The organism is Kribbella sp. NPDC051587 (assembly GCF_044453945.1).
Lineage (GTDB): Bacteria > Actinomycetota > Actinomycetes > Propionibacteriales > Kribbellaceae > Kribbella.
This window is the reverse complement of record NZ_JBITDE010000002.1, coordinates 1104513-1160275: the sequence shown is the minus strand read 5'-3', so window position 1 is coordinate 1160275 and position 55763 is coordinate 1104513. Positions and strand designations below refer to the sequence as shown.

Annotated in this window: 57 protein-coding genes and 1 tRNA gene (1 of these 58 only partly in view); 24 read left to right on the top strand and 34 right to left on the bottom strand. The window is 68.0% G+C overall.

Features of this window, described 5'->3' with window-relative positions:
* Positions 1–132, top strand: partial view of a hypothetical protein gene (locus ACIA49_RS11950; RefSeq protein WP_396377115.1) — the end only. 1161 nt of this gene lie to the left of the window's left edge; 132 of the gene's 1293 nt are visible here — the last part of the coding sequence; its start codon lies beyond the left edge, outside the window; it ends in the stop codon at positions 130–132.
* Between the two features lie 50 nt (positions 133–182).
* On the opposite strand, the gene ACIA49_RS11945 is transcribed toward ACIA49_RS11950, so the two are convergent.
* The 3 genes from ACIA49_RS11945 to ACIA49_RS11935 form a co-directional block, all read right to left on the bottom strand.
* A tRNA-Arg gene (locus ACIA49_RS11945) sits at positions 183–258 on the bottom strand.
* A gap of 137 nt (positions 259–395) precedes the next feature.
* Positions 396–779: a hypothetical protein gene (locus ACIA49_RS11940; protein WP_396377114.1), complete on the bottom strand. Its 384-nt coding sequence runs from the start codon at positions 777–779 to the stop codon at positions 396–398.
* Positions 780–869: 90 nt separating this feature from the next.
* On the bottom strand, positions 870–1691 hold the full coding sequence (locus ACIA49_RS11935) for a phosphotransferase family protein (protein ID WP_396377113.1): 822 nt from the start codon (positions 1689–1691) through the stop codon (positions 870–872).
* Between the two features lie 460 nt (positions 1692–2151).
* Here ACIA49_RS11935 and ACIA49_RS11930 point away from each other — a divergent pair, with 460 nt between their 5' ends.
* Positions 2152–3114, top strand: coding sequence for a phosphotransferase family protein (locus ACIA49_RS11930; RefSeq protein ID WP_396377112.1), 963 nt, complete (start codon positions 2152–2154; stop codon positions 3112–3114).
* A 49-nt stretch (positions 3115–3163) separates the two neighbouring features.
* Here the strand turns inward: ACIA49_RS11930 and ACIA49_RS11925 are convergent, their stop codons facing one another.
* Positions 3164–3469: a hypothetical protein gene (locus ACIA49_RS11925; RefSeq protein WP_396377111.1), complete on the bottom strand. Its 306-nt coding sequence runs from the start codon at positions 3467–3469 to the stop codon at positions 3164–3166.
* Between the two features lie 84 nt (positions 3470–3553).
* Here ACIA49_RS11925 and ACIA49_RS11920 point away from each other — a divergent pair, with 84 nt between their 5' ends.
* Positions 3554–4000: a hypothetical protein gene (locus ACIA49_RS11920; RefSeq protein ID WP_396377110.1), complete on the top strand. Its 447-nt coding sequence runs from the start codon at positions 3554–3556 to the stop codon at positions 3998–4000.
* A gap of 16 nt (positions 4001–4016) precedes the next feature.
* Complete coding sequence (gene smpB / locus ACIA49_RS11915) at positions 4017–4496, top strand: SsrA-binding protein SmpB (RefSeq protein WP_396377109.1); 480 nt, start codon at positions 4017–4019, stop codon at positions 4494–4496.
* On the opposite strand, the gene ACIA49_RS11910 is transcribed toward smpB, so the two are convergent.
* Genes ACIA49_RS11910 through ACIA49_RS11900 form a run of 3 tightly spaced genes read right to left on the bottom strand, consistent with a single transcriptional unit; the run spans position 4465 to position 7644 of the window.
* Positions 4465–6315 (bottom strand): hypothetical protein, encoded by a 1851-nt coding sequence (locus ACIA49_RS11910; RefSeq protein WP_396377108.1) that lies wholly within the window; start codon positions 6313–6315, stop codon positions 4465–4467. The genes smpB and ACIA49_RS11910 overlap by 32 nt on opposite strands.
* Positions 6300–7052, bottom strand: a complete 753-nt coding sequence (locus ACIA49_RS11905) for an ABC transporter ATP-binding protein (RefSeq protein WP_396377107.1) — start codon at positions 7050–7052, stop codon at positions 6300–6302. The genes ACIA49_RS11910 and ACIA49_RS11905 overlap by 16 nt, the downstream gene beginning before the upstream one ends.
* A gap of 1 nt (position 7053) precedes the next feature.
* Entirely contained in the window at positions 7054–7644 is a 591-nt protein-coding gene (locus ACIA49_RS11900) for a TetR/AcrR family transcriptional regulator (RefSeq protein WP_396377106.1), read from the bottom strand.
* A gap of 236 nt (positions 7645–7880) precedes the next feature.
* On the opposite strand from ACIA49_RS11900, the gene ACIA49_RS11895 reads away from it, so the two are divergent.
* Positions 7881–8327 (top strand): DUF5994 family protein, encoded by a 447-nt coding sequence (locus ACIA49_RS11895; protein WP_396377105.1) that lies wholly within the window; start codon positions 7881–7883, stop codon positions 8325–8327.
* Positions 8328–8347: 20 nt separating this feature from the next.
* Positions 8348–8617 (top strand): hypothetical protein, encoded by a 270-nt coding sequence (locus ACIA49_RS11890; protein ID WP_396377104.1) that lies wholly within the window; start codon positions 8348–8350, stop codon positions 8615–8617.
* Between the two features lies 1 nt (position 8618).
* Here the strand turns inward: ACIA49_RS11890 and ACIA49_RS11885 are convergent, their stop codons facing one another.
* On the bottom strand, positions 8619–9719 hold the full coding sequence (locus ACIA49_RS11885; protein WP_396377103.1) for a S1 family peptidase: 1101 nt from the start codon (positions 9717–9719) through the stop codon (positions 8619–8621).
* 71 nt (positions 9720–9790) lie between these two features.
* On the bottom strand, positions 9791–10819 hold the full coding sequence (locus tag ACIA49_RS11880) for a hypothetical protein (RefSeq protein ID WP_396377102.1): 1029 nt from the start codon (positions 10817–10819) through the stop codon (positions 9791–9793).
* A gap of 92 nt (positions 10820–10911) precedes the next feature.
* Between ACIA49_RS11880 and ACIA49_RS11875 the strand changes: the two genes are divergently transcribed.
* From ACIA49_RS11875 to ACIA49_RS11855, 5 genes are all read left to right on the top strand, one after another.
* Positions 10912–11844, top strand: a complete 933-nt coding sequence (locus ACIA49_RS11875; protein WP_396377101.1) for an NAD-dependent epimerase/dehydratase family protein — start codon at positions 10912–10914, stop codon at positions 11842–11844.
* 43 nt (positions 11845–11887) lie between these two features.
* Positions 11888–12610, top strand: a complete 723-nt coding sequence (locus ACIA49_RS11870) for a DUF2993 domain-containing protein (RefSeq protein ID WP_396377100.1) — start codon at positions 11888–11890, stop codon at positions 12608–12610.
* A 130-nt stretch (positions 12611–12740) separates the two neighbouring features.
* Positions 12741–13436, top strand: a complete 696-nt coding sequence (locus ACIA49_RS11865) for a PadR family transcriptional regulator (RefSeq protein WP_396377099.1) — start codon at positions 12741–12743, stop codon at positions 13434–13436.
* Positions 13433–13945 (top strand): DUF1707 domain-containing protein, encoded by a 513-nt coding sequence (locus tag ACIA49_RS11860; protein WP_396377098.1) that lies wholly within the window; start codon positions 13433–13435, stop codon positions 13943–13945. Before ACIA49_RS11865 ends, ACIA49_RS11860 begins: the two co-directional genes overlap by 4 nt.
* Before the next feature lie 61 nt (positions 13946–14006).
* On the top strand, positions 14007–14624 hold the full coding sequence (locus ACIA49_RS11855; RefSeq protein ID WP_396377097.1) for a dihydrofolate reductase family protein: 618 nt from the start codon (positions 14007–14009) through the stop codon (positions 14622–14624).
* Between the two features lies 1 nt (position 14625).
* Here the strand turns inward: ACIA49_RS11855 and ACIA49_RS11850 are convergent, their stop codons facing one another.
* The 5 genes from ACIA49_RS11850 to ACIA49_RS11830 all read right to left on the bottom strand — a co-directional run bounded on the left by ACIA49_RS11850 (position 14626) and on the right by ACIA49_RS11830 (position 18584).
* Positions 14626–15675: a biotin/lipoate A/B protein ligase family protein gene (locus tag ACIA49_RS11850; RefSeq protein WP_396377189.1), complete on the bottom strand. Its 1050-nt coding sequence runs from the start codon at positions 15673–15675 to the stop codon at positions 14626–14628.
* Positions 15676–15729: 54 nt separating this feature from the next.
* Positions 15730–16311, bottom strand: coding sequence for an adenylate kinase (locus ACIA49_RS11845; protein ID WP_396377096.1), 582 nt, complete (start codon positions 16309–16311; stop codon positions 15730–15732).
* 113 nt (positions 16312–16424) lie between these two features.
* Complete coding sequence (locus tag ACIA49_RS11840; RefSeq protein ID WP_396377095.1) at positions 16425–16796, bottom strand: YciI family protein; 372 nt, start codon at positions 16794–16796, stop codon at positions 16425–16427.
* A 9-nt stretch (positions 16797–16805) separates the two neighbouring features.
* On the bottom strand, positions 16806–17678 hold the full coding sequence (locus ACIA49_RS11835) for a hypothetical protein (RefSeq protein WP_396377094.1): 873 nt from the start codon (positions 17676–17678) through the stop codon (positions 16806–16808).
* Positions 17679–17753: 75 nt separating this feature from the next.
* Positions 17754–18584 carry an SAM-dependent methyltransferase gene (locus ACIA49_RS11830; RefSeq protein ID WP_396377093.1) on the bottom strand — a complete coding sequence of 277 codons (831 nt, stop codon included), beginning with the start codon at positions 18582–18584 and terminating at the stop codon, positions 17754–17756.
* Positions 18585–18810: 226 nt separating this feature from the next.
* Here ACIA49_RS11830 and ACIA49_RS11825 point away from each other — a divergent pair, with 226 nt between their 5' ends.
* Positions 18811–20241, top strand: coding sequence for a chondroitinase-B domain-containing protein (locus ACIA49_RS11825; protein WP_396377092.1), 1431 nt, complete (start codon positions 18811–18813; stop codon positions 20239–20241).
* A gap of 7 nt (positions 20242–20248) precedes the next feature.
* Positions 20249–20773: a dihydrofolate reductase family protein gene (locus tag ACIA49_RS11820; RefSeq protein ID WP_396377091.1), complete on the top strand. Its 525-nt coding sequence runs from the start codon at positions 20249–20251 to the stop codon at positions 20771–20773.
* On the opposite strand, the gene ACIA49_RS11815 is transcribed toward ACIA49_RS11820, so the two are convergent.
* Positions 20750–21055 carry a YciI family protein gene (locus tag ACIA49_RS11815; RefSeq protein WP_396377090.1) on the bottom strand — a complete coding sequence of 102 codons (306 nt, stop codon included), beginning with the start codon at positions 21053–21055 and terminating at the stop codon, positions 20750–20752. The genes ACIA49_RS11820 and ACIA49_RS11815 overlap by 24 nt on opposite strands.
* 61 nt (positions 21056–21116) lie before the next feature.
* Between ACIA49_RS11815 and ACIA49_RS11810 the strand changes: the two genes are divergently transcribed.
* Positions 21117–21653 carry a GNAT family N-acetyltransferase gene (locus tag ACIA49_RS11810; protein ID WP_396377089.1) on the top strand — a complete coding sequence of 179 codons (537 nt, stop codon included), beginning with the start codon at positions 21117–21119 and terminating at the stop codon, positions 21651–21653.
* Here ACIA49_RS11810 and ACIA49_RS11805 read toward each other — a convergent pair.
* Positions 21634–22563: an SDR family oxidoreductase gene (locus tag ACIA49_RS11805; RefSeq protein WP_396377088.1), complete on the bottom strand. Its 930-nt coding sequence runs from the start codon at positions 22561–22563 to the stop codon at positions 21634–21636. The two genes, ACIA49_RS11810 and ACIA49_RS11805, sit on opposite strands and share 20 nt — an antisense overlap.
* A 100-nt stretch (positions 22564–22663) precedes the next feature.
* On the opposite strand from ACIA49_RS11805, the gene ACIA49_RS11800 reads away from it, so the two are divergent.
* Positions 22664–23329 (top strand): TetR/AcrR family transcriptional regulator, encoded by a 666-nt coding sequence (locus tag ACIA49_RS11800; RefSeq protein ID WP_396377087.1) that lies wholly within the window; start codon positions 22664–22666, stop codon positions 23327–23329.
* A gap of 127 nt (positions 23330–23456) precedes the next feature.
* Here ACIA49_RS11800 and ACIA49_RS11795 read toward each other — a convergent pair whose 3' ends face one another.
* The 10 genes from ACIA49_RS11795 to ACIA49_RS11750 form a co-directional block, all read right to left on the bottom strand.
* The gene (locus tag ACIA49_RS11795; RefSeq protein WP_396377086.1) at positions 23457–24296 is read right to left on the bottom strand and encodes an HAD family acid phosphatase; all 840 of its coding nucleotides are present in this window, start codon (positions 24294–24296) and stop codon (positions 23457–23459) included.
* Positions 24297–24359: 63 nt separating this feature from the next.
* On the bottom strand, positions 24360–24848 hold the full coding sequence (locus tag ACIA49_RS11790) for a GNAT family N-acetyltransferase (protein WP_396377085.1): 489 nt from the start codon (positions 24846–24848) through the stop codon (positions 24360–24362).
* A gap of 10 nt (positions 24849–24858) precedes the next feature.
* Entirely contained in the window at positions 24859–28464 is a 3606-nt protein-coding gene (metH, locus tag ACIA49_RS11785) for a methionine synthase (protein WP_396377084.1), read from the bottom strand.
* A 185-nt stretch (positions 28465–28649) separates the two neighbouring features.
* Positions 28650–30278, bottom strand: coding sequence for a phospholipase C (locus ACIA49_RS11780; RefSeq protein ID WP_396377083.1), 1629 nt, complete (start codon positions 30276–30278; stop codon positions 28650–28652).
* 23 nt (positions 30279–30301) lie between these two features.
* Positions 30302–31507, bottom strand: a complete 1206-nt coding sequence (gene efeB / locus ACIA49_RS11775) for an iron uptake transporter deferrochelatase/peroxidase subunit (RefSeq protein WP_396377082.1) — start codon at positions 31505–31507, stop codon at positions 30302–30304.
* Positions 31504–32625, bottom strand: a complete 1122-nt coding sequence (locus tag ACIA49_RS11770) for an EfeM/EfeO family lipoprotein (protein ID WP_396377081.1) — start codon at positions 32623–32625, stop codon at positions 31504–31506. The genes efeB and ACIA49_RS11770 overlap by 4 nt, the downstream gene beginning before the upstream one ends.
* A gap of 160 nt (positions 32626–32785) precedes the next feature.
* Positions 32786–33319, bottom strand: a complete 534-nt coding sequence (locus tag ACIA49_RS11765; protein ID WP_396377080.1) for a TetR family transcriptional regulator — start codon at positions 33317–33319, stop codon at positions 32786–32788.
* Complete coding sequence (locus ACIA49_RS11760; RefSeq protein ID WP_396377079.1) at positions 33316–34692, bottom strand: MFS transporter; 1377 nt, start codon at positions 34690–34692, stop codon at positions 33316–33318. Before ACIA49_RS11760 ends, ACIA49_RS11765 begins: the two co-directional genes overlap by 4 nt.
* Before the next feature lie 316 nt (positions 34693–35008).
* Positions 35009–36655: a trypsin-like peptidase domain-containing protein gene (locus tag ACIA49_RS11755; protein WP_396377078.1), complete on the bottom strand. Its 1647-nt coding sequence runs from the start codon at positions 36653–36655 to the stop codon at positions 35009–35011.
* Positions 36656–36737: 82 nt separating this feature from the next.
* Positions 36738–37295, bottom strand: a complete 558-nt coding sequence (locus tag ACIA49_RS11750; RefSeq protein ID WP_396377077.1) for a TetR family transcriptional regulator — start codon at positions 37293–37295, stop codon at positions 36738–36740.
* 95 nt (positions 37296–37390) lie between these two features.
* Between ACIA49_RS11750 and ACIA49_RS11745 the strand changes: the two genes are divergently transcribed.
* On the top strand, positions 37391–38221 hold the full coding sequence (locus ACIA49_RS11745) for an oxidoreductase (protein WP_396377076.1): 831 nt from the start codon (positions 37391–37393) through the stop codon (positions 38219–38221).
* A gap of 19 nt (positions 38222–38240) precedes the next feature.
* On the opposite strand, the gene ACIA49_RS11740 is transcribed toward ACIA49_RS11745, so the two are convergent.
* Positions 38241–39371, bottom strand: a complete 1131-nt coding sequence (locus tag ACIA49_RS11740) for an epoxide hydrolase family protein (RefSeq protein ID WP_396377075.1) — start codon at positions 39369–39371, stop codon at positions 38241–38243.
* Positions 39372–39433: 62 nt separating this feature from the next.
* On the opposite strand from ACIA49_RS11740, the gene ACIA49_RS11735 reads away from it, so the two are divergent.
* Complete coding sequence (locus ACIA49_RS11735; protein ID WP_396377074.1) at positions 39434–40357, top strand: helix-turn-helix transcriptional regulator; 924 nt, start codon at positions 39434–39436, stop codon at positions 40355–40357.
* Here ACIA49_RS11735 and ACIA49_RS11730 read toward each other — a convergent pair.
* Complete coding sequence (locus tag ACIA49_RS11730; RefSeq protein ID WP_396377073.1) at positions 40354–40860, bottom strand: DUF3558 family protein; 507 nt, start codon at positions 40858–40860, stop codon at positions 40354–40356. The two genes, ACIA49_RS11735 and ACIA49_RS11730, sit on opposite strands and share 4 nt — an antisense overlap.
* Positions 40861–40934: 74 nt before the next feature.
* On the opposite strand from ACIA49_RS11730, the gene ACIA49_RS11725 reads away from it, so the two are divergent.
* A complete protein-coding gene (locus ACIA49_RS11725) occupies positions 40935–41759 on the top strand; it encodes an alpha/beta fold hydrolase (RefSeq protein WP_396377072.1) in 825 nt (274 codons plus the stop codon).
* On the opposite strand, the gene ACIA49_RS11720 is transcribed toward ACIA49_RS11725, so the two are convergent.
* Positions 41756–42664 carry a ribonuclease Z gene (locus ACIA49_RS11720; protein ID WP_396377071.1) on the bottom strand — a complete coding sequence of 303 codons (909 nt, stop codon included), beginning with the start codon at positions 42662–42664 and terminating at the stop codon, positions 41756–41758. The genes ACIA49_RS11725 and ACIA49_RS11720 overlap by 4 nt on opposite strands.
* Positions 42661–43623: a pyridoxal-phosphate dependent enzyme gene (locus ACIA49_RS11715; protein ID WP_396377070.1), complete on the bottom strand. Its 963-nt coding sequence runs from the start codon at positions 43621–43623 to the stop codon at positions 42661–42663. Before ACIA49_RS11715 ends, ACIA49_RS11720 begins: the two co-directional genes overlap by 4 nt.
* A 55-nt stretch (positions 43624–43678) precedes the next feature.
* On the opposite strand from ACIA49_RS11715, the gene ACIA49_RS11710 reads away from it, so the two are divergent.
* Complete coding sequence (locus ACIA49_RS11710; protein WP_396377069.1) at positions 43679–44671, top strand: GDSL-type esterase/lipase family protein; 993 nt, start codon at positions 43679–43681, stop codon at positions 44669–44671.
* Positions 44672–45587: 916 nt separating this feature from the next.
* Positions 45588–46580, top strand: a complete 993-nt coding sequence (locus ACIA49_RS11705) for an alpha/beta fold hydrolase (protein ID WP_396377068.1) — start codon at positions 45588–45590, stop codon at positions 46578–46580.
* 329 nt (positions 46581–46909) lie between these two features.
* On the opposite strand, the gene ACIA49_RS11700 is transcribed toward ACIA49_RS11705, so the two are convergent.
* Both ACIA49_RS11700 and ACIA49_RS11695 read right to left on the bottom strand, forming a co-directional pair.
* On the bottom strand, positions 46910–47308 hold the full coding sequence (locus ACIA49_RS11700) for a hypothetical protein (RefSeq protein ID WP_396377067.1): 399 nt from the start codon (positions 47306–47308) through the stop codon (positions 46910–46912).
* Positions 47309–47559: 251 nt separating this feature from the next.
* On the bottom strand, positions 47560–50547 hold the full coding sequence (locus ACIA49_RS11695; protein ID WP_396377188.1) for a glycine--tRNA ligase: 2988 nt from the start codon (positions 50545–50547) through the stop codon (positions 47560–47562).
* 215 nt (positions 50548–50762) lie between these two features.
* Here ACIA49_RS11695 and ACIA49_RS11690 point away from each other — a divergent pair, with 215 nt between their 5' ends.
* Positions 50763–51731 (top strand): methyltransferase, encoded by a 969-nt coding sequence (locus tag ACIA49_RS11690; RefSeq protein ID WP_396377066.1) that lies wholly within the window; start codon positions 50763–50765, stop codon positions 51729–51731.
* Positions 51728–52507, top strand: coding sequence for an alpha/beta fold hydrolase (locus ACIA49_RS11685; protein WP_396377065.1), 780 nt, complete (start codon positions 51728–51730; stop codon positions 52505–52507). Before ACIA49_RS11690 ends, ACIA49_RS11685 begins: the two co-directional genes overlap by 4 nt.
* Here ACIA49_RS11685 and ACIA49_RS11680 read toward each other — a convergent pair.
* Positions 52463–52822: a winged helix-turn-helix transcriptional regulator gene (locus ACIA49_RS11680; RefSeq protein WP_396377064.1), complete on the bottom strand. Its 360-nt coding sequence runs from the start codon at positions 52820–52822 to the stop codon at positions 52463–52465. The genes ACIA49_RS11685 and ACIA49_RS11680 overlap by 45 nt on opposite strands.
* A gap of 63 nt (positions 52823–52885) precedes the next feature.
* On the opposite strand from ACIA49_RS11680, the gene ACIA49_RS11675 reads away from it, so the two are divergent.
* Positions 52886–53830 (top strand): NADP-dependent oxidoreductase, encoded by a 945-nt coding sequence (locus ACIA49_RS11675; protein ID WP_396377063.1) that lies wholly within the window; start codon positions 52886–52888, stop codon positions 53828–53830.
* A gap of 192 nt (positions 53831–54022) precedes the next feature.
* A complete protein-coding gene (locus tag ACIA49_RS11670) occupies positions 54023–54649 on the top strand; it encodes a superoxide dismutase (protein ID WP_396377062.1) in 627 nt (208 codons plus the stop codon).
* A 33-nt stretch (positions 54650–54682) separates the two neighbouring features.
* Here ACIA49_RS11670 and ACIA49_RS11665 read toward each other — a convergent pair whose 3' ends face one another.
* Positions 54683–55477 (bottom strand): alpha/beta fold hydrolase, encoded by a 795-nt coding sequence (locus ACIA49_RS11665; protein ID WP_396377061.1) that lies wholly within the window; start codon positions 55475–55477, stop codon positions 54683–54685.
* Positions 55478–55763: the final 286 nt, after the last annotated feature.

The window sequence follows — 55763 nt, the reverse complement described above, 5'->3', positions numbered from 1 at the left end:
TCCACCACCGCCACCATCCGCGGCGTAGCCTTCGCCGGCGCCGGCTGCGCCTCCTCCCGCTGCACCACCCTCTACGCCGAGCGCTACGCCTCCATCACCGGCCACCTAGGAGTTCGAGCCCTCACCGGCTGACCTCAGCCGAGATAGCTCGGACAGAGGCTCGAGTGGCAGTGCCACCGCGTTGGTGCCCCCGGCAGGATTCGAACCTGCGGCACATGGTTTAGGAAACCACTGCTCTATCCCCTGAGCTACGGGGGCCCAAGGCGTGGAACAGCGTATCCGACAGCTCAGTGCCCGTGCGACACGGGCAAGTCGCAGGCAGCGGCCCGCACGACCGCCGGCCATCGATGCTCACCAGCGCGGTGGCCGGGACCACACCGTGTTCGTGGTTCGGGTTAGGGCTTGTAACCGACGTCGGTGACCCAGGCCGAGCAAAGGTCGGCGGTCGGCCAGGACTTGTCCACACAAGCGCGGTACTTGATCGTGGTCTGGACCTTACGAGGAATCGGCAGCGTCTCGCTCTCGCTGGTACCGCAACCACGACTGGACTTCAGTTTGATGATGTCTCCACCGTTGTCCGGGGTGTACCAGTTCGCATACACGGAATCGTCATCGCACGCGGTGTCTTCGATGATGAGGTCGGGTCCCCATCCGTCGAACGTTGCTGCGGCACCCTTGACCGAGGCGTGGCTGATCAGAATGCCGGACGGCGTGGCCGCCGCGGGCACTGTGGAGGCGAGCAGGGCAGTGGTGGCGATGGCAATTCCGAGGCGACGCATGATGGCCTTTCGTCGGGCGGCGAAGTGGTTCCGAGATTAACGTCGGAACGCCTGCCCGTGGGCCGTTTTGCACCTTCTTGCAATCACTACTCACCTGCTGAGGTCCGCCATGAGCTTGTCGGCCCAGGCGGTGTGAGCTGGTGCCCAGGTTGGTTCCCAGGCGGCTTCGACGATGCAGATGTGGAAGCGGTAGAAGAGCAGCATGCGCTCCGCGTGCGCGGGGTCTTGTGGACCACGTGCGAAGTACCGATCCCGCAGTACAGGATTGAGCTGAGCCGGCCGGGGATCGTCGGCAGGCCCACCACCAACGAAGCGCGCCAGGTCGTAGAGCGGATCTCCAACCAGGGCAGCACCCCAATCCACCAGGGCGGTCACCTCGCCGCTAGACGGGTCGACGTAGACCTCGCGGTCTCCCAGATCAGCATGCAGCAGCGCCGCCGGCGCACGGTCGAGATCCGCCGCGAACTCCTCCGCCAAACGCCTAGCCCGCTCACCAAACGAGGCACTGACATCGTTTCGCTGCGTCAGCGTGGCAAGGGCTTCTTCCATGACCTGCCGTTGCCACTGCGACCAACTGGCGAGCGTCGCCCGGGAACCATCAGGCGCGATCGACCCGCGACCCGGCAGCGTGGTCTCGTGAAGTCGCGTGTAGTGCAAGGCAAGGTCGGCAAGGCTCCGCGCGATCGTCGGCGCACCCAAGCCAACATCCGCAAGTGTTTGCCCACGAGCAGCGCGCGTGATCATCCACCGACCGCCGGGCAGCTGATCGTCAAAGCCCGTCGCAAGAACATCCACCACCGGTACGCCGCCCGCACGCGCCAGGCCGATCACGGCGGCTTCGGTGTGGACGTTCTGATTCGCACCCGCCTTGAGGAAGGCTGTCAGTCCATCACGCAACACAACCTTGACCACAACCGTCGGCCCCCACGTCCGCTGCGGCTCAAAGGCACCAGCCTCACCCCCAAGCGCCCGAGTCGCAACGACCACGGCACGCTGATGAGCAGGCGACGTCTCCACCCGGTCACCGTACGGCCTGACGTCGGTCTCGAGTGACCGATGCCAGCACGGCGGACCGCCACCACTCACTAACTCTGCGCGGCACACCTGACTCACGCTCAGCGCGTACCGCCCGGACGTCCCAGGAGCGGGTTGATGAGTGGCGCAGGTCCGCACCCCCATGCAGACGGCATGCTCCAAGCGGACCGCCACCACCCACCAACTCCACGCAGCTCGGCCGATTCACGCTCAACACGCCCGCCTCCAACCGCCCACCAACCACTTAGACGGTGACGCAGATCCAGACCGAAGTCAGGCGCACCGGTGGTGAGCAGGCGACCACCCAGGCACCGTAAGGCCGATACCATCGCACGACATGGATGACGCAACAGCCGTCGGCGCTGTCCTCGTCTCAACGCAGCTCAGGCGATTCAGGGACCTCTGCGAGGTAGAGGGGCCCATCGAGCCGCGCTTCGAGGGAGCCACGAAGCATGTGCTCCTCGCCGACGACCGCGCCTTTCTGTTTCCTCGCAACCACACGATCGTCGGGCAGCTCGAGCGCGAATGCGATGTCTACGCAGCGATCGATCATCCATTCGTCCCGAGGCTGCTCGGCCGCTGGGACGAGCCCGCGATCTCGCCGTACCCGTTCTTCGCCGTGACTCGGCTCCGGGGCACCGTGCCCGGTGACCTGTCACCCGAACGTCTGCGAATGCTGGCGGGACAGCTCGGTACGGCGCTTGCGGCGTGCCATGACGTCGGTCCCGAGACCGTCCCGCGATCCCTCTGGGCCAACGCCTGGTCGGAACCACCGTCGGCACCACCGACGGCGACCGACTGCTACACGCCTCTCCGCGAACTGGGCGGGACGGAACGCCTCACCGAATCGGTCGCAGCCTTCGTTGGCCCGGCAGGTGAGCGGACCTTGCGCGAAGCCCTCGAAGTTGTCGACACCATGGAACCGGTCCTTGCCCACGGCGATCTGTACGAGGATCACCTGCTGCTCGACGAGTCCGGGACCTTGACCGGGATTCTCGACTGGGGCTTCGGAGGTGTGGTGTCTCCCCTGGTCGACTTCACGTGCAGCCAGTGGGACAGCGCAACTTGGGCCGCCGAGGGCTCGTACGGCGAGCTCCGTCACCACCTCTGGACGACGTACGCCCAACATCGGTCGGTGCCGCTGCCGAGTTGGGAGCAGGTCCACCTGGCACTGACCGCATTCGACATCGTTGCCCTGGCACCCGAGACGGAGAGCCACTACTACTGGCAGCAGAGCCCCGAGTGGCGAGCCGCTCGGCGGACTGCGGCGCGTGAGTGCCTGCAGGCTTTGCTCGCCTGACACCTCGGCTGAAGCAGGACTTCAGCCGAGGTTTCGTTGCGCCATTGACTCAACGACCGGTGGCTTCGCCGAACTTTTCGGTGGCTTGGTCGGTGAGGTTTTCGGTGGGGAGGTCGATGCCGGTGGCTTCGGTGACCTGGTCGCCGAAGGTGTCGGCTTGGCCTTGGGCGGCTTCGGTTAGGCCTTCGGTGGCTTGGGTGGCTTGGTCGGTGGCGGCGGTGAGGTCGACGCCGGTGGTTTCGGCGAGTTTGTCGGTGGCGCCGGAGAGGTCGAGGCCGGTGGCCTCGGTGACCTTGTCGGTGGCGCCGGAGAGGAGCTCGGTCGCCTTGTCCTTGAGCGAGTCGAAGATGCCCATGAGGAGAACCCTTCAGTCATTGTCGGCTAGGAGGGAATCACCCAAGGTAGCAAGCACGTTCAAGGCCTCTCGTAGAGTGAGCGCATGGCTGAGGGTGCATTGGTTCCGGATGATTTCGACGTACCGACCGAGTTCGTCGGGCCGGGGTTTCGGCTTGAGCCGTTGGGACCTCAGCACAATGGTGCGGATCATGCCGCGTGGACGGGGAGCATCGAACACATCCGCGGTACGACGGGATTCGGCAAGTGGCCGCCGGTGGAGGGGATGACGCTGGAGGCGAATCTCGCTGATCTGCAACGGCATGCCGACGACTTCGCCGTGCGGCGCGGGTTCACCTACACGGTCCTAGATCCCGAGACGGGCGATGTCATCGGGTGCGTCTACCTCTACCCGTCGAAGAAGCCCGAGTACGACGCCGTACTGCGGACCTGGGTGACCGCCGATCGCGCCGAGCTCGACGGCACGTTGCACGCCACGCTGGTCGAGTGGCTGCAATCGAGCTGGCCGTTGGGCACGCTCGAACACCGCTGAGTGCGAGAATCGGACTGTGAAGAAGCCCGAGACCGACCCTGTGATCGCGCGCAACCGGAAGGCTGCCCACGAGTACGAACTGGGTGAGTCCTGGGAGGCCGGGATCGTGCTGCAGGGCATGGAGGTCAAAGGCCTGCGCGCCGGGCGGGCGTCCTTGGTCGGCGGCTTCGCCCAGATCGAGGCCCGCGAGATCTGGCTGCACGGTGTGCACATCCCGCAGTACTCGCAGGCGCGCTGGTTCGAAGGGGGCTCGCGGCGCAAGCGGAAGCTGCTCCTGCACCGCGCCCAGATCGACAAGATCGAGCGCAAGGTCAACGAGAGCGGACTGACGATCGTCCCGGTGAAGCTCTACTTCAAGGACGGTCGCGCGAAGGTCGAGATCGCCCTCGCGCGCGGCAAGAAGACCTGGGACAAGCGGCATGCGCTCGCCGAACGCGAGGCGACCCGAGAGACCGAGCGTGCGCTCAACCGTCGGCTGAAAGGCCGCCCGGACTGAGTTCAGGCAGTCCCTTCAGCTTGGCGGCTCGCCAGTAGGTGAGGCCGCCGAAGGCGTACATGCTGAGGCCGAGCAGTGCCATCAGAGCGATGACCGGCCACTGCCACGAGGAGCCGAGGTGAAGCGCTAGGAACCACGACTTCGTGTCGACGCCGTTCAACTTGAACACCGCCGGTACGACGGCCTGCGGGATGAGCGGGACTGCACCGAAGCCGAGGCAGAGACCGGCGACTGTGCGGCGCCACTTGGGGATGCGGTCGAGCTTGCTCGCCATGGTGGCCTGCCCACCACCAGTGGATCGACCGTGCCGCAGCAGGGTGAGCAACTCCGGCCCGCGCCGCTCCAGGCGCGCTGCAGCCAGGCGACCGAAGTACCACCACGCCAGTACGCCGGACGCCAGGCCGGCGGCAATGCCCCACCAGGACCACGTGAGCGCCACAGCGAGCGCCGGACCACCAGTGAGGGCGACGAGGACGAGCATCACGTAGACGAGGCCCATGGTCTCGCCCTCGTTCTCGCCGGAGTCGAGCGTGTTGCCGGAGCGCTTGTGGGCGTCAGTGGTCGGCACGGGCACAAAGACCGAGGCGAGAACGATCAGGCCGGACGCCCCGCCGAGCAGAGCCGGTACGACGCTGAGTACGACGGGCCATGCGGCCGCACCGGACCACCAGGTGAGCAGCACAGTGATCACGAGGGCCGGCGGTGCCAGCACCAGCAGGAAGGCACGTTGCCGTGCGCGGATGTCCACGCGCGCCGAGCCGGGCGTCATCAGGGTCAGCCAGAAGGCGGTGCCGTCAGCGCCGTACAGGTTGGCGAACATGGCGCCGGCCATGACGACAGCTGCTGCGCCGGCCCAGGGAGCCATGCCCTTCCAGCCGATCGCGAGCGGCATCAGGCAGAAGAGCAGACCATACGCGATCGAGAAGATAGCGCGGTGGCCGTAGAGGAGGTCACGTGTCCAGGTGCGCAGCTCCTTGGCAGCCGCAGCTCCACGGGCATCACTAGCCTGCAACCGTCGGCGAGGGCGTACCCCCACGCGAGTGGCCGTGGTTCGCCGTACCAGCAAGGCAGACCAGGCGACGAACATGAGCGCACTCAGCAGGGCAAGCCCAAGCAGCACACCAACGGCCTGCAACCAGTCGCCGCGACCAGCAGCCTCCACAGCAGCCAGGCCCCAGCCGGACGGCGCGAGCCGCGCTGCGTGCGAGATGACGCCCTGCACGTCGGTGCTGACGAAGGCTGCGATCAGAGCCCAGCCCTGAGCAGCGAAGGCGAGGATGAAGGCGTTGACGAGCGCAGCGAAGACCGCGCCGATCCGGAACCGCAGAAGCACGCCATAGATCGCAACAGCGAGCCGGGACGCCAGCACGAAGCTCAGGAGCTGCAACACCACCGCAGGCAGAGCAATCAGGGCCGCGCCGACAGACAGCTGTCCACCCACCACGATCAGGCACAGCAGCGCCACCAAACTCACCGCAGGCGCCACACCGGCGAGAGCGGCCGCGAGCAGCCCGCCGGCCAGCGTGCGCGACGGCAGCGGCACCATGGCGAAGTACTCGACCTTCAGCGTCTCGTCGCCACCACCGAGGAACAGCGGGCCGACGATCCAGCCGAGCATCCAGACTGCAATGGCGACCGCCACGACATCGACGTCACCCTGAAAAGCGGCCCAGATCGTCGCCCCAGCCAGCACGAGCCCGAGGAACGCACCGCCGACCAGCCAGGAGACTCTGGCGTTGTCACGCAGCGAATGCCGCAGTGCGGCCAGGCGCATCCGGACCAGCGTCTGCGAGGTCCCATACGTCAGTGCGAGAGCCATGCCAACCCCTCCGCGCCCCGCGTCGATGCCCCGACCAGCGAGACGAACGCGTCCTCGAGACTGCCACCGGCCTGTACGTCGGAAACGGTGCCCGAGGCAACTACCCGGCCGGAGGCGACGACCGCGACCCGATCGCACAGCTGCTCGACCAGCGCCATCACGTGGCTCGACATCACCACGGAGCCCCCGCCGGCGATGAACCTGTTCAGGATGGTCCGGATCGTTGCCGCCGACACCGGATCGACGGCCTCGAAGGGCTCGTCGAGCACAAGCAGCCGAGGCGCATGCAGCAGCGCGACAGCCAGACCCAGCTTCTTGCGCATCCCGGTGGAGTAGCCGATCACCTGCTTGTCATCCTCGTCGGCAAGCTCCAGTACGTCGAGGAGTTCCGCCGTACGGGCGTTGACATCCGCCGCCGGAAGACCGCGCAGCAGGCCGAGGTAGGTCAGTACCTCGCGGCCGGTCAACCGCTCGGGCAGACCCAACCCGTCCGGTAGGACGCCGACCAGGCCCTTCGCCTCGAGCGGGTCGGCCCAGACGTCAACCCCGAAGATCTTCGCCGTACCGGTGTCAGGACGCAGCAGGCCGACCGCCATCGACAGCGAGGTGGTCTTCCCGGCGCCGTTCGGGCCGAGCAGACCGAAGAACGAGCCCTGTGGGACGGTCAGACTGAGGTCGTCGACCGCCTTCTGCGCACCGAACATCTTGCCGAGTCCGGTCAGCTCCAAAGCTTGCATGTCAGCGCGTTTCCTTTCGCGTGGCCCGCTCGAAGAGATCGGCGAGCTGCTCGCCGTAGGCGGTGAGATCGAGGTCTTCGACGTGGCCGAGCATCGCCGGTACGGCGTCGATCGCGGCCCTGATCGAGGTGGCCACGACGCGGGTGTCGAAGTCGCCGAACTCCCCCGTCTGCTGCCCCCAGTGCAGGACCTTCTGGACGTCGGTGATCGCCTGCGCGCCCTGCTCGGCGTACAGGCCGTTGTCGTGCTGGATGATCTCGAGCATCGCGCGCAACCGCTCGGGGTGCAGCCGCATGAACTCGAGGTTGCTGGTGATCAGCGCCCGCAGCCCGAGCGTGGCGCTCGACTGGGCCACGATGAGCGGCTCCATCATCGCGACCGCGGCCTGCGCCGCGTCCGTCATCACCGCGGCGATCAGGCCGGCCTTGTTGCCGAAGTGGTACGAGATCACGCCGACGCTGACCCCGGCCCGTTCGGCGATCCGCGCCATCGACGCCTTGCCCAGGCCGACTTCCGCGATCACCCCCGCGGCACAGTCCGTCAGCTGCGCCCGCCGGGCCGCTTCAATGAACGTCTCATTTTCTGAAGGCACGTTCAGAAATTAGCACACATCTTCAGACCCCGTCGACTGCCGCGCTCGCGACCCAGGCCCGTGGCGACGGCGGTGGCACGCGCGATCGGCGGCGGGGTAGCGGTGAGGGCGTAGGGTGGGGGTATCCGGATCGACGACATCGAACGTGTGGTGCCGGTTGTGCCCGGCCACCCCTAGGGATGCGCCATGAAGGTTCCGTTCGATTCCATCACCGCGTCGTGAGTGGGTTCCAGTCGGTGTCACGAGTAGCAGGATTCGAGACCGAGCCGTCGACGCCGCGGCTGCGGCTGCGGGAGTCTGCCACCAAGGATCTGCCGCTGAACGGTGGCTGGTGGCCGCGGTCGGACGACCCGGTGGCGGAGCTGCCCGGGTTGATCATGGCGCTCGACGAGCTCGGTGACGGGATCGTCACGCGACTGCTGCTGCACCGGCCGTCCTGGAGTTCGCACCCGGCGCGACTGGGTGTCTCCGGGCGCGTGGTGACGATGGGGTACTTCACGACCCAGCCGCTCAACCTGCTGATCGCGATGCGCGATTCGTACGGCTGGCGCCTCGATCTGCTGACCGTCCCACCCGGTACGCCGGAGGACGTGGCCGAGCTGGCGCTGGAGCAGGCCAGCTCGGACGACAACCAGGTGCCTGCGCAATTCCTCCTCGCTGGTGTTGAGGCGTCCAAGCAGTGAGCTTCGAGAGGCGAGGACTGATGACTACCCGATCACTGACCGAATTCGGCGACGTCTGCCGGCGCTCGAACGCCGACCACGACCTCGCCCACCTGTACGCCGCTGTCGTGTCAGCACGGGTGGCCGAGCGGCTCGGGCGGGCGACGCGGCCGCCGGGTGGCGGACTGCGCTCCAACGGCGACCGCCTCACCACTGCACTCGTCGCGTACACCACCGCACTCGAGGGCTACGCCCTGCCGGTGCCGCCGGTGATCCGTGACGAACTCCGGCTTCGCCGCGCCCTGCCCTGACTCAGCGGACGGGCACCGGGTCCGAGAGGTATTCGGTGTGCCCGCCCTTGTTCTCGGCGAAGACCATGCAGCGGACGTCCTCGCCGGACTGCGCGTTGGTCACTGTGAACGTCGCAGCCTTGGCACCGTCGATCTCGAAGTACCAGTCGTCGCTACCGGTCTTGCGGTGCACCCAGTCGTACTCGATCGCCTTACTAGGCTTGGGATTCAGCCACCGCGGGACAGGACAGGTCAGGGACTGACCGACTGCCGGCGTGCCCTCGAGCGTCAGCGGACCGCTTAGCCGCGGCGCCCACACCGGGTGCGGTTGCGCAGCGAAGTGCCGGAGCGCCGGGATGTTCGTGAACTCGTTGATAGCGCCCTGAACGCATTCCTTGCCGACGATCTCGCCGCCGGAGCTGACCAGACCGGCGAGGACGAGCCGGCCGTGCTCTCGCGCCACCACCGGACCACCGCTGTCCCCCGGACAGACGTTCATAGCGGGCGCCTGAGCACACAGGACCGACGGGTCGCTGGCAGCGCCTGACTTGTCCTCGGCCGCACACACCGACGGGCTCTGCACCTTCAGGTCGGCCTTCAGCAAGGCTTCGCTGTACGTCGTTCCCGGCCCAGGCGGCGCGGTGATCCCATGCCCGAAGACCGTCAAGGTGGCCCCCGGCTGCAACGCCTCCCGAGCCAAGGGCAACGGCCGAACCCCTCGTACCGGCCGTGCCAGCTCCACGATCGTCAGGTCGTTGACCGCGACCTCTGCCTGCGGGTTGTTCGGGTCAACGGTCGAACTCATCATCCGGTAGCCGGGATGGGTCGAGAACGCCTTCGCCTGCACAATTCGACTGCCGATGTGGAACTCGACATCGCCAGTCGCCGCGTAGTCCAGACAGTGCCCCGCGGTCAGCACGCGCGTCGGCGAGACGAGTACGCCGCCGCACCGGTACCGCTGCAGATAGGGCTCACCTGGCTTGTCCGCGACGTTGGCGATCCCCACCATCCATGGCGCGTCCGCGCTGCGCGCCGGCGTACCGCCTGTCATCGCGTAAGCAGGACTGACTGCCAGCAAGCCCACTGCGGCGCCAAGCACGACACTTCTGATTGTCCGGTTCATGATCCCAAGCTAGGGATGTGGACCGGCCGTACACATCGGACGGAAGACGTCTTTGCGCTAAGACCAAAGGCTTAGGACGCGCGTGGTTTCGGCCCACTCGAACGGAGGCTACCGAGACGGGAGAGGGCGTCGAACCAGAAACGGGCTCCAGGCAACGTTGCGAGTGCCATCAGCAACCAACCGACGAGAGTGAGCAAGATGTCGCTCACACCAGCGAGGCCGTGGCGTTCGAACCAGTTGCAGGAGGCATCCGGGAGAGTGCAGGTGGCGGTGACTCCCCAACCGACCGGGAGGCCGGAGGCACGGACGTCGCGGATCTGCTGGCGGAGGTCGTCGAGGCACTCGGCCGGGCTTCCAGAACAGTTCGAGTTGACGGTGGCCTGGGCGACGACCGCACCACGGAGTGCCTCGTCGGTGTAGAGCGAGCGGGTCAGTTCGACGACGTTCACGTTGAAGATGACGACGACGATCGACGCGAGGGCGAGCGAGATCCACCGGACGTGACGCTTGTACCAACCGGAGACGCGCGCCATGTGGTCGTCGTACCACTCCTCGATGCCGGCGCGGAGCTTCGTCAGGTCCGTCCCCGCCTCGGCGAGCAGACCGAGCAGCGGCTGCTTGAGCGGGTTCGTGGGTTCGAGCGCATTGATCTTCGTCCGGACCTCGTCGAGCGTCGTCGCACCGGTGGAATCCGGCACGAGCACCCCGATCAGCGCCCGCGCGAACGAACGGCCGGAGACGTACGACGGGAGGCTGCGCCGATCCTTGACGCTCAGTTTGGCGTTGCCCGCGTTCGCCGGAGCCGCGCCCCTGTTGGCAGATCGGGAGACCATCGGCTGCTCGACGATCTGCGTCACCATCGGCTGCGCCGGTTCGCCCGGCTTGACGACGGGCTCCAGCGACGTACGACGTACCAGGTCGGGCAGGCGTAGCGCGAAGTCGCTCTTGCCGTCGACGAGCGACCGGATCCCCCGCAGCAGGTACTCGCCGCGCAGCCCGATGTAGCGCGCGACCGCCTCGGTCAGCACGGAGACCAGCGCGGAGAAGGCCGCGAAGGCGAAGACGAGTCCGATGACGGTCTGCAGAACCAAGCTGTCCATGAAGATCCTCACAGCAGTCGGAGGTCAATTGACGCACAGTGATCACCTGATCCACAACAGCCCAGACCCGCGACGCCAGTAGGTTGGGAGATATGGCGTTGCAGGTGGTTGTCGGTGGTGGAGCAGTCGGTACGGCGGTAGCGCGGCTGCTGGTGGAGCGTGGGGATCACGTCAAGCTCATCAGTAGGCGAGGCGGCGCTCCGGAAGGCATCGAGGGAGTGGCGGCCGACGCAACGGACGGCGACGGGCTGGCGCGGATTTCAGAAGGCGCGGCGACGATCTACTCGTGCGCCGGACCGGCGTACCACCAGTGGGCGACGGACTGGCCGCCGCTCGCCGCGGGGCTGATCAAAGCGGCCGAGCTCAGCGGTGCGGTCTTGGTGACGACGGGCAACCTGTACGGCTACGGACAGGTGGACGGCCCGATCCGCGAGGACCTGCCACTGCGCCCGAACACCGAGAAGGGCAGGGTCCGCGCGCAGGTGTGGACCGACGCATTGACGGCCCACGAGGCCGGTCGAATCCGGACCGCCGAGGTCCGTGGCTCCGACTACCTCGGGGACGGCGCAGTCTCGCCGTACAGTGTGCTTGTCCTGCCCAAACTCCTTGCAGGTAAGGCGGCTTCGGTACCGGCCGACCTCGACGCCCCGCACAGTTGGACGTACGTCGGCGATGTCGCGCGGACGCTGATTGCCGTCGCGGACGACCAGACCGCGTGGGGTCGGGCATGGCATGTACCGAGCCCGGAACCGCTGTCGATGCGCGCGCTGGCGACCCTGACCGCAGAGCTCGCCGGTACGACGCCGGCCCGCATCTCGTCGATGCCTTCGTTCGTCCTGCGACTGGCCGGACTCGTCGACAAGACCGCTCGCGCGTCCGTCGAAACGCAGTACCAATGGCGCCGTCCGTTCGTCCTCGACAGCACCGCGGCAATTGTTGCCTTTGGCATCAAACCGGCCACGACCGCGGACGCCGTACGGGAGATGATCGAACCGAATCGGAACATCCGGCGTCAGACCCCCTAAGCTGTGCGGGTTCGACGGGGACACCGAAGCCGGAAGGGCTGGGATGAGTTCGAGAAAACCACGTCGCTGGTTGCGGCGGCTGGTGGTCACGCTGATCGTGCTCGCGGTGCTCGCGGTCGCGGCCGACCGCGCTGCCGCCTGGGCGGCGGAGAACCGGTTGGCGTCGATGGCCGAGCAGCAAGCGGCCCGGTACGACCTGACCGCCCAGGACACCACCGTCAAGATCGGCGGGTTCGGCTTCCTGCCGCAGGTGGCGAAGGAGGAGTTCTCGACGGTCACGATGACGATGACGAAGCCGACCTTCTCCGAGGTGCCGGGTGAGAACCTCGAGGTGACGATGAACGGGGTGCACGTCCCCCGCGGCGTGATCACCGGTGATGCCGGCGCGGCGGTGACCGTCGACACCACCGACATCCGGCTGAAGCTGTCCCCGGCCGAGGTGGGCAAGCTGGTCGCTCGTGGTGCCGGACTGAACGGGCTGACGCTGCAGGCCGTCGACGGCAAGCTCAAGACCAACCTGTCGCTGCGTGGGATCTCGATCGACGCCACCGTCACCCCGACCGCCAACAAGGGCCGGGTCGCGCTGAAGATCGACCAGATCTCCGACAGCGTGCCGAGCGTGGTGCGCGACCTGCTGCAAGCGCGGCTGGCGCGCGGGATCTCGCTGCCGAAGCTCCCGTACGACGCCACCCTCAAGGAGGTCGCGATCGAGGACGGCTCCGTCGTGCTGATCGCGACGGCGGCGAACTTGAAACTGACCACCTGAGCGCAAGACTTGAACAGACCCGCCGCACCCCTAGGGGTCCGGCGGGTTTTTTCACTCCTCAGAGGGGTTGGGTACCGATCGTTCGCGATATATCGTCGAACTATCGCAAACCTGAGGAGTGGTGGTTCGGATGACGGGATCGGCATACGCGGCCGGCTGGCCCTGGGCCGGCGCGGAGCGCAACTGTGACGAATTCTTCGAGAATCTCAAGCGTGAACTGCAGACCGCGCTGAACGGCCGGCGCGGGCACCGTGGGCACCAGGGGTTCGGTGGCGGCGGCGGGCCGTGGGGCGGCATGTTCGGCGGACCGCCGTTCGGGCCGCCGTGGGCCGGACAGGGACCGCGGTTCCGCGGGCCGAAGGCGCGGCGTGGTGACGTCCGGGCCGCGATCCTCGCCGTACTGGCCGAGCAGCCGATGAACGGCTACCAGATCATCCAGGAGATCGCCGAGCGCAGCGGCGGCGCGTGGAAGCCGAGCCCTGGCTCGATCTACCCGACCCTGCAGCAGCTCGAGGACGAGGGCCTGGTGACGGCCGACGCCGAGACCGGCCGCCGGACGTTCACGCTCACCGACGATGGCCGCACGTACGTCGCGGAGCACGCCGAGGAGGTCGCCGCGCCTTGGGAGGCGATGACCGCGCCGACGGAGTCCGACGACAACGGGTTGAAGCCGATGCTCGGCCAGGTCGCCACGGCGATGTGGCAGGTCATGTCGACCGGAACGCCGGAGCAGCAGGCCCAGGCCAAGGATGCGGTCGCCGACCTGCGGCGGAAGCTCTACGGCATCCTTGCCGACGACCAGCCCGCGGACGACGACCGCTCATGAGCACGCCCCAGTGGCAGGGCCCCGAGTGGTACGACGTCGTCGGGCGCAACCGGCCGCTGCGATCGGTGCGGACCGGTCGCGAGGACCGCGACGAGCCGAGCAACCGGTCCGCGCGTCGCAAGGTGCGGATCGGTGACTCCGAGCGCGACCGCGCGGTGGAGGCGCTCGGCGAGCACTTCGTCGCCGGGCGGCTGACGCAGGACGAGTTCGAGGAACGCAGCGAGACGGCGACGAGGGCCCGGTACGTCGACGAACTCGAGCCGCTGTTCGAGGATCTCCCGGTGGCGAACGAGCTGCAACTGGCTCGCGGCCGGCATCCCCAGCAGTTCGTCCGGCCGTCGCCGTTGCTCCTGCTGATGCCGTTCCTGATGATCGGCCTGGTCGCCACCTCGATCGCGCTGACCGCGCCCTGGCTGTTGTGGGGCGTGTTCTGGGTGGCGATCTTCAGCGGCATGCACCGCCGCCGGCACCATCACCACCGACGTCCGGGCGGAACTTTTCCCGCCTGATGTCAAAGTGTTCGTGACCGCTCCGACCGAGGGGTGAAAACACCTTCGGAAGGAGCAGGTCATGAGCAAGGTACGGGTCGCGAACTTCACGGTCAGCCTCGACGGTTACGGGTCCGGCGTGAACCAGCGGCTGGACGCGCCGTTCGGGGACCGCGCGGGCAATCTCCACGAATGGATGGAGATCGCGATGGCGGACCGCGAGAACGGCGTGGCCAACCCGGCGGTCGACCAGCTCGACCGCTTCAAGGACGGCGTCGGCGCGACCATCATGGGCCGGAACATGTTCAGCCCGCTGCGCGGTGAGTGGGCCGACGAGTCCTGGCGCGGCTACTGGGGTGACAACCCGCCGTACCACCACGCCACCTTCGTCCTCACCCACCACAAGCGCCCCGATCTGGTGATGGAGGGCGGTACGACGTTCCGCTTCACCGACGAACCGATCGACGTGGTGCTCGACCGGGCCCGCGAGGTCGCCAACGGCCTGGACGTCGTCATCGCGGGCGGCGCGTCGACGGTGCGCCAGTATCTGCGGGCCGGGCTGATCGACGAGATCGACTTGTTCGTGGCACCGGTCATCACCGGCGCCGGCGAGCGAATCTTCGATCAGGGCCTGCAGGAGTTCACCGTGGAGTCGGCGACCGCCGTACCGAAAGGGACCTTGTTCAAGCTGCGCCGCTGATTCACGGGACTCGCTGGAGCCATTCGTCGGTGCCGAACTTCGTTGCCACCAACGCCTCGGCGCGAGCGACGGTCTCGGCATCGATGGTGCCGTCGGTGAGACCGTAGCGGCTGTTGAAGGATGCGGCCATCCGGTCGATCACGTCGCTGCGGTCGAGGCCGGTCTGACTGCGCAGCGGGTCGACGCGTTTGTTGGCACTCGTCGTGCCCTTGTCGGACAGCTTCTCGCGGCCGATCCGCAGTACCTGCAGCATTTTCGTGGCGTCCATGTCGTACGCCATCGTGACGTGATGCAGTACGGCGCCGCCCGCGAACCGCTTCTGCGCGGCGCCCGCGATCTTGCCCGCGGGCGAGGTGATGTCGTTGATCGGCTGGTACGTCGCGGCGATGCCGAGGTCGTTGAGCGCGCCGATCACCCAGTCGTCGAGGAAGGCATAGGACTCGACGAACGAGAGCCCGGACACCAGCGACTCGGGGACGTAGAGCGAGTAGGTGATCGTGTTCCCCGGTTCGACGAACATCGCGCCACCGCCGGAGATCCGCCGTACGACGGTGACGTCGTTGCGCGCCGCACCCTCAAGGTCGACCTCATTGGCGAGCGACTGGAAGCTGCCGATGATCACCGCGTTGCGGTCCCACTCCCACACGCGCAGCGTCGGCGGCCGCTCCCCCGAACCCACCTGCTCGGTCAGCACCTCGTCGAGCGCCATCTGCAACGCAGGCTCACGCGGTACGTCGTGCACGAACTGCCACGCGTGGTCATGCCACCCGGTCGCGCCGGTCAGCGCGCGCCGTACGGCGACCGCCACCGCCTCGGGCGAGAACCCCACCATCTCCACGCCGTCACCCAGCACGCCTCGCACCCTCGCAGCCACCTGAGCCGCAGGCGTCACCACAGGCAGCCCAGCGAGAGCTCCGTTGATCCGCTCCAGCGCGTCATCCGGCTCAAGGAAGAAGTCCCCACTCACCTGCGCACTCCGGACGTGGTCCCCCACCACCTCCAGGTCCGCGACGACCAACTTCCCACCCGGCACCTTGTACTCACCATGCATATCCGTCACAACCCGCCCGCCGGGGAAGTTGTTCCGGCGCTGACGTCGAGTGGCTCAGCCGGCTGGCGTGAAGGTGTAGGTGATCTCGAGGATCCGCTCGCGGACCTGCTCGATGTCGCCGTTGCCGTCGATCTCGTGCACGAGGCCGCGACCGCCGTACAGGGTGACGAGCGGGACGGTCTGCTCGGCATACACCTCGAGGCGGGTCCGGATGACGTCTTCGGAGTCGTCGGACCGGCCCTGGATCTGCGCCCGGCGGAGCAGCCGCTGCACGAGCGACTCCCGGTCGACGCGGAGCACGATGACCGCGGTCAGGTCGCGACCCTGCGCGGCGAGCAGGTCGTCGAGTACGGCGGCCTGGTCGAGAGTCCGCGGATACCCGTCGAGCAGGAAGCCGGAGCGGGCGTCCTCCTCGGCCAACCGCTCGCGGACCATCGCATTGGTCACCTCGTCCGGGACGTAGGCCCCGGAGTCGACGTACTGCTGCACGGTTCGGCCGAGCTCGCTCCCGGCCGCCAGATGCGCGCGGAAGATATCGCCGGTGGAGATCGCCGGGACGGCGACCTGGTCGGCCAGCATCCCGGCATGGGTGCCCTTGCCGGCACCGGGCGGGCCCATCAAGACGACAGTCGTCACTGTGCCGCCTCCTGACTCTCGGTAAGTTGGACCACTTTAGGGGAGTCAGGCGCGTTGCGGTACGGCGTACGTCACGTCCGCCCGGGTGCCGGAACGGGAATGAGATCAGTGGCTCACATTGTTGACCTGAGCTCGATCGTGTCGCCCGGGCTCGCGAACGTCTCGGCGATCTCCTCGGCGCGCTCCTGGGACGCGACGTCGAGCAGGAAGAACCCGGCCAGGTGCTCCTTCGCCTCGGCGTACGGGCCGTCGGTGGTGACCCGGCGGCCACCCTCCAGCCGGTAGACCTTGGCGTCGGCCGCCGGGCCGAGCGCCTGCCCGGAGATCAGCTCGCCGGACGCGGACAGCTCGGTCAGCCGCTCCTCGAACTCCTTGTTCATCGCCTCCCGCTCGGCGACCGGGGTCGCCCGGCCCTCCTCGGTGAAGTCGAAGGTCGGGTGGCCCCACGGCTGCGGGTTGGAGTGGATCAGGATCAGGTACTTCACGGCATCCTCCTAGGTTGCTTTGCCCGCGACGTCGGAGTCGCCGATCAGCCCTCGACATTCTGGGCGAAGAATTTTCGCGAGCCCGGGCACCTCGGCCGCGCGGCGCGCCACCCCGGCCAGCAGATCGGCCACCTGAACCCGCGGATCCTGCCGCGAATCGACCTGCCGGAGCCCGGCCAGCGGCGGCGGAGCCGGTACGACGGCCGCCGCGAGGTAGCGGGCCAGCCGGGCGACGCGGTGCCGGGTCAAAGCACTCTGCTCGTCGTGGACGATCGCGACCGACCGCTCCCCCGCACTCCAGTACAACGCTGTCTCGGCCAGCGCCGGGACCAGCGGCTCCAGCGGCGGTGGGATCGCCGGATCGTCCTCGATCAGCCGGAGCAGCGTCTCCTCGACCCGGCTCCGCGGCAGCTCGATCGGCAACAGGGCGAAGAACCGGTCGATGGCGTCATGATCGAGCATCCGCAACCGCTTCGTCCGGGTCAGCACCAGGAACGACTCCAGGAGCTCGGTCCGCGATCGTAGTACGTCGACGCTCGCGCCGAAATCGCGGCCGAGCCGGGTCCCATCGCCGTACGAGGGCTCGCCGGTGAACAGCTCGAGCACCCGGGTCGCGACGTACAGGCGCTTGTCGATCACATGCACGTGCGCCCGCCCGTCGAGCGCGGCCAGGAACCGCCCGAGCGCCGGCCGCTGCTCGGGTCGCAGCAGCCGGTTCGACTTGTACTCACTGGTGGTCCGCGAGCCGACGCTCGTCATCACCTCCGCCGCCTCCACGACACTGAGGTCAACGGACGCATGCGTGATGACCGGCGCGGCCGGGTCGAGCAGGTTACTCCCGGAGAACCCGGATTCGTCACAAGCGATCTCAAGCTCAGGCATCGCGGCCTTGCGATCAGTCAGCGGACAGGCGTGTGCCCATCATCGATCGGTGCCGGCGGCAGCACCACCGAATAACTACGGCTTGCGGGCGAGGGCGCCGATGACGAGGCGGGCGGCGCCGGTGGGGCTGAGGGTGGTTTGTTCGCCGGCGGGCCACCAGTGGGCCAGGTCGGTGATGCCGGGGTCGAGGATCTCGAGGCCGGTCAGGGCCTCGGTGATCTCCTCGGTGGTGCGGAAGCGCAGGCGCGGGAAGTACTCGCGGAACTTGGCCTCGATCGACGTAGCGAAGCCGGCCAGCCGGCTGGCGTCGTTGGGGTTCATCGGGTGCGTGATCGCGACGAAGGAACCCGAGGGCAGCGGGGCCAGGTAGGCGTTGAGGAGCTGTTCCAGCTGGTCGTTGTCGGCGAGCGTGTGCAGGACCAGCCCGAAGATCAGCCCGACCGGCTTCTCGAAGTCGAGGGCGTCGACCACGGCCGGGTGCTCGAGCACCATCGCCGGATCGAGGATGTCGGCGGCGGCGAAGAACGCGCTGCGATCGTCGGCCAGCAGGGCCTGACCGTGCGAGATCGCGGTCACGTCGTTGTCGACGTAGACCGTCCGGGCCCGCGGATTCGCCGCCAGTACGACGTCGTGCAGGTTGCGCTCCGACGGTAGTCCCGAACCCAGATCGAGGAACTGGGCGACCTTGGCGTCGGTCATCCGGCCGATCGCGGTCGCGATCCAGCGCCGGTTCTCCGTGGCCAGCTGCGGAATCTCCGGTGCCACCTTGAGCAGCTCGGCGAAGACCTGCCGGTCGATCTCGAAGTTGTTCTTGCCGCCGAGCATCAGGTCGTAGATGCGCGCGTCGGACGGGCGGTGCAGATCGAGCTCAGGCCCGATCCGGCGCGTGACGTTACCCTCCGGCATCGCCCCGACCACCTCACTCCACATCCGAAAAGCAAGCTTTCGCAGAGGCTACCGCGCACCCGGTCCGCGCTCCCACACGGGGCGCGGCGCGGAACTCCGCCCCCGAATCTTCCGCCCCGCGGGAGATTCCGGCAACCCCGGCGGTAAGCGCTTGCCAGCGATTGGTGAGCACCCGCAGACTGAGCGCCACCTTCCGGTCCACCGCCCCGATTCCCCGGAGAACCCCATGCCACCACTCGGCCGCCGTACCTTCCTGACCGCCGCCCTCGCGACCTCCGCCACCCTCGCCGGTACCAGCTCGGCCCGCGCCAGCACTCGGGCCGTCCAGGTCCGCACCGTCGACGAACTCCGCCGCGCCGTCGCGGCCGCCCAGCCCGGCGACGAGATCGTGCTCGCCAACGGCACCTACAACGTCACCGGCAGCCAAGGCATCCCGATCACGGGCCGCCACGGTACGGCGTCCGCCCCGATCACCGTGCGGGCCGCGACGACCGGCGGCGCGACACTGACCGGGGACCGCGGGTTCGTCCTGGCCGACTCGACGTACGTCGTACTGAGCGGTTTCAAGCTGCGGCAGCGGACGACCTTCGACATCCCGACCACCTGCAAGAACATCCGGATCAGCCGCAACGACATCCAGATCGCCGATCTCGAGGGCGTGAACTACGTGCTCGCCCGCGGCGACAACACGGTGATCGAGCGCAACCACTTCCACCACAAGTCCACGCTCGGCGTCTTCCTCGCCGTCGAGGGCCCCGGCTCGGCGGGGATGGCCCGCGGCGTCCAGATCGTCCGGAACTACTTCTCCGACCACACCTTCGGCGGCGACAACGGCGGCGAACCGATCCGGCTCGGTCTCAGCGGCCGCTCGCTGAGCGACGCGGGCGCGATCGTCGAGGAGAACCTGTTCGAGCGCGCGAACGGTGACCCGGAGGCGATCTCGGTCAAGTCGACGGGAAACTTCATCCGCTACAACACCGTCCGCTCGAGCCTCGGCGGCATCGTCCTGCGGCACGGCAACAAGTCCCGGGTCGAGGGCAACTTCCTCCTTGCCGGGAGCAACGGAATCCGGATCTACGGCAACGATCATCTGATCGTGAACAACTATGCCGAGCGGATCAGCGGCTCCGGCATCGTCCTCGGCAGTGGCAGCGTCCGCGACCACAAGCCGGAGGATTCGGCCGAGAGCCGCAAGGGCAACGACGCACCGGACCGCGTGACGATCGCGCTCAACACCGTGCTCTCCTCCGGTACGGCGATCAGTGGCGAATCGCAGCGCACCCTGCCCCCACTCGGCTGCACGATCGCCGACAACCTGCTCGTCGGCGACTCCGGCCAACTGGTCTCGATGCCCTTCCAGCAAGGCATCACCTGGTCGGGCAACCTGCTCTGGGGCGCGGCCGGCAACGGCAACATCCCCTCCGCCGGCTTCACCCGCAAGGATCCCAAGCTCGCTGCCGGGTCCGACGGCGTACGGCGTCTTGGTACCGGCAGCCCGGCCATCGACGCCGCGAGCCGTACGTACCCCACCGTGACCCAGGACCTCGACGGTCACGCCCGCTCCGGTCGCGCCGATGTCGGTGCGGACGAATACAGCACTGCCACCCCGGTACGACGTCCGCTACTGCCGGCCGACGTCGGTCCCGCCTCGCGATGAGAACACGATGGCAAAGCTGCTGTACTCGGTGACGATGTCGGCCGACGGCTTCATCACCGGACCGAACGGCGACATGCAGTGGATGCGGCCCTACCTCACGGCAATCCCTGAGGTCGACGAGCTGATCCCGCGGGTTGGGTCGATCCTGGTCGGCCGCCGTTCGCACGACGGCGACGATCCGCACCAGGGCGACGAGGGCGAGGGCAAGGCGTTCGGCGGCGGCTGGGAGGGACCGCACTTCGTGGTCACCCACCGATTGCCACCGACGCCCGAGCCAGGCGTCACGTACATCGATCAGTTGCCGAAGGCAATCGCTGCGGCCAAGGAGGCGGCCGGGGACAAGTACGTGAACATCATCGGCGCCGACATCGCCCGGCAGTGCCTCGCGGCCGGTGCGGTCGACGAGATGCTGCTGATCGTCGCCCCGGTCTTCCTCGGTGACGGCACCCGCGTGTTCGAGGAGCCCGGCGGCCGGACGATCCGGCTCCGGCCACACCCCGGCAGCACCCTACGGTTCGACGTACTGCGATAGGGCCTGGCGCATCACCGCGCGGATCTCGACGTACCGGCCGTCGGTGCAGGCGTCCGGCAGCAGCCGGGCCAGCTCGACGGCACGGTCCTGATCCTCGACGTCGATCACGTAGTACGCGTCGATGCGTCCGGGACCAGCCCGATCGGGCACGGTCACGGTGAGCTGCTGGTGCGCCAGCAGCTCACCCCCGATCAGTTCGCCGGCCTCGCGGGCGGTCTGCTCGAAGGTGGATCTGCGCAGGTCGGCGCGGGTTTCACCATGCAGGATCAACAGGAATCTCATCGGCACGCTCCTCTCATGAATTCAGACGGAGCCGCCGGTCGTGGTTTGACATGATGACGGAATGTTCGTGCAGACCGAGCGGCTGACCCTGCGCCGTTTCATCCCCGCCGACGCCACCGCCTTCGAGGCGTACCGATCAGATCCGGACGTCGCTCGCTACCAGGGCTGGGAAGCGCCGATCCCCGACCCGCTCGGCGATGTGACCCGGTACGGCGAGGGCGATCCGGACGCCGCCGGCTGGTTCCAGTACGCCGCCGACCTGGACGGCGTACTGATCGGGGACCTCGGGCTCAACCTGCACGAGAACCTGATGCAGGCCGACCTCGGGTTCACGCTCGCACCGGCGTACCAGGGCAAGGGCTACGCGACCGAGGCGGTGCGCGGTCTGCTCGATCACCTGTTCACCGTGAAGAAGCTGCACAAGGTGTCGGCCGAGTGCGACGCCCGCAACACCGCCTCGGCGCGACTGCTCGAACGCGTCGGCTTCCAGCGCGAGGGCCTGCGCCGATCGCACACCTGGATCAAGGGCGAGTGGACCGACGACCTCCTGTACGGCGTCCTGCGCAGCGACTACCTGGTCACGCCACCTGCGAAGTAACGGTCACGCCGGTGAGGGATTCGGCGGCGGACCAGAGCCGGGCGGCGTCCGACTCGTTGCGGGCGCGCTTGGGCTGGTTGGTGAGTTTGGTGGGGCCGACCAGACCGAAGGTGCCGGAGGGGCCGTAGTAGGCGCCGTGCTGAGCCGCGGGGTCAGTGGCGGCGTACAGGAGCGGCTCGGTGCCTTCGGCAACTTCCTGGGACGGTAGCAGGCGACCGAGGACGCGATTGACGAGCGGCTCGCGGTTGCTCCCCTTGCCGAGGGAGGCGCCGGCGGTCTGCAGGTTGGTGTTGGTGAAGCCGGGGTGCGCGGCGACGGCGAGCAGGTTCCAGCCGCGATCGGTCGCGAGCGCGGCGAGGTGGTTGCTCATCATCAGGTCGGCGAGCTTGGACTGGGCGTACGCCATTCCGGCGCTGTAGCGCTGCTCCCAGTTCAGGTCATCGAAGTTGATCCGGCCGAAGTTCGCCGTACCGCTGCTCATCGTGACGACGCGCGGCGCGGGAGCCGCCAGCAGCAGCGGCAGCAACCGCACGGTCAACGCGAACGGGCCGAGGAAGTTCGAGCCGAACTGCAGCTCGAAACCGTCGGCGGTGGCGAAGCGCTCCGGCGGGTGCATCACGCCGGCGTTGTTGATCAGGAGGTCGAGGTGCGGTTCGGCGGCGGCCAGGCCCTTGGCGAACTCCTGGACCGAGGCCAGGTCGGCTAGGTCGAGGCGGCGGATCTCGAGCTGAGCACCGGGCACCTCGGCCAGGATCTCGGCGCGGGCGGCCTCGCCCTTGGCGACGGTGCGGACCGCCATCACGACGCGAGCACCGGCCGCGGCCAGGCGCTTGGTGGCCTCCTTGCCGGTACCGCTGTTGGCGCCGGTGACGACGGCGAGCTTGCCGGTCTGGTCGGGAACGACGTACATGAGGGGCCTCCGAGATAAAAGACTGTTGGTCTGTTACGTTCCCGACGTTATCAGACCGCTGGTCCGATAACAACAGACCGACGGTCTGTAGACTGTGAGCGTGACCACCTTCCAGCGCGCCCGCAACGAGGAGCAGCGCGCGGTCCGGCGTCAGGCGATCCTGGCCACGGCCGCGGAGATGCTGACCGAGATGCCGGTCAGCGACGTCAGCCTGAACGAGCTGAGCCGCCGCGTCGGCCTGGCCAAGTCGAACGTGCTCAAGTACTTCGAGTCCCGCGAGGCCGTGCTGCTGGAGCTGTCCGGGAGCGAACTGGCGGCCTGGGTGGACGATCTGGCCGCCGGGGTCGCGAAGCTGCCGGCGGACGCGCCGCTGGCCGAGCGCGCCGGACTCCTGGTCGACGTGATGGTCGGCAGCCTCTGCGCCCGGCCGGTGCTCTGCGACCTGATCAGTACGCAGGCCTCAGTGCTGGAGCGCAACATCTCGGCCGAGACGGCGCTCGCCTTCAAGCGCGGCGCGGGGGTCAGCTACACGCGGATGATCGAGATCGTCACGATCGCGCTGCCGGAGATCGGCCGCGAGGGCGCGATGCGCTTCATTCCCCCAGCCAGTCTGCTGGCCGGAGCGGTCTGGACGCACGCCCATCCCACCCCGGCCCTGCTCGCCGCGTTCGACGCGGACCCCGCCCTCGCGCCGCTACGGATGGAGTTCGAGCCGGCCCTGCGCGACCAGCTCACCACCCTCCTCACCGGCGTCCTCCCCCGCTAACGTCCGAAAACGCGGAGACGGGCCCTCCGATCCTTCGGACGTTACGAACCCCTCGTGGCTAACGTCCGAAAAACCGGAGACGGGCCCTCCGGTCTTTCGGACGTTGGGGATTCGGGCGGGTCGGCGCTCAGGGCAGGTAGTAGTTCGGGTTCGGGAGCTTGAAGGTGCGATCGGCGTAGCCGCCCTTGAGGTCGGAGTACTGGTCGCCGAAGTTCGCGACGATGTCGTAGCCGAGCGACTCGATGTGCGCGCGGGTGGCCGACTTGTAGTGGATCGTCGTACAGGCGCCGTTCGGGTCGGCGGCACACGCCGTCTTCAGGTACGCCGGGTAGTCCGCGAGCGCGGGCTTGGTGAACAGGCCGTCCTCGCCGTTCGGCAGGCTGGTCGGCTTCGGGTAGCCGGCGTCGACGCCGATCCCGTCAGCCGTCAGGTTGCCCAGCGTCGCCTGCTCCTGCGCGGCACCCCGACCGGTCAGGAAGAAGATCGCGTAGCCCTCGCGCTCGGCCGTCTTCACCAGGTCCACCATGCCCGGTACGGCGGGGAACTTCTGCCCCAGCACGAAGTCCGCGTTGGTGGTCGGGTTGTACGCCCAGTTGCTCGCGATCTCGTAGTTCCACGTGGCCAGCGAGGTGTCGTCCACGTCGAGCAGGATCGCTTTGGTCTTGCGGGAGTGGTGCGGGACCGCGAGCGCACGCTTGCCCGCCTGGGCCACCGAGGTCGCCTCGCGCGCATAGTTGCTGTTGGCACCGAATGTGCCGGTCCCGAGCGGATCACCGTAGTAGTTCCGCAGTTGCTGCCGCAGGACGTCGATGTTGGTGACATCGCGCTCCTTGTGCGGCGTCGACGTCTGAATGGCAGGCTGCTGCGTCGCCACCCCCGCCGAGTACGCGACCCCACCGACCACCGATGTCAGCGCGAGCGCCGCGATACCGGTGACAACCGACCGCCGCGAGATGCGGATACCCATGATGACCTCTCCCAGAACGAGTGTTGCTTGCTCCAGCAACCTAAACCCGTCGGAGCCGAGAAGTCAGCTGTCAGATGTCACGGCTTTGACGTAGCGGTGACATGGCACTGGCAGAGTGCCACGCTCGACTGACGCTGGGTAGTCGAAGCGGCCGGTGTCGGCCCAGCCGCAGCGCTCGTAGAAGCGACGGGCTCGCGCGTTGCCGGCGACGACAGCCAGCCACGCTTCGTCGTGACCGTTGGCCGCGACCTGCCGTTCAGCCTCAGTCAGCAGTACGCCGGCGACGCCCGACCCACGGTGGTCGCTGGAGACGTAGACCTGCTCGACCTCGTCGTCGACGACCATCACGAAGCCGGCGATGTCGTCGCCCACGACCGCGACCGTGGCGTCGCCGATGCGGTCCGCGGCGCGCGTCCAGAAGGACTCCTTGGTGCGGATGGCGACCAGGTCCTCGGGGACGTGACCGAGATGACCGTCAGCCCAGCCGACGTACCAGATGGACGCGATGGCGTCGGAGTCGGCAGCTACGGCTGGGCGCACGGTCACGGTCATGCCGGTCAGGCTAGCTCGGTTCGTAGGCCAAGTTCGGGCGGAGCCAGCGCTCAATTTCCTCGACGGTCTCGCCGCGGCGGGCGGCGTAGTCCTCGATCTGGTCCTTGCCCAGGCGGCCGACACTGAAGTAGCGCGCGGCCGGGTTCTGGAAGATCAGACCGGAGACCGCGGCCGCCGGTGTCATCGCGAATGACTCGGTCAGCGCCAGGCCGAGCTTGTCCGCCTCGAGCAGGTCGAACAGCTCCCGCTTCTCGCTGTGGTCCGGGCTGGCCGGATACCCGAGGGCCGGCCGGATCCCGCGGAACCGCTCCGCGTGCAGATCTTCGAGCAACGGCTCGGCATCCGGCTCGAACCAGGCCTTCCGTGCCTCCAGGTGGATCCACTCGGCGAACGCCTCGGCGAGCCGGTCCGCCAACGCCTTCACCATGATCGCGCGGTAGTCGTCGTTCTTCGCCTCGTACGCCGCGGCGAGCTTCTCGGCACCGTGGATCGCCACCCCGAAACCACCGAGGTAGTCGTCAGCGGGCGCCACGTAGTCGGCCAGGCAGCGGTTGTGCCGGCCGGCCGGTTTCTCGGTCTGCTGGCGCAGCATCGGGAACGAGAGGTCCGTCCCGTCCAGCAGGATGTCGTCACCCTCGCTGTGCGCCGGCCAGAAACCGTAGGCTCCCTCGGCCTGGAAGGAGCCGTTGGCAACGATCTCGTCGAGCAGCGTCTGCGCGTCGTCGAAGAGCTCCCGGGCCACCGGCTGCTCCAGGATCGCCGGGTACTTCCCCTTCAATTCCCAAGCCAGGAAGAGGAACTGCCAGTCGACCATCGCGCGCAACGTCTCGATGCTCGGCGAGACCCGGCGCAGTCCGGTGAACGTCGGTACCGGCGGCGTACCGTGCTCGACCGGCTCGAAGTTCGCCCGCGCCTGCTCAACGGTCAGCAGTGGTGCGCGCTGCTTGTTGGCGTGCTGCTCGCGCAGCCGCTCCTGGTCGGCAGCGTTGCTGATGGCAAGCGCTTCGGCGCGGTCGTCGTCCAGCAGATCCGACACCACGCCGACCACGCGGGACGCATCGAGCACGTGCACAGTGGTTTTCTCGTACGCCGGTGCGATGCGAACCGCGGTGTGTTGCTTCGAGGTGGTCGCGCCACCGATCAGCAGCGGCAGCTTGAGTCCGCGGCGCTGCATCTCACTCGCGACGGCGACCATCTCGTCCAGCGACGGCGTGATCAGACCGGACAGCCCGACCGCATCGGCGCCCTCGGCGATCGCCGTGTCGAGGATCTTTGCCGCCGGCACCATCACGCCGAGGTCGATCACCTCGTAGTTGTTGCAGCCGAGCACCACGCCGACGATGTTCTTGCCGATGTCGTGGACGTCGCCCTTGACCGTCGCCAGCACGACCTTGCCCTGGCCGCGGACGGCCTCGGCGCGGCCCTCCTGCCGGGCGAGCTCTTTCTCGGCCTCCATGAACGGCTCGAGGTAGGCGACCGAGCGCTTCATCACGCGCGCGCTCTTCACCACCTGCGGAAGGAACATCTTGCCGGCGCCGAACAGGTCGCCGACCACCTTCATGCCGTCCATCAGCGGGCCCTCGATCACCTCGAGCGGCCGCGGCAGCTTCTGCCGGCACTCCTCGGTGTCGGCCTCGATGAAGTCGACGATGCCGTGCACGAGCGCGTGCGACAGCCGCGACTCGACCGTGCCCTCGCGCCAGGTCAGGTCGACCTCGCGCTGGGTGCCCTTGCCCTTCACGTTCTCGGCGAACGCGACCAGCCGGTCGGTGGCGTCCTCGCGGCGGTTGAAGATGACGTCCTCGACCAGCTCCAGCAGGTCCTTCGGGATGTTCTCGTAGACCGCCAACTGGCCGGCGTTCACGATGCCCATGTCCAGGCCGACCTTGCCCGCGTGGTACAGGAACGACGAGTGCATCGCCTCGCGGACGATGTCGTTGCCCCTGAACGAGAACGACAGGTTCGAGATCCCGCCGCTGATGTGGACGCCGGGACAGCGGTCCTTGATCAAAGGCAAAGCGTCGATGAAGTTCAGCGCATAGCCGTTGTGCTCGGACATACCGGTCGCGACGGCCAGCACGTTCGGGTCGAAGATGATGTCCTCGGCCGGGAACCCGATCCCGGTCAGCAGGTCGTAGGCGCGGCCGCAGATCGCGACCTTGCGCTCGACGGTGTCGGCCTGGCCCTGCTCGTCGAACGCCATCACGACGGCACCGGCGCCGTACGACATGATCTTCCGGGCGCGCTCGAGGAACTCCTCCTCGCCCTCCTTCAGGCTGATCGAGTTCACGACGCCCTTGCCCTGCACGCATTTCAGGCCGGCCTCGAGCACGGTCCACTTCGAGCTGTCGATCATGATCGGGATCCGGGCCACCTCGGGCTCGGTCGCGATCAGGTTCAGGAACGTGGTCATCGCCTGCTCGGAGTCCAGCAGATCGGCGTCCATGTTGACGTCCAGCAGGTTGGCGCCACCGCGCACCTGCTCCAGCGCCACGTCGACCGCGGCCTGGTGGTTGTCGCCCTCGATCAGCCGGCGGAACCGCGCCGAGCCGGTCACGTTGGTCCGCTCACCGATCATCACGAAGCCGGTGTCCGCGCCGATCTTGAACGGCTCCAGCCCGGAGAAGCGAGTGGTGTGATCAGTCGGTACGACGGGCCGCGGCGGCAGGCCCTTCACCGCGGTCGCGATCCGGTTGATGTGAGCCGGCGTCGTACCGCAACAGCCGCCGACGATGTTGACCAGGCCGGACTCCGCGAACTCGTGCAGCATCCCCGCGGTCTGGTCGGGAGTCTCGTCGTACCCACCGAAGGCGTTCGGCAGGCCGGCGTTCGGGTGCGAGGCGACGAAGGTGTCGGAGAAGCGGGCCAGGTCGGCCACATGCGGACGCATCTCGGCCGCGCCGAGTGAGCAGTTCACGCCGACCACAAGCGGCTTGGCGTGCTCGACCGAGCTCCAGAACGCCTCGACGGTCTGCCCGGACAGCGTCCGGCCGCTCAGGTCGACGATCGTCACGGAGATCCACAGCGGCAGCTGCGGCGCGACCTCCTGCGCGGCGGCGATCGCGGCCTTGCAGTTCAGGGTGTCGAAGATGGTCTCGATCAGCAGCAGGTCGACGCCACCCTCGGCGAGCGCGGCGATCTGTTCGGCGTACGCCGCCTTGACCTGCTCGAACGTCACCGCCCGGTACGACGGGTCCTCGACCTTCGGGGACAGCGACAGGGTCACGTTCAGCGGGCCGATCGACCCGGCGACGAAGCGGCCGCCGAACTCGTCGGCGGCCTGGCGGGCCAACTGGGCACCGCGCACGTTCATCTCGCGAACGTAGGCCTCCATGCCGTAGTCAGCCTGGCCGATGCTCGTCGCGGTGAAGGTGTTCGTGGTGGTGATGTCGGCGCCGGCCGCCAGGTACTGCCGGTGGACGTCGAGAATGACGTCCTCGCGGGTCAGGTTCAGCAGGTCCGGGTCACCGGTGAGGTCGTGGGTGTGGTTGCGGAACCGGTCGCCCGTGTAGTCCTCCGGACTCAGCTTGGCGCCCTGCAACATCGTGCCCCAGGCACCGTCAAGCACCGCTACCCGCTCAGACAGCAATTCGCGTAGTTGAGCTTCCGCCGACATCCGTCGCGCCACCTCCAGATTTGCTCCGGAGGCGCCCTTGCAACAGTGCCCCCACTGCTGAGGCCCAGTCGAGCGTGGCGGACCGTGACGGTCCGTTGCAGCGCCTCTCGAGCTGGTCACATCATGTTAGTGGGGGCACCGCCGATTTCCAGCGTCATTGTCCAGAATCTGAGATGTCTGTTCAGTTAGTGAACGACCGCTCCGGTCTTCGGGTCCAGGATCAGCTGCTGCTTGCTCGGCCGCTGCCAGAAGTCGAACATCCCGTTCAGGCTGCCGGCCCGCTGGTCGAACGAGTGGTCCCCGATCCGGCCGGTCCGCCAGTTGTCCTCGATGAACTTCAGCACCGAGGTCTGCTCGGTCAGCGTGTGATCGACGTGGTTCGTCTTCGCGTACGGCGAGATCACCAGCAGCGGCAGCCGCGGACCGTACCCACACCGGTCGGCGTACCCGCCGGCCACCGGCGCGTGACCGCAGAGCTTCGGGTCGTCGAGCGCGGCGTCCTTGGAGCCGTTCACGACCGGCGACTTCACGTGGTCGTACCAGCCGTCCGAGTCGTCATAAGCCAGGACGACGGCGGTCGACGACCACTCCTTGGACTTCTGCAGCTGGTTGATCTCCTTGACCACGAAGGCCTGCTCGTCCAGCGGGTCCGAGTAGCCGGCGTGCGCGTCCTGGTACGAGCCGGCCTTCAGGAAGCTGACCGCCGGCAGGTTGTTCGCCGCCAGTGCCGCGTCGAAGTCCGTGGTGTCGTACTGGTGGTTGGCCTGGTCCGTGCGGCCGATCGCGCTCACCGACGACGGCGGCAGGTGCTGCGGGTTGGCCGTGGACTTGTAGTACATGAACGGCTCGTGGTGCGGGCTGTAGTCCTGGACCGCGATTCCGCCGACGTTCGGGTGCGTCGCGCCGCAGACGGCCTTGCCGTTCGCCGTACCGGTCGGCTTGAAACCGCCCTGGAACCAGCCCCAGGTGACGTGCTGCTTGTTCAGCAGGTCGCCGATGTTCTGCCCGTGCAGTACGGCGAGGTTGTTGGACGCCTTGCCGTTGTTGTTCGAGCAGTCGTCGTAGTACGGGTCCGGGTCGTTCGTCATGGTGCCGATCCCGTTCGCGTCCGGCGACTGGACGGCGTACGCGTCCGTCGTCGGCTTGCCGGTCTTCGGGTCGACGGCCTGGACGCCGTGGGTCTGCCCGGAGATCAGGTTGATCGCTCCCGGGGTGGACGGGCCGTAGACGGTGTCGAACGAGTGGTCGTTGAGCGCGTAGTGCTGCGCGTAGTTCCACATCGCGGTGACGGTGTTGCCGTCGTAGTAGTCCATCACCAGACCGGGTTCACCGAACAGCACCGGCTGACCGGTGCACTTGTCGGTCTCGGTGTTCTCGACGAACTTGTCCATCTTGCCGCCGTTGACGGCCTTCTGCTCCGGCCCGTAGGCGTGGTTCTGGTCGCAGGTCAGCGCCTGCGACGGCGCCAGCCGCTTGGGGTTGTAGGCGTTCGGGTTCGCGAGCAACAGCTTCTTGCTCAGGCCGTTCACCTTCGGCGTGTGCCGGCTGGCGACGAACTTCGTCCCGTTCTCGTTGGTCGCGTACGGGTAGGTGCCGAAGTAGTGGTCGAACGAGATGTTCTCGCCGAAGATCACCACCACGTGCTTGATCGGCGTACTCGTCGGGACCGGCCGGTTCCAGGCGGCGGCTTCGGCCACCGAGTAGGTTGCGGCGGAGTTGCTCAGCTGATGGGTGTCGCCGGAGCATCCGGCGGCAAGCACCAAGCCCGACGCGGCCACGGCCGCCGTGGCCGCCACCCGAAGTCTTGTGCGCATTGCCATTTCTCCTCTTGAGTGGATCATCCGAGCAACGACCGCCCGAGGTGGTCGTTGCTGTCCCGTACACCGGGAAGCACAAAGAAGTAGCCGCCGCCGACCGGCCGGATGTAGTCGACGAGGGGCTCGTCGATCAGCCGGGTCTGCACGGCCTCGAACTGCCGGACGACGTCCTGCTGGTAGCAGCAGAACAGCAGTCCCAGATCCAGGTCACCGACCGCGTCGGTGCCCTTGTCGTAGTTGTAGCCACGGCGCAGGAACTGGCTCGCCGCGGTCTGCTCGGTCCGCGGGTTGGCCAAGCGGATGTGGCTGGTCAGCGGGATCGCCCCGCCGGTCGGATCGTCGGGATAGTTCGGGGTGTCGAACTCGGCGGTGCCGTCCAGCGGTGCACCAGAGTCGCGGCGCCGGCCGAACATGTTCTCCTGCTCGCCGACCGACACCCGGTCCCAGAACTCGATCAGCATCCGGATCTGCCGCAGTACCTGATAGCTGCCGCCCTCGGTCCACGCGGGCTCGCCGCCGCCCTGACCGACCCAGACGAGCTTGTCGTGATCGTCCAGCGCGGGCTTGACGGTGCCGTCCTTGAAACCCATCAGGTTGCGCGGCGTACCGGTCGGCCGCGGCGGACTCAGGAAGCCGTCGAGCCGCCAGCGCAACTGCATCGCGCCACGCGTGTGCCGGGCGATGTCCCGGAGCGCGTGCAGCACGGTGTCGGTCTCGGTCGCGCACAGCTGCAGGCTCAGGTCTCCGTGGCACAGGCTCGTGTCCAGGCTGTCGTTCGGGAACTCCGTCATCGGCTTCAGCTTGGCCGGCTTGCGATCCTTCAGCCCGTACCGATCGTCGAACAGCGACGACCCGACGCCGACCGTGACGGTCAGGTCGTCCCCAGGCATGTCAGGCCCCAGTACGCCGGAATCGGCCGGCGGCGCGGTGATCCCCAGCGGCGGCAGAGCACCGCCTGTGGTGAGCAGACGGGCCCGGTCGGTCAGGGTCTTGAACAGGTCGGTCAGCTCAGCCTTGTTCGCCGCGATCACGTCGAAGGACGCGAAGATCGCCTGCTTCTGCTGATCCGTGGTGATGCCCGCCTGGTGAATCCCGTGGAACGGCACCGACGGCGTGGTCGCTGCCTCGGCCGTGGCTTCGCTGGCCGTGATCGCGCCCGCCACGGCGGCCGCGCCGGCCCCGGCCAGTGCGCCGCGAAGGAAGGACCTGCGGCCGACGTCGCTCACGAGCTTCTCCGTACTTCGCAGATCGCCGCCACCGGAGCGAGTTTCTCGAGCAGTTCGCCGACCGCGCCGTTGAGCTGCTGGCGGGTGTGCTGATCCAGCTTGTCGACCGGGGTGGTCCTGTGCGCGGCGAGCAGGGTGCGGGTCCGCGCTTCCCACTTCTGTACGTCGGCCAGCTCCGGGTACCGCGGTTTCAGGACCGGGTCCAGGATCGCCAGGACCTTCGCCGTACCGTCCAAGTTGGCCAGCGCGGTCGCGAGCGACGTACCGCTGCCTTGGTCGTTCTCACCGGTCAGCTCGAACTGGAGCGCGTTCTCCATGATCTCGTGGGCGCGCAGTCCGAGGTCGTTCGGATCGACCTGCTCGTTGGGCAGATCCTTCTGCAGGCCGCGTACGTCGACGACGAGCTGGGCCGCGATCGGCTTCAGTGAGGCCGCGGACGCGTTGTGCCACAGGCCCTTCTCCAGCGGGTGGAATCCACCCGATCCGTCGATCTTGTCCGCGAAGTCGCCGAACGCGTCGTACGCGGCACCGAGCGAGTTGTAGGTCAGGTGCGCCGCCAGCCAGTCGTTGCGGGCGGCAACAAGATTACCGGTGTCGATGTCGGACCGCAGCTTCTCGGTCTTGACGATCAGGTCGGCGACTCCGGACGCCACCGCGGCCTCGTACTGCTTCACCAGCGGGAGCATCTCGTTCTTGGTCACGGCTGTTGCGGCCGGTCCGCCCGGTGCGTCACCCGTGATCGTCACGGCCGGTCCGGTGATCACGCTGGTGTCTTCGATCAGGCAGCGGATCGCGTACTTGCCGGCGCCGAGTTGGACATCCATCGGCGCCATCGTGTTCGGGCCGAGGCCCTCGACCTCGCCGTACACCTTGTTGCTGCCGAGCTCGACCAGATCGACCTCGGCGGACGCATCGCCGGTGTTGTGCAGGATCAGCTGCTGCCGCCCGGTCTGCGCGCCACTCCAGCCCTGGCCGCACTGGCTGCGCGAGACGGTGATCTCCTGTGACGAGCTGGTCGCAGCCGCAGTGTCTTCCCACGGCCGCCAGACCGCCACCGCCACGGCTGCACCGACCACGGCCAGTACGACGGCCGCGGGGAACGGGCGGGGAATCGGCACGACAGGGCGCTCCAGTGCGTTGGCATTTGTATTCGCCGCCGATATTAACCCCCGGATCGGGGCCGGTGGGTGCTGTTCGGCCTGTCGTCACACACTGTTCGCCCGAGCCGAGCCCTAACGTCCGAAGGTTCCGAGCACGTGGTCGGCGTGTTTTCGGACGCTAGTGGATCAGGGCTTGGATCCCCGGTGAGTAGAGGTCGACGATCCGCTCGGCTTCGGCGCTGGCGGCCGGGCCGGTGCGCTCGATCGCCATCGCGGCGCTGAGGCCGAGCAACTGCGCGGTGATCAGCTCCGCCCGGAGGTCGGCGTCCGGACCGCTCAGGCGGTCGGTGAACGCGCGGGTCACCTGGTCGCGGAAATGCTCGCGGATCAGGGCGCGTTCGTCACCGCCGCCGGCCGCGAAGACCACGCGGAGTAGCAGGTCCAGACCGTTGTCCCGGCGATAGGTGACCAGGGTCCGGACGATGTGGGCGCCGAGCTCTGCATCCGGTGCATCGAGCAACAATTCGGCCGCCTCGCTGAAGTCCGCGACCCGCTCGAAGAGCGCTTCCTTGCTGCCGAAGTGCTTCACGATCAGGGCCGCGCTCACGTTCGCCTCGCCCGCGATCCCACGCAACGTGACCGCGGCGTACGGCTGCAGCGCGAAAGCACGCCGGGCGGCGCGGAGGATCGCCGTACGGCCTGGGTCGATCATGACGCCGCCGCCGACTTGCGGGCCGGGATCAGGAAGACGAGCCCGGCCGCGACCGCCGCGGCCACGCCGGCGATCGCGAACACGATCAGGTACGCCGACAGGGCCGGAGCGACCCGTCCGCCGTCCGTCACGGTCACGGAGGTGAGTACGGTCGCGACGATCGTGCTGCAGATCGCCGTACCGACTGTGCGCATCAGGGTGTTGAGGCCGTTGGCCGCCGCCGTCTCGGTCACGGGCACAGCATGCATGATCAAGGCCGGGAGTGCCGAATACGCGATCGCCGTACCGGCTGCCACCACGGTCGCGCCGACCACGATTCCGGCGATCGAATGACTGGTGAACAGGCGGACGACGTACCCGACGGCCATCAGGACCGAAGCGATCGCGAGGCTGAAGCGGGGACCACGCGCGGCCGAAATTCGGCCGGATACCGGCGAAAGCAGCACCATCGCGACCCCGCCCGGCAGCAGGCAGAGGCCGCTGACGACGATCGATGCCCCAAGCCCGTATCCGGTCCAGGTCGGCTCCTGCACGAGTTGCGCGGTCGACAACGAGTTCGCGTAGAAGGCGAAGCCGATCAGCAGTGCACTGAGGTTGGTGAACAGGACCGCGGGACGCACCGAGACGCGGAGGTCGACGAGTGGGCTGACGGTTTTGAGTTCGTACCAGACCCACAGCGGTACGACTGCTACCGCGGCGACCGAGAGCGCGATCGTCGGGCCGGCGCCCCACTCGCGGGCCTTCGAGACCGCGAGCAGCAGGCAGACGAGGAAGGCCGCGAGGCCGAGCGCACCCAGCACGTCGAAGCGGCCGCTGGTCCGCACGACCGACTCGGGGACGACCAGGACCACGAGGATGATGTCGAGCACGCCCAGGCCGACACAGATCCAGAACATCGTGTGCCAGTTGAAGTACTCGACCACGAGAGTCGCGGCCGGGATGCCGAACGCGGCGCCGACACCAAGGGTCGAGCTCATCAACGCGATCGCGGGGATCACTCTCCGCGCCGGCAGCTCGTCGCGCAGGATGCTGATGCCCAGCGGAACGACGGCCACCGCGGCCCCCTGGAACGCGCGACCGACGATCAGCACGGGGAGCGCGGAACTCATCGCGCAGAACAGCGACCCGATCACCATCGAGCCGAGCGCGATCAACAGCACCCGACGCTTCCCGTACATGTCCCCCGCCCGGCCGAGCAGCGGCGTGAACACCGCGCCGGTCAGCAGCGTCACCGTCAGCAACCAACTGACATCAGCCGCCGGACTCCCCGTGATCCCCGGCATCAGTGGCAGCAACGGCACCACAATCGTCTGACTGACCGAAACCAGTACGCCACAAGACCCCAGAACCGCCAATACCGCCCGCGCCCTCACCCCACCACAGTAAACGCCCGTTCACCACCCCGCTCCCACCTCGAGCACCCACCAACCACTTCCAAGCGCCCCCACCGGCCGAACCGTGCCCAAAGTCACCCCTCACCACCCACGATCACGCCACCGCTCCTTATGCACCCCCTCGCACCTTGTGCACCCACCAACCACTTCGACGACCCACTCGTGGTTGAACGGTGCTCAAGGTGGGTGGGGACGTGAAACGGGCCCGGGGCGCCTGGGGGAGGAGGTGGCGCGCCGGGCCCGGTGGGGTCCGCTGGAGCGAGGGGGTGACGCTGCGGCGGACCCGGTTCGGGGATCAGCGGACGGGGCCGGTGATCAGTTCGATGGTGGCTTTGTGTGACTGGCCCTGCTGGTCGGTCCAGACGACCTCGACCTTGTCGCCGGGGTGGTGCTGGTCGAGCAGCTGGGACAGGGTGTCCGCGTCGGTGACCGGCTTGCCGTCGAAGGAGGTGATGACGTCACCTGCGGTGATGCCGGCCTCGTCGGCCTTGCCCTGCGGGATCACGTCCTGGATCGCCGCGCCCTGGACGCCGGCGTTCGGGACGATGGAGACGCCCAGCAGCGGGTCGGCCCCGATGTGGATGTCCGCGGTCTCCTGGCCGGACTGGATCTGCTTGGCGATGTCCATCGCCTCGTTGATCGGGATCGCGTAGCCCTGCGGGCCGGCGCTCTGACCTTGTCCCTGACCGCCCTGGCCCTGACCACCCTGGCCTTGGCCACCTTGACCTTGACCTTGACCGCCGTACGGGTCTTGCGGGAAGCCCTGGCCGTCGCCGTAGCCGGGCGGGAAGCCGTCGCCGTCAGCGGCGAGGTGCAGGTTGGAGTTGGCGCCGCCGGCCGCCGTCTGACCCGGGTACTGACCGCCACCGCTGCCACCATTGTTCCCGGCAGTGTCCATGCCGACGACCTCACCGTTGGCGTTCGCGAGCGGTCCACCGGACTGGCCGGCCTGGATGTTCGCGTCGGTCTGCAGGAGGTTCTTCAGGTTCTCCGGGTCCTGGCCGTTCTGGTCGGTCGCGGTGATCGCCTGGTCCAGCGCAGTGATCTTGCCGGCCGCGTAGGTCGGCGTACCGCCCTTGCCGCCCGCGTTGCCGATACCGACCACCTGGTCGCCGACCTTCACGTTGTCGGAGTCACCGATCTTCGCGGTCTGCAGCCCGGACGCGTCCTTCAGCTTCAGTACGGCGATGTCGTGGTTCTCGTCGTACCCGACGACCGTGGCCACGTACGTCTTGCCGTTGCCCACGTCGGTCACGCTGATCGACGTCGCGCCCTCGATGACGTGGTGGTTGGTCAGGATCACGCCGTCCGAGGTGAGCACGATGCCGGTACCGGCGGCCTTGGCGTTCTCCAGGCCGAGCACGGTGTTGATGTTCACCAGCCCGGGCGACACCTTCGACGCGACCGCGGCCGGGTCGAACTGCGACTGCGACAACTGCGAACCCTGCGGGTTGCCCACGTGCTGATCGATGCCCCAGGCAACCGATCCGGCGACCAGGAGGGCCGCGATGCTCATCGCACCGGCGGCGAGCAGCCGGCGCTTCTTGCGCTTCGGCGGCTCGACCGGTCCGGAACCGATGACCTGGCCGGGCACCGGCGGGTAGCCGCCACCACCGTGCCAGCCGCCGTACGGGGCTGGGACCTGAGCCTGCTGCGGGTGCTGCATCGGCTGCGGGTAGTGCGGTCCCTGCTGCGGCGCCTGTCCCTGAACAGGTGCCCCCGGCAACTGCCAGCCCGGGTTCTGCCAGCCCTGGTTGTGCACCGGCTGGTTCGGGGCCGGGTGGTTCGGGATCGGCTGCTGGTACTGCGGTCCGGGCGGCAGCGGGATCGCCTGCTTCGGTCCCTCCTGTGCCTGCGGGCCGTTCCACTCGGGGCTCGGGCCCTGGCCTGGCTGGGGTCCCTCTGCCTGCTGGTCGTCCTGCTGTCCTGCACCGTCACTCATCGCCGTTGCCCTCCTCAGCCCAGTTCCTTCTGGTACGAGTAGAGCTCGCGGATCTGAGAACAGTCTCGGGTCAACCAATGAATCAGCTGAGAATCTTCTCCACCGCACTGACCACGGCCCGCCGCCGCACTGCCCGGCTCGGCGCCGCGGCGCCGTACTCGGGCGTCATCGACGACCAACTGGTCGCGATCGCCTGGATCAGCGACAGCAGGCTGACCGAAGAGAACTGCTTCGGGACGGTACGCCGGCGCTGCGCGCGATCGAGCTCGTCGAGCCGGCTCTGGTTCACCGCGATGATCGCCTCGAGCGGCTCACCGTCCGGCCGCTCCAACCGGTACCAGCTGGTCAGCCGAAGCCGCGCCGGGTTGTCCTCGAAATAGTCGAACAGCCGGCCGGCATACGCAGGCAGATCCGTGGTGTCGAAGCCGACCAACGCCAGATACTCCTCGACGGAGGCACTGAACACCGCGTCGAACAGCCCGTCCTTGTTGCCGAAATACGCGTAGAGCATGGCTTTGTTGCAGCCGGCCACTTCGGCGATCCGCTGCACCCGCGCCCCGGCGATCCCGCGCTCGGCGAACTCCTCAGTGGCCGCGGCCAGGATCTTGCTCCGGGTCCGGTCGGCGTTCCGCTGCTGCATGCCTCTCAGCATACAACCAACCGGTTGGTTGTTTTCTGCGAGCCGGCGTGCTTATCTGGAGATGTATCCAACCGTTTGGTTAGTTAGGACCGACAATGAGCAAGGTGTGGTTGATCACCGGGAGTTCCCGCGGCCTCGGACGCGCACTGGCCGAGGCGGTGCTGTCCGCCGGCGACCGAGTCGTCGCGACGGCGCGGACGCCGGAACAGCTCGCCGACCTGGTCACGAAGTACGGCGATCAGGTGCGAGCAGTGGCGTTGGACGTCACGAACGCGGAGGCCGCGCGGGCCGCCGTACAGACTGCTCTGGACGAGTTCGGCGCACTCGACGTGGTGGCGAACAACGCCGGGTATGCGAACAGCGCTCCGATCGAGGAGACACCGGACGACGACTTCCGCGCCCAGGTGGAGACCAACCTCTTCGGCGTGGTGAACGTGACCAAGGCCGCGCTACCGGTCTTCCGGGAGCAGCGGCGCGGCCACTTCTTGCAGTTCTCGTCGATCGGCGGCCGAGTCGGCGGGACGCCGGGCATGGGCGCCTACCAGACCGCGAAGTTCGCTGTCGAAGGCTTCTCCGAGGTGCTGAACAACGAGGTCAAGCCCTTCGGCGTCAAGGTGACCATCGTCGAGCCCGGCGCTTTCCGCACCGACTGGGGCGGCTCCTCGATGACCATCTCCCCCACCCACCCCGACTACGACGAAACCGTCGGCGCCATGAACCGCTTCCGCGTCGAGGCGGACGGCAAACAGGCCGGCGACCCCACGAAGGCCGCCCAGGCAATCCTCCAGGTGGTCGCAGCAGACGAGCCGCCACTTCGACTCCTGCTCGGCACCGACGCCCTCACCCGCGCCGAGCAGGGTGCCAAGGACCGAGCCGTCGAAACCACCGCCTGGGCCCACCTCTCCACCTCAACCGACTTCAACTGAGGGCGGGCCCAGGTCCGGCTCACCGAAGGTCGCGGAAGAACTCCCGGACGTCGCCCAGCAGCAGTTCGGGCTCCTCCAAGGCAGCGAAGTGACCGCCGCGAGCGACGTCGGTCCAGCGGGTGACCGTGTTCTCCTGCTCGACGTACTTGCGGACCGGCACGTCGTGGGCGAAAGCGATCACCGCAGTGGGGACGCCGGAGTTCTCCTTGCCGGCTCCCCACGCCTGCGCCTGGGCATACCCGACGTACGCCGCGGAGCCCGCCGTACCGGTCAGCCAGTAGAGCATCGCGTTCGTGAGCAGGCGATCCTTCGTGATGGTGCTACCGGGATCCGTCCAGGCATGGAACTTGTCCATGATCCACGCGAGTTGTCCGACCGGTGAGTCGACCAGGCCGTAGGCGATCGTCTGCGGCCTGGTCGCCTGGATCGCGATGTAGCCGAACTCCTCCTGCATGAACTTCCCGATCCGAGCGACCCGGTCCTGCTCCAACTCGGTCAGGCTGCCCAGCTCCTCCGCGGACAGCGGGTACGGCGGCATCGGGCCGGGCCCGCCGTTCGTGTGCACACCGACCACGTGCTCGCGCGCGGCCCGCGCCACCTCAGGCGACACCGCACCGCCGATGTCTCCACCCTGTACGCCGTACTTGTCGTAGCCCAGCCGGTTCATCAACTCGGCCCAGACCCGGCCGATCCGATCCGCGGTCCACCCGCCCTCGGCGACCGGCCCGGAGAACCCGAACCCGGGCAGCGACGGGATCACCACATGGAACGCGTCCCGCGCCTCACCGCCGTGCGCCACCGGATCCGTCAGCGGCCCGATCAGGTCGAGGAACTCGACCACCGAACCCGGCCAGCCATGCGTCAGCAGCAACGGCAGCGCACCGGGCTCAGCCGAGGTCACGTGCAGGAAGTAGATCTGCTGCCCCTCGATCTCGGTCGTGTACTGCGGAAAGGCGTTCAGCTCAGCCTCCGCAGCCCGCCAGTCGTATTCGGTCCGCCAGTAGTCGACCAGCTCAGCCAGAAACGAGACCGGTACGCCGGTCGTCCAGTCGTCTCCCGGCAACGCGGCCGGGAGGCGGGTCGCGGCCAACTTCGCGGCCAGGTCGTCGAGGGCGCTCTGCGGGATGTCGATGCTGAAGGGCTTGATCATGAAATAAGTCTTGCAGCCGGTTAGGTCAGTTTTAGTCCTAACCATCGGGCAGAATTCAGGACATGCTGGAAACCTCCGCACGCCTCCTCAAACTGCTCTCGCTGCTCCAATCCCCCCGCGACTGGAGCGGTACGGCGCTGGCCGCCGAGCTCGGTGTCGGTCCCCGAACGATCCGCCGTGACGTCGACAAGCTCCGTAACCTCGGCTACCCGGTGGACGCCGTACCGGGTGTGGCCGGCTATCGGCTAGGCGCCGGAGCCTCGCTTCCGCCGCTGCTCCTGGACGACGAGGAGGCCGTTGCCGTCGCCGTCGGCCTCCGAGCCGCCGCCGGAGGCACGGTCGCCGGTATCGAGGAGTCGTCGGTCCGCGCGTTGACCAAGCTCGAACAGGTCCTGCCTTCGCGACTCCGTAATCGGGTGAAGCTGCTCCAGGCCGTCGCGGTCACGCCGTCCGGAGCACCCGCCGTACAGCCGGATGTCCTGCTCGCGGTCGCCGAGGCCTGCCGCGATCACCAGCGAATGCGCTTCGACTATCGCAACCACGACGGCACGGCCGCCCGCCGTACGACGGAGCCGCATCGACTGGTCAACACCGGCCGCCGCTGGTACCTGATCGCCTGGGATCTCGACCGCACCGACTGGCGCACCTTCCGCCTGGACCGCCTCACCCCGGTCGTCCCCACCGGCCCGCGCTTCACGCCGCGCGAAGTCCCCGAGCAGAAGGCCGAGCGCGCCGCCTACCGCTACCAGGCCCGCTTCCTCATCCACGCCCCCGCCGAAGTCGTCGCCGACCAGCTAGGCCCCAACGTCGCCACCGTCACGCCACTCACCGCGACCACGACCACGGTCGAGGCCGGCTCCAACTCCCTCGACGAACTAGCCCTGTACGTCGGTCTCCTCGGTCACCGCTTCGAGATCCAGTCGCCGCCTGAACTCGTCGCCCACGTCCGCGACCTGACTGCTCGACTGACCGCCGCAGTGTCCTAGAGCATCTGCTGCTCGCGGAGCTTCCGGATCGTGCCGGCCGTGACGACCTTCGCCTGAGTACACGCGGCGCTCGCCGACGCCGGCGCCGGATAACCGACCGCTACCTCGACGACCGTCCCCTGCGCTACCGAGAAGATCGCGCCACAGGTTGGGTTCCGTTTGCTCTTACTCACAACGACATTGACCCCGTCGATCTCGACACCCGTGCCGACCGGCTCGGAGAAGATCTGATGGAAGTCGGCCGTAGCGCTCGGGCCCCAACCGATCAGCACCATGATCGAGAAGTTGTCTACCGAGCTCCAGACACAGTTGCTGGTGGTCTCACCCCGGTAGTCACTCGACTGTTCGAGGTGATGCGTCTCCAGTATCTCCCGGCTGACCAGCCGACAAGGCTCGGCCTCCTGCGCCGAGGGAGGAGGCGTAGGCACGGCCTGCGGCACGACCGTCGTACCGCAGGCACTCAAGGCACCCACGACAGCCAGCAGCCCCGCGGCTCGGATCATGACGGCAACGTACCGAGAGGGTCTCGGGACCGGTCCCCGGTGACGTGGGCGGGCATCGGCGGTAGCGTGCGGTCATGTCGCTGACCGGGGTCGAGGATCGGTACGTCGAGACAGTGCTGGGCCGGATCCGGTTGCGGGTCGGGGGTTCCGGGGAGGCGATGCTGTTCTGGCCGAGCCTGCTGATGGACGGCACTCTGTGGGCCGGGCAGGCGGCGCACTTCCTGGATCGCTATCAGGTGGTGCTGGTGGATCCGCCGGGCCACGGGGGTAGTTCGGATCTGGCGGGGCCGTTCAGTTTCGAGCAGTGCGCGGAGGTCGTGCGCGCGATCATCGATGCCTTGGGCATCGACAAGGTCCATGTCATCGGCAACAGTTGGGGCGGGATGATCGGCGGCACGTTCGCCGCGATACACCCGGACCGGATCGGCCTTGCTGTGTTGATGAATGCGACCGCCTCACCGTCCAACACCCGGCAGAAGCTCGAGTACGGCGTACTGACCGGTGCCGCTCGATTGCTCGGCGGGATCCGTGGACCGCTGGTCGGTCCAGTGGTCGACGCCTTCCTCGGTCCGACGGCCAAACACGAGAAGCCGGAAGTCGTTGCCACAGTCAAGCAACTGGCTCAGCAGGTGAACGTGAAGTCGGGCATGCACGCCGTTACCAGCGTGGTCCCGCGCCGGCCCGACCAGCGCAGCCTCTTCGGCCAGATCCGCACCCCGGTCCTCGTCGTGGCCGGCGCCGAGGACGCGACCTTCCCGGTCGCCGAGACCGAAGCCATGGCTGACTCCATCCCCGGCGCGCGGTTCGTCGTACTGGAGCAGTCAGCTCACCTGGCCGCCCTCGAATCCCCCACCGAGGTCAACGCCCTCATCGACGACTTCCTGCTCGACAACAACTAGCGGCGGGGAGGGACCGACGTACGGGAGAGGTCGGAGGCTACGACGATCTCGCCGGTGAACTCGGCGGCGGCTTCTTCATGGAAGCGTTCGGGTTCGAGGTAGCGCTGGGAGAAGTGAGTGAGGACGAGTTTGCGGACGCCGGCCTCCTCAGCGACCCGGGCGGCCTGGCGGGCGGTGAGGTGGCCGAAGCGACGGGCGAGGTCGGCCTCGGCGGACAGATAGGTCGACTCGATGACGAGCAGGTCGGCCTGGTCGGCCAGGGCGAGCACGTTCGCGCAGAGCCGGGTGTCCATGATGAACGCGAAACGCTGGCCGCGCCGGGGTTCGCTGACCTGATCGAGGTCCACCGTCCGGCCGTCGACCACGATCGAGCCGGTGCGTTGGAGTCGGGCGATATCGGGCCCGGCGACGCCAAGGGCCTTGAGCTGGTCGGGCAGCATGCGACGTCCGTCGGGCTCGATCAGCTGGTACCCGAACGACTCGAGCGAGTGCTCCAACCGCCGCGCCCACAACTGGCCGAACGGGCCGACGGCCAGCAGACCGTCCTCCTCGACCGGCTCCTCCAGCAACTCCGCCCGCTCGTAGAACGAAGCGGCGTACCGGAGGCGGTTGAAGTACTCCTGCCCGGACGCCGGGTAGTGCGCCCGGACAGCATGCGGTACGTCGTCCAGCGAGAGCCGCTGGACGATCCCCGGTACGCCGAGACAGTGGTCGCCGTGGAAATGCGTGATGCAGAGTCGCGTGATCGCGCCGGCCGCGACCCCGGCGTACAGCATCTGTCGTTGCGTCCCCTCCCCCGGATCGAACAGGAACCCGTCCTCGTCCCAGCGCAGGAAGTATCCGTTCTGGGTACGTTCCCGCGACGGCACCTGGCTTCCGGTGCCGAGGATGACCAGCTCCCTCAACGCAGGACCTCAGCCAGCGTCTTCGCCGAGATGTTCGCTCCGCATGAGACCACGGCCACCCGCCCGCCGGTCAGCGTCCGGGCCGCTGCGAACGCCATCGCGGCCGAGCCCTCGATCAGGTGGTGTTCGGTGTCGATGACCGCCCGCAGCGCATCGCGGATCGCGGGCTCGTCGACCAGGATCCACTCGTCGACCAGTTCCCGGCACAGGTCGAAGGTGATCGACCCCGGTTCGACACTGCCCGCCGTACCGTCGGACAACGTCGGCGCGGCATCGACCGGGATGATCTTGCCCGCGCGCACCGACTCGGCCATCGCGGCATCGGCGGTCGGCGAGGCGCCGTACACCTTGATGCCGGGGAGTTGCTGCTTGAGTACCGCGGCGACTCCGCTGATCAATCCGCCGCCACCAACCGCGACCACGACTCCGTCGAGTTGCTCGCCCTTCAACTGCTTGACCAGCTCAACGCCGATCGTGCCTTGGCCGGCGATGACATCGGCATCGTTGTACGGCGAGACGTAGGTCAGACCTTGTTCGTCCGCGTACGCGCGTGCCTTGAGCTCCTGGGCGCCGGTGTCGTTGCCCTCGGCCCGCAATTCGGCGCCGAGTCGCTGGAGTGCGGCGACCTTGCTGCTCGACGCGTTCTCCGGCAGGTAGACGATCGCGCGCCCACCCAGCAGGGCGAGCGCGTTGGCGACGCCGAGGCCGTGATTGCCGGAGGATGCCGTGACCACGCCGGCCTCTCGCTCCTCGTCCGTCAGCGTGAGGATCTTCGCCAGCGCACCGCGCGCCTTGAACGAACCGGTCCGCTGCAGGTGTTCACACTTGGCCAGTACGTCGACGCCGAGGTCCGCGCTGAAGCCGTGGAACGGCAGGAGGGGCGTCGGCGGCAGGTACTCGTGCAGCGACGGCGCGATGCCCCGCGAACGATCGGCGATCTCGGCAGCGCTGACCGGCATTGTGCCTCCTCATAAGCTGTGCGTCTCGACTGCAGGCTATCCGGAGGGTGGGCGCGTGACGGAGTCTCTATGGAGCGGGTACCAGTACGCCGATACCACCTCCGACGGGTGGACGACGTACTGGCGTCTGGACCCGCGCGGCGCGGACCCCACGCTGACGGAGTGGACCGGTGACCCCGACCGGCCCGGCCAACGCCTGTGGGAACGCGCGGCAACGCCGGCCGGAGTCCACGCCCGCTGGAGTACGGCGGCGACGTCGCTCCGACTCGAACTCCGCGCGGCCCGAGGCATCGCCAAGCGGGTCGCCCCACTCGACGTACTGGTCGACGGTGCGCTGCACCACCGGTGTGAGGTCGCTGAGGGTGAGCAGGAGCTGGTCGTCTCGCTCCCTGGCAGTCCGGCGACTGTCGAGATCTGGCTGCCGCAGCTAGGGCGGGTCGCGCTGCGCGGACTTGCCTTCGACGGTCCCGCCGAACCGGTCGCGATCACGGGCCCGCGGTGGACGACGTACGGCAGCTCCATCACCCAGGCCGGCGGAGCCGCTGGGCCCTCCGAAACCTGGCCCGCCCTGGTTGCCCGCCACCACGGCTGGCACCTGACGTGCCTCGGTCTCTCCGGCGAATGCCACCTCGACCCAGTGGTCGCCCGAACCATCCGAGACACCCCAGCCCGGCTCATCTCCCTCTGCCTCGGAGTCAACATCTACGGCGGCGCCACCTACAGCGGCCGCACCCTCCCCAGCCAAGTCGAGTCCTTCGTCACCACAATCCGCGACGGCCACCCCTCGACCCCCATCGTCGTGATCACCCCCTTGGTGGTCCCCGACCGCGAAGGCGAACGCAACGCCGTCGGCCTGACGTTGGACGACGTCCGCGACTGCGTAGAACGCGGCGCGCGCGCAGACCCCGCCGTACAACTGATCGACGGCCGCACCATTCTCACCCCGGACGAAGCCCGCACCCTCTACACCGACGGCCTCCACCCCGGCCCCGAAGGCTACCGAGTCATCGCCAACCGCCTCATCCCCCTCCTAACCCTCCCCACCTAACAACCACACCAGGCGCTCCACCCCACCCCCGCACCCGGCCCCCACCCCCGCACCCGGCCCCCGCCCCCGTGGTCGTGCCCGGGTGGGTCGTGCCCGGCTGGGTCGTGCCCGGGTGGGTCGTGCCCGGGGTGGGTCGTGCCCGGGTGGGTCGTGCCCGCCCGGGCGGGGTCCGTGGTGGCGGAGGCCTAGTGGCCAACCGACCGGCGCGGGCCGGCTCAAGGGCTGCTCGCTTGCATCCCCAGCCCCCTCTGACCATCTGATGGGTTGACCCATGCCGTTGTGGGTTCTACACCCGCATGAGAGTGCAAAACCCACAAGGTGGTGGGTGAACCCACCAGATGCCACACGGTCCAGCGCGCTGCCCGGCAACCGGGTGGGCGCGACCGCGTGGTCGCGCCAACTCGGGCGGGTCCGTGGTGGCGGTGGTCTGGTGGCCAACCGACCGGCGCGAAGCTGGGTCAAGGGATTGCTCGCCCGCATCCCGATCCCCCGCTCACCATTTGGTGGGTTAACCCACGCCGTTGGGGGTTCCGTACCCGCATGAGCGCGCGGAACCCCCAAGTTGATGGGTGAACCCACCAAATGCCACACGGTCCAGCGCGCTGGGCCGTGCAACCACAAGCGACCAGGGTGGGCGCGACCGCGTACACGGGTGGTTGCTCGCCGCTGCGGCCGTTTCCTGAAAGCAGGGGGCTGCGCCGGGCAGGTGGCTGAGGGGGATGGTTCGGTTGGCGACCATGTGCCGGTTGCTTGGGCTGCCGGGCTGTGGCTGAGGTTCGGGAGGTGCGTTAGCCGGTGATTTTTCGGGTCCAGGCGACGAAAAATCACCGACTAACGTGCACGGACGAGGTGAACCACTCCACGCGGGCCGGGGAGGTATGGGCTCCTCCGCGGCCGGTGTTTGGGAGCATGGGGTGTGGGTTTGTTCGAGAAGGCTGCGGTGCGGGACTCGGGGATGCTGCCGGTGGGTGGCGGGCATGAGGTCTACTGGGAGGAGTCCGGGAACCCGAACGGGATTCCTGCGGTGTATCTGCACGGTGGGCCCGGTGGGTCGCTCGGCAAGGGGAGCTATCGCGCGAAGTTCGACCCGGATCGGTTCCGGATCATCGGTCTTGACCAGCGTGGCTGCGGCCGCTCCACACCGCACGTGACAACGCCTGGGTATGACCTTGGCGAGAACACCACCGGCCTCCTCATCGACGACCTCGAGACACTCCGTGAACACCTGAGGGTCGAACGCTGGCTGGTCAACGGGGTCTCGTGGGGGTCGACGCTTGCCCTCGCTTATGCGCAAGCACATCCACAGCGGGTGAGTGGCGTCGTACTGATGGCTGTCACGACGACCGATCGCTTTCAGGTGGAGTGGATCACCGAGACCGTCGGGGCGATCTATCCCGAGGCCTGGGATCGGGCTGCCGGTCACGCGGAGCAGGCAGGTGTTGGGTACCGCCGGGGTGAGGAGCGGTTGGTCGAGGCATATGCGCGTCTGATGACCGACGCCGATCCCGCCGTACGGGATGCCGCTTCTTTGGCCTGGATGGACTGGGAGGACAGCCACGTGTCCATCGGCAGCGGTACGACGACGCACAGCGGCGGCGCGTGGGAGGACGCGCACCACCGGCAGGGCTTCGCGACCCTGGTGACGCACTACTGGGCGCACGACGCGTTCCTGGATCCGCCCGTCCTGGAACGGATGGAGCGGTTGGAGGGCATCCCTGCGACGTTGATTCATGGGCGTCGCGATGTGAGCGGGCCGGCTGTGGTTGCTTGGGATGTGCACCGCGGCTGGCCCGGTAGCGAGCTGATCGTCGTCGAGGACGAGGGGCACGGCGGACCCGCGATGGTCGACGCTTGGTGCCGCGCGATCAGCCGTCACGCCGACCGTTTGGAGCGAGAGCATCCCCGGTGATGCGCTGCCCGAGTACGGCGGCATCGTCCTCAACGGACTGGACGAGCAGACCGTGGTGGTGTGCACGGCATTGAATCCCCGCGAGTCTTGCGCGCTCTCTGACCGCTGTCTTTGAGCAGCGGAAATCTCTGGCTGGGGGGATCGAGGAGATTGGAGTCCACTCTCTTCAAGGGCCTGATCTCGATGCCGGGGGCCAGGACTCTCGGAGAAGTCAGCGACGGCAGCAACTCCCCCTTCGCAGCCCGTCTCTCCGCCTACGCGGGTCTCGCCCGCGCCGGGCCGCCTCCTTTCGCGATGCTCCACGGCGGCACGCCACCGCCATCACTCGTTCACCGAATCGGCATGCCCCCGTGAGGACTGTTCACGACCATGGCCAGTGATCCAGCGGCAAGGTAGTCATGACCCGGGAAATACTCGATGTGCTGATGCCCGCCGTCGGCCATCTCCGCTATCGACCGAACTTCGTCAGCGAGGGCAGTCAAGCCCGGCCGGTCTCCCTCGATCAGTAGAACGCTGTGCTCCGAGTCGACTCTGATACGGACACCAGGGCCGCTGGTGGTCACTACCTCGACCGAAGCCAGTTCAGTGCCCCCGAAGCTCGGCTCATCCGAGGCGGTGGTTTCCACGCAGCCCTCCCCCGCGATGAGGACGAGGGCGAGGTCACGGAGTTCCGCGGCGGCGCCCGAGACGTCCAGCCCGCTCTCAGCGGGAAGGAACAAGATTCTCATCCACATGACCCCTTCGATTCCACAACGCCGGCCCCAACTATCAAAGCTGTTGCCCCAGCTCAACCGGGCTTCCTCGGCTCCAAACCAGCCGTCAAGGACGCTACTCACCACTTGGCTAAAGCCAAGCACGGTCAGCAACGAGACCGCGGCAACCACAAGCGGCCTGGGGTGGGCACGACCACGTGGGTCGGGAACACGTGCACGGGTGGGGTTGACCACCCGCGCCGGGTGAGGGCGCGGGTGGGAACCACTTACTCCGCCGGGGTTAGGGAGGTGCCTAGGGCTTGCCAGTCGAGGACTGGGGCGGCGAGGGTGCCGATGGTGGCCAGGAGGCCTAGGCGGGCGGCTTTGACCTCGGGGTCTTCGGCCATCACCAGGATCTCTTCGAAGAAGGTGGTGACGGGGTCGACGAGGATCGAGGCGGCGGGGACGAAGTCGCCGAGGGCGGTGGGCGCTTGGCCTACCTTCTGGACGGTTTCGTGGAGGACTACTTCGGCGGGCTCGGTCAGTTTGGAGGCGTCGTACGACGCTTCCGTGCCTTCCGGGACGATGCGACGGACTCGCTGGAGGACGGCGACCAGTTGGGCGAAGTCGGCGCTGCCGACCAGGTCCTTGAGGCTGGCGAGGGTTTCGTCGGCGACGGCCGGGGCGGTGGCCAGCGGGAGGACGGCGGCCACCTGGAGGTGGTCGTCGCCGCGGTCGATGAGCTGCTGCTCGTAGCGCCGGACGGTGAACTCGACGACCTCTTCCAGTGAAGAGGCCGGTACGGCGATGCCGTGGGCGCCGATCTCCGCCGCGGCGGCCTGGAGGCCGGTCGAGAGGGTGATCGCACGCAGCGACGGGTGCTCGCGCAGGATCGCGACCACACCACCGGCGGCACGACGCAGGGCGAACGGGTCCGAGCTGCCGGTCGGCTTCGCGCCGATGCCGAACAGGCCGGCCAGGAGGTCGAAGCGGTCCGCGAGGGCCAGCAGGGCGCCCGGGGTGGTCGACGGGACCGGGTCGCCGGCCGAGCGCGGGAGCTCCATGTCGAAGAGCGCCTGCGCGACCGCCTCGGTCTCGCCGGCACGGCGCGCGTACTCACGCGCCATCGTTCCGGCGAGTGAAGTCAGCTCGACCACCATCTGGGAGCCGAGGTCGAACTTCGCCAGCTCGGCCGCCCGCTTGAGCGTCTCCAGGTCGTCGCCCTCGACGCCGGCCACCGGGGCCAGCGCCAAGGCGATCCGGCCGATGCGGCCGGCGCGGTCGGCCATCGAGCCGAGCTTCTCCTCGAAGGCGAGCTTGTCGAGCTCGGCCTTCATGTCGGCCAGCGGCGTCTCGAGGTCGGCCCGCCAGAAGAAGGCGGCGTCCTCGTAGCGAGCGCGCAGTACGCCCTCGTTGCCGTTCCGGACGGTCGCCTCGTTCACCGAGCCGTTCGCCACGGCGACGAAGTGCGGCAGCAGCTTGCCGTCCGCGTCGCGAACCGGCAGGTAACGCTGGTGCTTGCGCATGACCGTGGTGAGGATCTCCGGCGGCAGCTCCAGGTAGTCGGCGGAGAAGTTGCCCAGGATCGGCGTCGGCTCCTCGACCAGGTTGACGATCTGGTCGAGCAGCGCGGACTCGGCCGCGAAGTCGATGCTGCCGGTGACCTCGGCGGCGAGCCGCTCGGAGGTCTCGACGATCAACTGACGGCGGCGAGCCGGGTCGGCCTCGATGCCGTGGATCCGGAGCAGGTCCAGGTACCCCTCGGCGGACACGATCTCCACCTTCGGCGGAGCCGCGGTCCGGTGCACGCGGGTGACCCGGCCGGCGGTCAGCGACGACACGGAGACCGGGACGATCTCGTCACCGAGCAGCGCCACCAGCCAGCGGACCGGCCGGGTGAAGGACAGCTTGGCGTCGTTCCAGCGCATGTTCTTGTCCGAGCGCAGTCCGGCGACGATCTCGCTCAGGACGCCGCTCAGCACCTCGGCCGCGCCGCGACCCGGGTCCGGCTTGGTGACGGCGACGTACTCGACGCCGTCGACGTCCAGGGTGTGCAGCTCGCTGACGTCGACGCCCTGACCGCGGGCGAACCCGGCGGCGGCCTTGGTCACGTTGCCGTCGGCGTCGTACGCGGCGACCTTCTTCGGGCCGCGGTTGACGCGCTCCGCGTCCGGCTCGCCGGCCTGCACCTCGGCGACGAAGGCGACGACGCGGCGCGGGGTCGCGTAGACCGTGATGGCGCCGTGGCCGAGCCGGGTCGCGCCCAGCTTCTCGGTCAGCGCGGCCTTCACCGCCGCGGAGGTCTTGGTGACCTCCGACGGCGGCATCTCCTCGGTACCGATCTCGAAGGTCAGCTGCCGGGTCCCGGTGGCGACCGGGAAGGTCGTCGGGGCCTCAGCGGCCGGCGGCAGCTCGGCGAGGCCGAGCGGGTGCTCCAGCTCGGTACGGCGCTCTGCCCAGAGCTGAGCCACCTCACGGGCCAGCGTGCGCATCCGGGAGAACGCCTTGGCGCGCTCCGTCGTGCTGACCGCACCGCGGGCGTCGAGGACGTTGAAGGTGTGTGAACAGCGCAGCACCTGGATGTGCGCGGGCACCGGCAGCCGCAGGTCGAGCAGGCGGCGGGCCTCGTTCGCGTACTCCTCGAAGAGCCGCTTCTGCGACTCCACGTCGGCGTCGTCCAGGTAGTACCGGCTCATCTCGTACTCGGCCTGGCCGAAGGCCTCGCCGTACGAGATGCCGGGCGCGTAGGCGATGTCCTTGAAGTGCGAGACGCCCTGCAGCGCCATCATGATCCGCTCGATGCCGTAGGTGATCTCCACCGACACCGGGTCCAGCGTCATCCCGCCGGCCTGCTGGAAGTAGGTGAACTGGGTGATCTCCAGCCCGTCCAGCCACACCTCCCAGCCCAGCCCCCAGGACCCCGTCGCCGGGTTCGCCCAGTTGTCCTCGACGAACCGGACGTCGTGCGCGTGGATGTCGACGCCGAGCGCGGTCAGGCTGTCGAGGAACAGCTCCTGCGGGTTGCCCGGGTCCGGCTTGAGCACCACCTGGAACTGGGTGTGCGTCTGCAGCCGGTTCGGGTTCTCGCCGTACCGGGCGTCGTCGGGCCGGACACTCGGCTCGACGTAGGCGACCCGCCACGGCTCGGGACCGAGCACCCGCAGGATCGTCGCCGGGTTCAGCGTCCCGGCACCGACCTCGGTGTTGAACGGCTGCACGATCATGCAGCCCCGGTCGGTCCAGTACTTCGTCAGCGCGATCAGCGCGTCCTGCATGGTGAGCACAGCAAACCTCAAGCCGTCTTCGGGGATTCCTGGGCAAAGTCTATTCGGTTTCCGGCGTCTAGAATGACCGGGTGACCTCGCCCCTGCATGCAGCGGTAGTCCGCTAGTTCCGTCGTCCGCTCCCCGGCGCCGATCAGGCCTCCGGGTGAGCCGTGCTGCCCTATTCGGCCTCGATGGCAGGGACGACTCTCTTGACACTCATCACCGTGGACGACTCCGTCTCCGCGGACCGGGCGCTACGCCTGATCCGCGGCGGCAGCACCCTCCGCTGGGAGGGCGATTTCCAGAATGCGAGACAACTGCTCGCCGCGCTCGGCCGCCGGACCCGGCGGGTTCACCATCTCAATTCGTTGCTCATAGCAACAACCGACTACGAGATCCGGTTGCGGCGAGCACCGGACGTACGACGCGCCTGCCGGCAGGCGTACGGCCCGCCGACCGGCGACCGTTTGATCCCGCTCCGCGAACTGCTGGGCGTGATCGGCGCGCATCAGTTGCGGGAACGCGGCATCTATCTACAGGCACTGGATGCCCGAATCCACCCACACTATGGGGTTTTCGCCCCGACAAGATCCGAGTACGTCGACCTGGTCGCCGCCGAGCCGATACCACCGACCGCGAAGGTGGCGTTCGACATCGGAACCGGAACCGGCGTACTCGCAGCAGTACTGCGCAGACGCGGCATTGCGAAGGTCGTTGCCACAGACAACAATCCGCGCGCGGTCGCGTGCGCACGAGAGAATCTGGCCGCTCTCGTAGTGAGCGATCCGAAGGTGGTGAGGACGCACGAAGCAGGCAACACGCCGGGAGCGATTGAGGTGGTTGAGGGGGACCTGTTTCCGGCGGGGCGGGCGGATCTGATCGTTTGCAATCCGCCGTGGGTCTCCAAACGGCCCAGGACGCTTCTAGACACGGCCGTGTTCGACGAGGACAGCCGGATGCTCCATGGATTCCTGTACGGCGTCCGCGAGCACCTCAATCCGGGTGGGGAGGCCTGGTTGATCATGGGGCTGAGGCCTCGGGATGAGCTGCTCACGCTGTTCCGGAAGGCCGGCTTACGGGTCGTGGGGCGGTCGAGCGTCGTACCGACGCACCGGAGAGCTCGGGTGGATGAAACGACCGATTTGTGGCGGTTGTGTCCATCGGATGCGGCGCCGTTCGTGGAGGAGGCATGAACAACACAGAGCTTTACTACGAGGTACGTGGCAGTGGACCGCTGGTCGTGCTGGTCGGGGCGCCGATGGGGGCGGACGCGTTCGCGCCGCTGGCGGAGCTACTCGCGGACGGGTACAGCGTGCTGACGACGGATCCGCGCGGCATCAACCGCAGCAGGTTCACCGACGGCGGTACGTCGACGCCGGAGCAGCGGGCGGATGACCTGGCGTGGTTGATCCGGGAGGTCGACCGCGGGCCGGCGGTGGCGTTCGGGTCCAGCGGCGGGGCGGTGAGCGTGCTGGCGCTGGCGCAGAACCATCCGGAGACCGTCCACAAGGTGATCGCGCATGAGCCGCCGTTGGATCGGCTCGTCCCGGACGGGGACGAGCTGCTCGCGAAGTCGGAGAAGTTGATGGCCGACTACCTCAGCGGCGACACCGTCGGCGCCTGGAAGCAGTTCTTCGCGCTGGCGAACATCGAACTGCCGCCGGGGATGGCGGAGCAGATGTTCAGTGGTGAGCGGGACGCCGACGAGCGGTTCTGGTTCGAGCACGAGATGCGGGAGTCGATCAGCTGGCAGCCCGACATCGCCAAGCTGCAGAACGTGATCGTCGGCATCGGCGAGGACTCGAAGGGTCAGCTGTGCGATCGCACCTCGACCGCACTGGCCGGCCTGCTCGGCATCGAGCCGACGCGGTTCCCCGGCGGTCACACCGGGTTCGCGGACGACCCGAAGACGTTCGAACCTGCGCTACGCCGTCAGCTTGTCGAGATTGACTTCCACCCAGGTGCGTAGCGCGGACAACGGCACGGAGACGCTGTGGCCGAGGTCGGTCAGCGAGTACTCCACGTGCAGCGGCACCGCGGGGTAGATCTCGCGGTGCAGGAAGCCGTTCTCCTCCAGGCGCCGCAGGGTCGCGGTCAGCACCTTCGGGCTGATGCCCTGCAGTTGCCGTTGCAGCTCGCCGAACCGCAGCGGGCCGCCCTCCAGCGCACCGATCGCGAGGGCGGCCCACTTGTTCGCGAGCAGGTCGAGGACCTCGCGGCACGGGCACTGTGCCGCGTACACGTCGTGGTGGTCGTGCTTCCCGGTGGCGCATTCGGTACTCATACTTCCCAAAAGATAGCAGCTGCCCTTGCGGGAAACTAGGGCCCTATCGATACCTTCTCGGACATGAGAGCCATCACCCAGAAAGAGTTCGGTGGTCCGGAGGTCCTGCAGCTGGTCGAGATCGACCGGCCCGAGCCCCTGCCGACCGAGGTACTGGTCCGCGTCCACGCTGCCGGAGTGAACCCCGTCGACGCCAAGACCCGGGCGGGCGGCGGCGTCGCCGGCGTCCTCGGCGAGCTGCCGTTCGTCCTCGGATGGGACGTGTCGGGTGTCGTCGAGGCGGTCGGCCATGGCGTGCACACACTCGCCGTGGGCGACGAGGTCTACGGGATGCCGTGGTTCCCGCGGGCGGCCTCGGCCTACGCGGAGTACGTGACCGCCCCATCCCGGCACTTCGCCCGCAAGCCCGCCGGCCTCACCCACGAGGAGGCCGCCGCACTCCCCTTGGCCGGACTGACGGCGTACCAGATCCTGACGGCGCTGGCCGACGTACAGGCTGGTCAGCGCGTGCTGATCCACGCTGCGGCAGGCGGGGTCGGCCACCTGGCCGTCCAGTTCGCCAAGGCGCTCGGCGCCCACGTCGTCGGTACGGCGAGTGCCGCCAAGCACGAGTGGTTGCGCGGGCTCGGGGCCGACGAGGTGATCGACTACACGACCACTGCCGTCGAGGAGGCGACCGACGAGATCGATGTCGTGATCGACCTGATCGGCAGCAAGACGACCCTCGACCAGTCGATCCAGGTACTCAAGCCCGGTGGACTGTTGGTCGCCGTACCGTCCGGGACCTCGCCCGAGCTGCTCGAGTCGGCGAAACAGACCGGTGTCCGGGTGAGCGGCTACCTGGTCGAGCCGGACGGGCACGCGCTCGGCGAGATCGCCGAACTGGTCGAGAGCGGCAAGGTCCGGGTCGAGGTCGAGCACGTCTTCCCCTGGACCGAGGTCGCCGAGGCACACCGTCAGCAGGAGTCCGGCCGCACCCGCGGCAAGCTGGTTCTGAGCGTGAACTGAGACGCACCGTCGGTCCCTGCGGGGCCATATGTGAAGCTGGGGGTGTCCGGTGATTGATGTGGTTCACATCGGGCACCGGTCGGAGGTGCTGCCGGGACCCGTCCCTCCGCGTGGCGCCTTGACCTCAACCGTGGTTGAAGTTTCAAGCTGGACAGGCATACGGCCCCGCAGGCCCCCGACGAAGGAGCAGAGTTGACCACGTATTCGCTTCCCGATCTTTCCTACGACTACGGCGCACTGGCACCGAGCATCGCCGGTGAGATCATGGAGCTGCACCACTCCAAGCACCACGCGACCTATGTGAAGGCCCTGAACGACACCCTGGACAAGCTGGCCGAGGCCCGCGACAAGGGCGACTTCGGCGCGATCGTCGGCCTCGAGAAGACGCTGGCGTTCAACCTCGGCGGCCACGTCAACCACTCGATCTTCTGGAAGAACCTGTCTCCGGACGGTGGCGACAAGCCGGACGGCGAGCTGGGTGCGGCGATCGACGAGTCGTTCGGCTCGTTCGACGGCTTCCAGGCGCACTTCACCGCGGCCGCCACCACGATCCAGGGCTCCGGCTGGGCGATCCTGGGCTGGGACGCGCTCGCCGGTCAGCTGCTGATCCACCAGCTGTACGACCAGCAGGGCAACCTGCCGGCCGGGCAGACCCCGATCGCGATGCTCGACATGTGGGAGCACGCCTTCTACCTGCAGTACAAGAACGTGAAGCCGGACTACGTCAAGGCTTGGTGGAACGTCGTCAACTGGGCCGACGCCCAGGCGCGTTTCGACGCCGCCCGCGCCGGCGCCGGCGCACTGATCACCGGCGCCTGACAACCACCGAAGCCCTGGTGAACCGCGACCGGTTCACCGGGGCTTCGTGCTGTATTCGGTGATCACCGGAGCGATCGCCTTGGCCGCCATCATGTGCGTCTGACCTGGCACTTCGTGCAGCTCCGCACCCGGTACGGCGGTCGCCACGGCCGCGACCGAGTTCTTCATCCAGGCCGGGCTCTTACCGCCGAAAACCGCCAGCACCGGTACGCCGATCGCCGCCCACTGCGCCGGGTCGAGCGGTCGACCCTGCCCGTTGGGTGCGACGAAGCGAGCGTCGTACGGGAGGGTGTGCGCCATGGCCTTCAGCTGCTTCCAGGCCGGCATCAGCCGCATCATCGTCACCATCGGCCCGGGCAGTCCGACGCCTTTGGTCATGAAGTACTTCACCGCATCGGCCGGCTCCCGCGCCTCCAGGTCAGCGACGAAGGTGGAGGGCATCGGCTTGCGGGTGTCGTCCACCACGAACGGCGGCTCGAACGCGATCAGCTTCTCGATCGGGAGCCCGGCATTCGCGGCCGCCAGCGCGAGCGCCGCGCCGGACGACGTGCCATAGACGTACGCCGATCCGCCGGCGACCTCGATCATCGCGGCCAGGTCCTCGATCTCGCGCTCGACCGCGTAGTCCGCGGTGTCACCGGAGTCGCCCCGACCGCGGCGGTCGTAGTTGTAGACCGTGAAGTGGTCCGCGAGCAGCTCGGCGAGCTCGGGCATCGGACCTTGCGCGCGGCTGCAGAGCGCGCCGTCGACCAGAACGAGCGCCGGACCCTCTGAGCCCCGCCGGTCGTAGGCGATCGTCGTACCGTCCTTGGAAACCGTGGTGTGCATGGCACTGCTCCTTCGCTGAAGTGGTCTTGGCAGTGCGTCGAACATTCTCCCGCCGGATCGACACAGCGTGCGGAAATTACCCGGGGTGAGGAGGAAAACCCGTGTCGTTCGGAGCTTGATGTGACTTGGGTCACAGCTGGTCGCGATGCGCAGTCATCGGATGACAGGGTGCGGTCAACAAGCGTCCGCCTCGCTTGTCATGAGGTGGGGCTGCGACGTTCCGGCCAGGAACGAGCTTGGGGGCTCGTCCACGTTCCTGGCGCCAGACGGAACTGGGAGGATTTCT

Coding starts and splice junctions, on each gene's coding strand:
- ACIA49_RS11815 (WP_396377090.1), bottom strand. CDS start 21,055: ATGAGATTCCTGTTGATCCTGCATGGTGAAACCCGCGCCGACCTGCGC.
- ACIA49_RS11685 (WP_396377065.1), top strand. CDS start 51,728: ATGAACAACACAGAGCTTTACTACGAGGTACGTGGCAGTGGACCGCTG.
- ACIA49_RS11825 (WP_396377092.1), top strand. CDS start 18,811: ATGCCACCACTCGGCCGCCGTACCTTCCTGACCGCCGCCCTCGCGACC.
- ACIA49_RS11735 (WP_396377074.1), top strand. CDS start 39,434: ATGCTGGAAACCTCCGCACGCCTCCTCAAACTGCTCTCGCTGCTCCAA.
- ACIA49_RS11765 (WP_396377080.1), bottom strand. CDS start 33,319: ATGATCGACCCAGGCCGTACGGCGATCCTCCGCGCCGCCCGGCGTGCT.
- ACIA49_RS11880 (WP_396377102.1), bottom strand. CDS start 10,819: ATGGACAGCTTGGTTCTGCAGACCGTCATCGGACTCGTCTTCGCCTTC.
- ACIA49_RS11905 (WP_396377107.1), bottom strand. CDS start 7,052: ATGCAAGCTTTGGAGCTGACCGGACTCGGCAAGATGTTCGGTGCGCAG.
- metH (WP_396377084.1), bottom strand. CDS start 28,464: ATGTCGGCGGAAGCTCAACTACGCGAATTGCTGTCTGAGCGGGTAGCG.
- ACIA49_RS11875 (WP_396377101.1), top strand. CDS start 10,912: ATGGCGTTGCAGGTGGTTGTCGGTGGTGGAGCAGTCGGTACGGCGGTA.
- ACIA49_RS11865 (WP_396377099.1), top strand. CDS start 12,741: ATGACGGGATCGGCATACGCGGCCGGCTGGCCCTGGGCCGGCGCGGAG.
- ACIA49_RS11910 (WP_396377108.1), bottom strand. CDS start 6,315: ATGGCTCTCGCACTGACGTATGGGACCTCGCAGACGCTGGTCCGGATG.
- ACIA49_RS11740 (WP_396377075.1), bottom strand. CDS start 39,371: ATGATCAAGCCCTTCAGCATCGACATCCCGCAGAGCGCCCTCGACGAC.
- ACIA49_RS11890 (WP_396377104.1), top strand. CDS start 8,348: ATGACTACCCGATCACTGACCGAATTCGGCGACGTCTGCCGGCGCTCG.
- ACIA49_RS11920 (WP_396377110.1), top strand. CDS start 3,554: ATGGCTGAGGGTGCATTGGTTCCGGATGATTTCGACGTACCGACCGAG.
- ACIA49_RS11750 (WP_396377077.1), bottom strand. CDS start 37,295: ATGCAGCAGCGGAACGCCGACCGGACCCGGAGCAAGATCCTGGCCGCG.
- ACIA49_RS11870 (WP_396377100.1), top strand. CDS start 11,888: ATGAGTTCGAGAAAACCACGTCGCTGGTTGCGGCGGCTGGTGGTCACG.
- ACIA49_RS11680 (WP_396377064.1), bottom strand. CDS start 52,822: ATGAGTACCGAATGCGCCACCGGGAAGCACGACCACCACGACGTGTAC.
- ACIA49_RS11860 (WP_396377098.1), top strand. CDS start 13,433: ATGAGCACGCCCCAGTGGCAGGGCCCCGAGTGGTACGACGTCGTCGGG.
- ACIA49_RS11805 (WP_396377088.1), bottom strand. CDS start 22,563: ATGTACGTCGTTCCCGACCAGACCGGCAAGCTCGCCGTCGTCACCGGC.
- ACIA49_RS11850 (WP_396377189.1), bottom strand. CDS start 15,675: ATGCATGGTGAGTACAAGGTGCCGGGTGGGAAGTTGGTCGTCGCGGAC.
- ACIA49_RS11885 (WP_396377103.1), bottom strand. CDS start 9,719: ATGAACCGGACAATCAGAAGTGTCGTGCTTGGCGCCGCAGTGGGCTTG.
- ACIA49_RS11930 (WP_396377112.1), top strand. CDS start 2,152: ATGGATGACGCAACAGCCGTCGGCGCTGTCCTCGTCTCAACGCAGCTC.
- ACIA49_RS11715 (WP_396377070.1), bottom strand. CDS start 43,623: ATGCCGGTCAGCGCTGCCGAGATCGCCGATCGTTCGCGGGGCATCGCG.
- ACIA49_RS11745 (WP_396377076.1), top strand. CDS start 37,391: ATGAGCAAGGTGTGGTTGATCACCGGGAGTTCCCGCGGCCTCGGACGC.
- ACIA49_RS11830 (WP_396377093.1), bottom strand. CDS start 18,584: ATGCCGGAGGGTAACGTCACGCGCCGGATCGGGCCTGAGCTCGATCTG.
- ACIA49_RS11725 (WP_396377072.1), top strand. CDS start 40,935: ATGTCGCTGACCGGGGTCGAGGATCGGTACGTCGAGACAGTGCTGGGC.
- ACIA49_RS11675 (WP_396377063.1), top strand. CDS start 52,886: ATGAGAGCCATCACCCAGAAAGAGTTCGGTGGTCCGGAGGTCCTGCAG.
- ACIA49_RS11940 (WP_396377114.1), bottom strand. CDS start 779: ATGCGTCGCCTCGGAATTGCCATCGCCACCACTGCCCTGCTCGCCTCC.
- ACIA49_RS11820 (WP_396377091.1), top strand. CDS start 20,249: ATGGCAAAGCTGCTGTACTCGGTGACGATGTCGGCCGACGGCTTCATC.
- ACIA49_RS11810 (WP_396377089.1), top strand. CDS start 21,117: ATGTTCGTGCAGACCGAGCGGCTGACCCTGCGCCGTTTCATCCCCGCC.
- ACIA49_RS11730 (WP_396377073.1), bottom strand. CDS start 40,860: ATGATCCGAGCCGCGGGGCTGCTGGCTGTCGTGGGTGCCTTGAGTGCC.
- ACIA49_RS11665 (WP_396377061.1), bottom strand. CDS start 55,477: ATGCACACCACGGTTTCCAAGGACGGTACGACGATCGCCTACGACCGG.
- ACIA49_RS11695 (WP_396377188.1), bottom strand. CDS start 50,547: ATGCAGGACGCGCTGATCGCGCTGACGAAGTACTGGACCGACCGGGGC.
- ACIA49_RS11855 (WP_396377097.1), top strand. CDS start 14,007: ATGAGCAAGGTACGGGTCGCGAACTTCACGGTCAGCCTCGACGGTTAC.
- ACIA49_RS11835 (WP_396377094.1), bottom strand. CDS start 17,678: ATGCCTGAGCTTGAGATCGCTTGTGACGAATCCGGGTTCTCCGGGAGT.
- ACIA49_RS11700 (WP_396377067.1), bottom strand. CDS start 47,308: ATGAGAATCTTGTTCCTTCCCGCTGAGAGCGGGCTGGACGTCTCGGGC.
- ACIA49_RS11780 (WP_396377083.1), bottom strand. CDS start 30,278: ATGCGCACAAGACTTCGGGTGGCGGCCACGGCGGCCGTGGCCGCGTCG.
- ACIA49_RS11755 (WP_396377078.1), bottom strand. CDS start 36,655: ATGAGTGACGGTGCAGGACAGCAGGACGACCAGCAGGCAGAGGGACCC.
- ACIA49_RS11790 (WP_396377085.1), bottom strand. CDS start 24,848: ATGACCGTGACCGTGCGCCCAGCCGTAGCTGCCGACTCCGACGCCATC.
- ACIA49_RS11925 (WP_396377111.1), bottom strand. CDS start 3,469: ATGGGCATCTTCGACTCGCTCAAGGACAAGGCGACCGAGCTCCTCTCC.
- ACIA49_RS11795 (WP_396377086.1), bottom strand. CDS start 24,296: ATGGGTATCCGCATCTCGCGGCGGTCGGTTGTCACCGGTATCGCGGCG.